Origin of the sequence: Janthinobacterium amylolyticum (genome assembly GCF_051380655.1) — a bacterium.
In the GTDB taxonomy this organism is placed as follows: Bacteria; Pseudomonadota; Gammaproteobacteria; order Burkholderiales; family Burkholderiaceae_D; genus Janthinobacterium.
The window spans coordinates 55,002-112,410 of sequence record NZ_JBNYXL010000002.1; the positions used below are offsets into that span (position 1 = coordinate 55,002).

The 57,409-nt window shown below is 64.8% G+C and carries 44 protein-coding genes and 1 tRNA gene (2 of these 45 only partly in view); 20 read left to right on the forward strand and 25 right to left on the reverse strand.

Features of this window, described 5'->3' with window-relative positions:
- Positions 1-351, forward strand: partial view of a cysteine synthase A gene (gene cysK / locus ACQ4WR_RS03870; protein ID WP_102293552.1) — the 3' portion only. 582 nt of this gene lie to the left of the window's left edge; only the last 351 of its 933 coding nucleotides appear in the window; its start codon lies off the left edge, out of view; its stop codon occupies positions 349-351.
- Here cysK and ACQ4WR_RS03875 read toward each other — a convergent pair.
- The gene (locus ACQ4WR_RS03875) at positions 312-1,628 is read right to left on the reverse strand and encodes an SGNH/GDSL hydrolase family protein (RefSeq protein WP_436486086.1); all 1,317 of its coding nucleotides are present in this window, start codon (positions 1,626-1,628) and stop codon (positions 312-314) included. The two genes, cysK and ACQ4WR_RS03875, sit on opposite strands and share 40 nt — an antisense overlap.
- Positions 1,629-1,725: 97 nt before the next feature.
- On the opposite strand from ACQ4WR_RS03875, the gene ACQ4WR_RS03880 reads away from it, so the two are divergent.
- Positions 1,726-2,631 carry a LysR family transcriptional regulator gene (locus ACQ4WR_RS03880; protein ID WP_436485448.1) on the forward strand — a complete coding sequence of 302 codons (906 nt, stop codon included), beginning with the start codon at positions 1,726-1,728 and terminating at the stop codon, positions 2,629-2,631.
- Positions 2,632-2,744: 113 nt separating this feature from the next.
- Complete coding sequence (locus ACQ4WR_RS03885) at positions 2,745-3,146, forward strand: ribosomal maturation YjgA family protein (RefSeq protein WP_102293550.1); 402 nt, start codon at positions 2,745-2,747, stop codon at positions 3,144-3,146.
- Between the two features lie 6 nt (positions 3,147-3,152).
- On the opposite strand, the gene ACQ4WR_RS03890 is transcribed toward ACQ4WR_RS03885, so the two are convergent.
- The 3 genes from ACQ4WR_RS03890 to ACQ4WR_RS03900 are packed head-to-tail and all read right to left on the reverse strand — an operon-like array spanning position 3,153 to position 7,168.
- Entirely contained in the window at positions 3,153-5,972 is a 2,820-nt protein-coding gene (locus ACQ4WR_RS03890; protein ID WP_436485450.1) for a M16 family metallopeptidase, read from the reverse strand.
- A gap of 27 nt (positions 5,973-5,999) precedes the next feature.
- On the reverse strand, positions 6,000-6,440 hold the full coding sequence (gene traM / locus ACQ4WR_RS03895) for a conjugal transfer transcriptional regulator TraM (protein WP_436485451.1): 441 nt from the start codon (positions 6,438-6,440) through the stop codon (positions 6,000-6,002).
- Positions 6,440-7,168: a P-loop NTPase family protein gene (locus ACQ4WR_RS03900; RefSeq protein ID WP_102299113.1), complete on the reverse strand. Its 729-nt coding sequence runs from the start codon at positions 7,166-7,168 to the stop codon at positions 6,440-6,442. The genes traM and ACQ4WR_RS03900 overlap by 1 nt, the downstream gene beginning before the upstream one ends.
- A 212-nt stretch (positions 7,169-7,380) precedes the next feature.
- Here ACQ4WR_RS03900 and ACQ4WR_RS03905 point away from each other — a divergent pair, with 212 nt between their 5' ends.
- Entirely contained in the window at positions 7,381-9,153 is a 1,773-nt protein-coding gene (locus ACQ4WR_RS03905) for a GGDEF domain-containing protein (protein ID WP_436485453.1), read from the forward strand.
- Here ACQ4WR_RS03905 and ACQ4WR_RS03910 read toward each other — a convergent pair.
- Positions 9,143-9,625, reverse strand: a complete 483-nt coding sequence (locus tag ACQ4WR_RS03910; protein ID WP_102299115.1) for a CinA family protein — start codon at positions 9,623-9,625, stop codon at positions 9,143-9,145. The two genes, ACQ4WR_RS03905 and ACQ4WR_RS03910, sit on opposite strands and share 11 nt — an antisense overlap.
- A 239-nt stretch (positions 9,626-9,864) precedes the next feature.
- On the opposite strand from ACQ4WR_RS03910, the gene ACQ4WR_RS03915 reads away from it, so the two are divergent.
- From ACQ4WR_RS03915 to ACQ4WR_RS03925, 3 genes are read left to right on the forward strand one after another with little or no spacing between them, the layout of a single operon-like run.
- Positions 9,865-10,467, forward strand: a complete 603-nt coding sequence (locus ACQ4WR_RS03915) for a TOL_0243 family YfiR-like periplasmic protein (RefSeq protein ID WP_180979612.1) — start codon at positions 9,865-9,867, stop codon at positions 10,465-10,467.
- Positions 10,468-12,498 carry a sensor histidine kinase, YfiR-like protein-associated gene (locus ACQ4WR_RS03920; RefSeq protein ID WP_436485456.1) on the forward strand — a complete coding sequence of 677 codons (2,031 nt, stop codon included), beginning with the start codon at positions 10,468-10,470 and terminating at the stop codon, positions 12,496-12,498.
- Positions 12,495-15,071, forward strand: a complete 2,577-nt coding sequence (locus ACQ4WR_RS03925) for an EAL domain-containing protein (RefSeq protein ID WP_436485458.1) — start codon at positions 12,495-12,497, stop codon at positions 15,069-15,071. The genes ACQ4WR_RS03920 and ACQ4WR_RS03925 overlap by 4 nt, the downstream gene beginning before the upstream one ends.
- Before the next feature lie 7 nt (positions 15,072-15,078).
- Here ACQ4WR_RS03925 and thiL read toward each other — a convergent pair whose 3' ends face one another.
- Positions 15,079-16,059: a thiamine-phosphate kinase gene (thiL, locus tag ACQ4WR_RS03930; protein ID WP_436485460.1), complete on the reverse strand. Its 981-nt coding sequence runs from the start codon at positions 16,057-16,059 to the stop codon at positions 15,079-15,081.
- Positions 16,060-16,148: 89 nt separating this feature from the next.
- Between thiL and ACQ4WR_RS03935 the strand changes: the two genes are divergently transcribed.
- Positions 16,149-16,754, forward strand: coding sequence for a hypothetical protein (locus ACQ4WR_RS03935; protein WP_436485461.1), 606 nt, complete (start codon positions 16,149-16,151; stop codon positions 16,752-16,754).
- Here ACQ4WR_RS03935 and ACQ4WR_RS03940 read toward each other — a convergent pair.
- Positions 16,751-17,272 carry a MarR family winged helix-turn-helix transcriptional regulator gene (locus tag ACQ4WR_RS03940; RefSeq protein ID WP_436485463.1) on the reverse strand — a complete coding sequence of 174 codons (522 nt, stop codon included), beginning with the start codon at positions 17,270-17,272 and terminating at the stop codon, positions 16,751-16,753. The two genes, ACQ4WR_RS03935 and ACQ4WR_RS03940, sit on opposite strands and share 4 nt — an antisense overlap.
- Positions 17,273-17,393: 121 nt before the next feature.
- Between ACQ4WR_RS03940 and ACQ4WR_RS03945 the strand changes: the two genes are divergently transcribed.
- The 3 genes from ACQ4WR_RS03945 (at position 17,394) to ACQ4WR_RS03955 (ending at position 21,506) form a co-directional block, all read left to right on the forward strand.
- The gene (locus ACQ4WR_RS03945) at positions 17,394-18,599 is read left to right on the forward strand and encodes an MFS transporter (RefSeq protein WP_436485465.1); all 1,206 of its coding nucleotides are present in this window, start codon (positions 17,394-17,396) and stop codon (positions 18,597-18,599) included.
- Between the two features lie 33 nt (positions 18,600-18,632).
- Positions 18,633-19,013 (forward strand): hypothetical protein, encoded by a 381-nt coding sequence (locus ACQ4WR_RS03950; protein WP_219726873.1) that lies wholly within the window; start codon positions 18,633-18,635, stop codon positions 19,011-19,013.
- A gap of 174 nt (positions 19,014-19,187) precedes the next feature.
- Positions 19,188-21,506: an NADP-dependent malic enzyme gene (locus ACQ4WR_RS03955; protein WP_102298366.1), complete on the forward strand. Its 2,319-nt coding sequence runs from the start codon at positions 19,188-19,190 to the stop codon at positions 21,504-21,506.
- Between the two features lie 51 nt (positions 21,507-21,557).
- Here ACQ4WR_RS03955 and ACQ4WR_RS03960 read toward each other — a convergent pair whose 3' ends face one another.
- The 3 genes from ACQ4WR_RS03960 to ACQ4WR_RS03970 all read right to left on the reverse strand — a co-directional run bounded on the left by ACQ4WR_RS03960 (position 21,558) and on the right by ACQ4WR_RS03970 (position 27,270).
- A complete protein-coding gene (locus ACQ4WR_RS03960; RefSeq protein WP_436485467.1) occupies positions 21,558-22,424 on the reverse strand; it encodes a hypothetical protein in 867 nt (288 codons plus the stop codon).
- A 476-nt stretch (positions 22,425-22,900) separates the two neighbouring features.
- Positions 22,901-23,920, reverse strand: coding sequence for a response regulator (locus tag ACQ4WR_RS03965; RefSeq protein WP_436485469.1), 1,020 nt, complete (start codon positions 23,918-23,920; stop codon positions 22,901-22,903).
- On the reverse strand, positions 23,917-27,270 hold the full coding sequence (locus ACQ4WR_RS03970; protein ID WP_436485471.1) for an MHYT domain-containing protein: 3,354 nt from the start codon (positions 27,268-27,270) through the stop codon (positions 23,917-23,919). Before ACQ4WR_RS03970 ends, ACQ4WR_RS03965 begins: the two co-directional genes overlap by 4 nt.
- A 364-nt stretch (positions 27,271-27,634) precedes the next feature.
- Here ACQ4WR_RS03970 and ACQ4WR_RS03975 point away from each other — a divergent pair, with 364 nt between their 5' ends.
- Positions 27,635-28,435, forward strand: coding sequence for a class I SAM-dependent methyltransferase (locus ACQ4WR_RS03975; protein ID WP_436485473.1), 801 nt, complete (start codon positions 27,635-27,637; stop codon positions 28,433-28,435).
- A gap of 149 nt (positions 28,436-28,584) precedes the next feature.
- On the opposite strand, the gene ACQ4WR_RS03980 is transcribed toward ACQ4WR_RS03975, so the two are convergent.
- Positions 28,585-29,085, reverse strand: a complete 501-nt coding sequence (locus ACQ4WR_RS03980; protein WP_102292581.1) for a hypothetical protein — start codon at positions 29,083-29,085, stop codon at positions 28,585-28,587.
- Positions 29,086-29,151: 66 nt separating this feature from the next.
- The gene (locus ACQ4WR_RS03985; protein WP_436485475.1) at positions 29,152-29,943 is read right to left on the reverse strand and encodes a M56 family metallopeptidase; all 792 of its coding nucleotides are present in this window, start codon (positions 29,941-29,943) and stop codon (positions 29,152-29,154) included.
- Between the two features lie 174 nt (positions 29,944-30,117).
- Between ACQ4WR_RS03985 and ACQ4WR_RS03990 the strand changes: the two genes are divergently transcribed.
- Positions 30,118-31,161, forward strand: a complete 1,044-nt coding sequence (locus tag ACQ4WR_RS03990; protein WP_436485477.1) for an MORN repeat-containing protein — start codon at positions 30,118-30,120, stop codon at positions 31,159-31,161.
- 20 nt (positions 31,162-31,181) lie between these two features.
- Here the strand turns inward: ACQ4WR_RS03990 and ACQ4WR_RS03995 are convergent, their stop codons facing one another.
- On the reverse strand, positions 31,182-31,598 hold the full coding sequence (locus ACQ4WR_RS03995) for a GNAT family N-acetyltransferase (RefSeq protein ID WP_436485479.1): 417 nt from the start codon (positions 31,596-31,598) through the stop codon (positions 31,182-31,184).
- Between the two features lie 157 nt (positions 31,599-31,755).
- Between ACQ4WR_RS03995 and ACQ4WR_RS04000 the strand changes: the two genes are divergently transcribed.
- Positions 31,756-32,148 (forward strand): Imm10 family immunity protein, encoded by a 393-nt coding sequence (locus ACQ4WR_RS04000; protein WP_436485481.1) that lies wholly within the window; start codon positions 31,756-31,758, stop codon positions 32,146-32,148.
- A gap of 390 nt (positions 32,149-32,538) precedes the next feature.
- On the opposite strand, the gene ACQ4WR_RS04005 is transcribed toward ACQ4WR_RS04000, so the two are convergent.
- The 3 genes from ACQ4WR_RS04005 to ACQ4WR_RS04015 form a co-directional block, all read right to left on the reverse strand.
- Positions 32,539-32,625 (reverse strand) — tRNA-Leu (locus tag ACQ4WR_RS04005).
- Between the two features lie 155 nt (positions 32,626-32,780).
- The gene (locus ACQ4WR_RS04010; RefSeq protein ID WP_102292586.1) at positions 32,781-34,097 is read right to left on the reverse strand and encodes an enoyl ACP reductase FabMG family protein; all 1,317 of its coding nucleotides are present in this window, start codon (positions 34,095-34,097) and stop codon (positions 32,781-32,783) included.
- 284 nt (positions 34,098-34,381) lie between these two features.
- A complete protein-coding gene (locus tag ACQ4WR_RS04015; protein WP_436485482.1) occupies positions 34,382-36,769 on the reverse strand; it encodes a DNA polymerase II in 2,388 nt (795 codons plus the stop codon).
- A 145-nt stretch (positions 36,770-36,914) separates the two neighbouring features.
- Between ACQ4WR_RS04015 and ACQ4WR_RS04020 the strand changes: the two genes are divergently transcribed.
- Together ACQ4WR_RS04020 and ACQ4WR_RS04025 are read left to right on the forward strand one after the other, a co-directional pair.
- Positions 36,915-39,155 (forward strand): ATP-binding protein, encoded by a 2,241-nt coding sequence (locus ACQ4WR_RS04020; RefSeq protein WP_436485484.1) that lies wholly within the window; start codon positions 36,915-36,917, stop codon positions 39,153-39,155.
- Positions 39,156-39,164: 9 nt separating this feature from the next.
- Positions 39,165-39,620 (forward strand): response regulator, encoded by a 456-nt coding sequence (locus ACQ4WR_RS04025; RefSeq protein WP_102292589.1) that lies wholly within the window; start codon positions 39,165-39,167, stop codon positions 39,618-39,620.
- Between the two features lie 25 nt (positions 39,621-39,645).
- On the opposite strand, the gene ACQ4WR_RS04030 is transcribed toward ACQ4WR_RS04025, so the two are convergent.
- Positions 39,646-41,250 (reverse strand): response regulator, encoded by a 1,605-nt coding sequence (locus ACQ4WR_RS04030; protein WP_436485485.1) that lies wholly within the window; start codon positions 41,248-41,250, stop codon positions 39,646-39,648.
- A 248-nt stretch (positions 41,251-41,498) separates the two neighbouring features.
- Between ACQ4WR_RS04030 and ACQ4WR_RS04035 the strand changes: the two genes are divergently transcribed.
- Positions 41,499-43,178 carry an AMP-binding protein gene (locus ACQ4WR_RS04035; RefSeq protein ID WP_436485487.1) on the forward strand — a complete coding sequence of 560 codons (1,680 nt, stop codon included), beginning with the start codon at positions 41,499-41,501 and terminating at the stop codon, positions 43,176-43,178.
- A gap of 74 nt (positions 43,179-43,252) precedes the next feature.
- Here ACQ4WR_RS04035 and ACQ4WR_RS04040 read toward each other — a convergent pair whose 3' ends face one another.
- The 8 genes from ACQ4WR_RS04040 to hutC all read right to left on the reverse strand — a co-directional run bounded on the left by ACQ4WR_RS04040 (position 43,253) and on the right by hutC (position 53,871).
- The gene (locus ACQ4WR_RS04040; protein WP_436485489.1) at positions 43,253-44,233 is read right to left on the reverse strand and encodes a choice-of-anchor A family protein; all 981 of its coding nucleotides are present in this window, start codon (positions 44,231-44,233) and stop codon (positions 43,253-43,255) included.
- A 217-nt stretch (positions 44,234-44,450) separates the two neighbouring features.
- A complete protein-coding gene (locus ACQ4WR_RS04045) occupies positions 44,451-46,172 on the reverse strand; it encodes an ArnT family glycosyltransferase (RefSeq protein WP_436485490.1) in 1,722 nt (573 codons plus the stop codon).
- A 176-nt stretch (positions 46,173-46,348) separates the two neighbouring features.
- Complete coding sequence (locus ACQ4WR_RS04050) at positions 46,349-46,618, reverse strand: type B 50S ribosomal protein L31 (RefSeq protein WP_034746247.1); 270 nt, start codon at positions 46,616-46,618, stop codon at positions 46,349-46,351.
- Positions 46,619-46,896: 278 nt separating this feature from the next.
- A complete protein-coding gene (rho, locus tag ACQ4WR_RS04055) occupies positions 46,897-48,159 on the reverse strand; it encodes a transcription termination factor Rho (protein ID WP_010401543.1) in 1,263 nt (420 codons plus the stop codon).
- Positions 48,160-48,315: 156 nt separating this feature from the next.
- A complete protein-coding gene (gene trxA, locus ACQ4WR_RS04060; RefSeq protein WP_102292594.1) occupies positions 48,316-48,642 on the reverse strand; it encodes a thioredoxin TrxA in 327 nt (108 codons plus the stop codon).
- Positions 48,643-48,930: 288 nt separating this feature from the next.
- Positions 48,931-49,410 carry a response regulator gene (locus tag ACQ4WR_RS04065; RefSeq protein WP_436485492.1) on the reverse strand — a complete coding sequence of 160 codons (480 nt, stop codon included), beginning with the start codon at positions 49,408-49,410 and terminating at the stop codon, positions 48,931-48,933.
- A gap of 78 nt (positions 49,411-49,488) precedes the next feature.
- Positions 49,489-52,821, reverse strand: a complete 3,333-nt coding sequence (locus tag ACQ4WR_RS04070; protein ID WP_436485494.1) for a PAS domain-containing hybrid sensor histidine kinase/response regulator — start codon at positions 52,819-52,821, stop codon at positions 49,489-49,491.
- Between the two features lie 330 nt (positions 52,822-53,151).
- A complete protein-coding gene (gene hutC / locus ACQ4WR_RS04075) occupies positions 53,152-53,871 on the reverse strand; it encodes a histidine utilization transcriptional repressor HutC (RefSeq protein WP_436485495.1) in 720 nt (239 codons plus the stop codon).
- A gap of 180 nt (positions 53,872-54,051) precedes the next feature.
- On the opposite strand from hutC, the gene ada reads away from it, so the two are divergent.
- The 3 genes from ada to ACQ4WR_RS04090 all read left to right on the forward strand — a co-directional run.
- Entirely contained in the window at positions 54,052-55,107 is a 1,056-nt protein-coding gene (gene ada, locus ACQ4WR_RS04080) for a bifunctional DNA-binding transcriptional regulator/O6-methylguanine-DNA methyltransferase Ada (protein WP_436485496.1), read from the forward strand.
- The gene (locus ACQ4WR_RS04085; RefSeq protein WP_436485498.1) at positions 55,104-55,793 is read left to right on the forward strand and encodes a 2OG-Fe(II) oxygenase; all 690 of its coding nucleotides are present in this window, start codon (positions 55,104-55,106) and stop codon (positions 55,791-55,793) included. Before ada ends, ACQ4WR_RS04085 begins: the two co-directional genes overlap by 4 nt.
- Positions 55,794-55,866: 73 nt before the next feature.
- Positions 55,867-57,409 carry the 5' portion of a mechanosensitive ion channel family protein gene (locus ACQ4WR_RS04090; RefSeq protein ID WP_436485499.1) on the forward strand. Its footprint extends 122 nt past the window's final position, so the window shows 1,543 of its 1,665 coding nt (coding positions 1-1,543); the start codon lies at positions 55,867-55,869; the stop codon falls past the right edge of the window.

The following is a 57,409-nucleotide window of genomic DNA, read 5'->3' on the forward strand; positions in this document are numbered from 1 at the left end:
CCCGGCCTGCAAGTGATCGCCGTGGAACCGGAAGCGTCGCCGATGCTGTCGAAGGGCACGAAAGGGCCGCACCCGATCCAGGGCATCGGCGCCGGTTTCGTGCCGCAGATCCTTAACACGGCCATCTACGATGAAATCATTTGCGTCAAGAATGACGACGCGTTCGCCACGGCGCGCCTGGCCGCCAGCGATGAAGGCTTGTTGGTCGGCATTTCGTCGGGCGCCGCCCTGTGGGCCGCGCTGCAAGTGGCGCGCCGCCCGGAGAACGCGGGCAAGAACATCGTCACCATCATCCCGTCGTTCGGCGAACGCTACTTGAGCACGGCCTTGTACGCGGGCCTGGGCGATTGATTGCCAAACAGTAGCGTCAGGTCGACCGCCTCGGCCAGCGCGCGGTTGCCCGCGTCGCCCGGGTGCAGGTGGTCGCCCGAATCGTAGGCGGGCAGCAGGCGCAGCGGATGGGCCGGATCGCGCGCCCAGGCGTCAAAATCGAGCACCGCGTCAAAACTGCCGCTGTCGCGTATCCACGCATTGAGCCGCTGGCGCAATGCGTCTTTTTCCTCTTGGTAATAGTCGTCCAGCGGCGTGCCCGGCAAGGCGCCGGCGAATGGCGTCAGGGTGGCGCCGATCACGCGCACGCCGCGGCTGCGTGCCTGCGCGATCAGCTGGCCGTAGCCACTCTTCAACGCCGCCAGCGTGGGCCGCTTTTCCTGCCGCGCGAACGCCGTGCCGGGCCAGCTGATGTCATTGATGCCGATCAGTACAATCGCCGTGCGCACGCCCGGCTGCTCCAGCACGTCGCGCCCGAAGCGCGCCAGGGCCTTCTCGCCCATGCCGTCAGACAACAGGCGCGCACCGGAAATGCCCGCGTTGATGACGGCCACGCCGTGCGGCGCCAGGCGTTCGGCCAGCACGTCGGGCCAGCGCGTGTCGCGTCCCAGGCTGGCGCTGGCGCCATCGGTGATGGAATCGCCAAGGATGGCCACCGCCTGCGTCCCCTCTGCTGCTTCCACTTGTATCGCGCTCAGCAACAGGCGCGCCGTCGTCGTCCGCACCCCGGCCTGTTGCGTGTCGATGCGCGCGGCGCGCGTCCGCTCGCCTGGCGCCAGCCACGCCGTCTCGCGCCCGTCCCAGTGAAAGGTGGATGCCGGCGTGGCTTGCGGCAGGTACATGCTCACCGTCAGCCGCGCCAGGTCCGGCACGGCAAGGTCGACGGGATCGCTGACCAGCGGCGCGCCGGGCACCACCGTGGCCGATGGCTGGCCAGAAAACGTCAGGCTGCGCAGGCTGCCGGGCTGGAGCGTTGAATCCTGCGCGCTCAGTGCCACGCTGGCCGCGCCGATGCGCAGCGGCAGCGTGCCATACGCATTCGACAGCACGATGCGTACGCGCCGCCCGCCCACGCTCAGGCGCGCCACCTGGCGGATGGTCTGGTCATGCACGACGGCCGGCACGTTGCTGGGAAACAGGAAATCGCTTGCCCAGACGGCTTGCGGGCTGGCCGTCCAGCTGGCCAGCCAGGCGGCATGGGGCTGGCTGGCGGGTTCGGCCGCCTGGGCGGCGGCGCTACCCAGGGACAAGGAAAGGGCCAGCGCGGCGCTGGCGGGGAAGGCATGCAGGAAGGTCATGGTGTCAGGCTCCGTCAAGGGGATGCGCCATGATGCCGCCCGTCTCATTTATGTACTAGACTGTCGTAGAGAAGAACATTTATGAGTTGAATTCACAATGGGCAGAGTGGACGTCAATCGCTCGGGCGAGCTGGAAATATTTGTCAGGGTCATCGAACTGGGCGGCTTTTCAGCGGCCGCGCGTGCCTGCGGCATGACGCCATCGGCCGTCAGCAAGCTGGTGTCGCGGCTGGAGCAGCGCCTGGGCGCGCGCCTGCTGAACCGTTCCACGCGCCAGCTGCAACTGACGGCCGAAGGCTGCGGCCTGTATGAGCGGGGCGTGCAGGTGCTGGCGGCGCTGGACGAGGCCGAGCGCTGTGCCGGCGTCCAGGGCACGCCGCAGGGCCGCGTGCGCATCAACGCCAACGTGCCGTTCGGCCAGCATTTCCTGTTGCCGCTGGCGCCCCTGTTCCTCGCGCGTTATCCGCATGTGACGCTCGATATCGTGCTCACCGATACCGTCGTCGATATCCTCGAGCAGCGCACCGACGTGGCCGTGCGGGCCGGCCCGCTGGCCAGTTCCAGCCTGATGGCGCGCAAGCTGGGCCAGACGCGCATGCTGATCGTGGGCGCACCCGCCTACCTGGCGCGGCGCGGCACGCCGCAGCTACCGGCCGAGCTGGCCGTACACAACCTGCTTGACGCCAATTACGCGCGCTCCCGCTCGGGCTGGCCATTGCGCCAGGCCGGCAGCGACATCGTCGTACCCGTCACCGGCAATGCGCAGGCCAGCGACGGCGAAGCCTTGCGCCAGCTGGCGCTGGCGGGACTGGGACTGGCGCGCCTGGCCGCCTTCCAGGTGCGCGCCGATCTCGCGGCAGGCCGCTTATCGGCCGTGCTGGAAGACTGCAATCCGGGCGACAGCGAGGAAGTACATGCCGTGTACGTGGGACAGGGCGGCCATCTGCCGCTGCGCGTGCGCGCCTTGCTCGATTTCCTGGCGGAACACGTGAAGTTCGATTGAACTTGCTTTGACGAAATATGCGCCAGGCAGGCACGGCAGGCGCAGTACAATATCGCCATACAATAAATGCAGGCCGCAATGGGTCGGCCCGTATCGTGTCTCTGAATGGAAATATGTTCCTGGTAAAACCTGAACGCCGCCGCCTGCTGCAGGTGGGCGCGGCTGTGGCTGTCATCGCGCTGGGCCTGGCCTCGCGCTCTTATCCCCAATTGCTTCCCGCCGCGCTGGGGAAATATCCGGGCGACGCCCTGTGGGCCATGATGATCGTCTTTGGGCTGGGCGCCATCGCCACGCGCATGCGCACCTGGCAACTGGCCCTGTGGTCACTGCTGATCTGCTTTGGCGTGGAATTTGGCCAGCTGTACCAGGCGCCATGGATCGTCGCGCTGCGCGCGCATCCGCTGGGCCACCTGGTGCTCGGTTCCACCTTCGGCTGGGTGGACTTGATCGCCTACTCGGCCGGCGTGGCGCTCGCGGCGCTGGTGGATGCAGCGGCGCTGTTCAAGCGCCGCTGACCCGCATTACTTCACGTTGCCCTCGGCGTCACGCACTTCCACGGGTGCCAGTTTCAGTTTCGACAGTTGCGGGGCGATCTTCGCCTTGTCGCCCACGCCGATGACGATCAGCTTTTCTGGCTGCAGGTATTTTTTTGCCACCTGCTGCACCTGCTTGTCCGTCACGCCCGCAAAGCGCTGCGGCAAGGTGGTGTAGTAGTCCAGGCCCAGGTCGTAGATATACGTGTTGGCCATGCTGGCGCTGATGCTGGCATTCGTCTCGAACTGGCCCGGCAGGGACAGCACTTGCGAATTGCGCGCGTTCGCCAGTTCCTTTGCCGATAGAGGCTTGGCGATCATGGCGCGGATTTCCTTGAAGGTTTCCGATACGGCCGGGCCCGTCACATCGGTGCGCACGCCGGCGGCGATCGAGAACGGTCCCGGATGGCGGCGGTACTGGAACTGCGAACGCACGCCGTAGGTATAGCCCTTTTCTTCGCGCAGGTTCGTGTTCAGGCGGCTGGTAAACAAGCCGCCCAGCGCCGCGTTCATCACTTGCAGCGGCGCATAGTCGGGCGTCGTGCGGGCCACGGCGATGGTCGACAGGCGCACGGCCGATTGCGGCGCGCCCGGCTTGTCGACGAGGATCAATTTTGCCTGCGTCGTCCGTGGCGCCGCCACCACGGCCGGCGTGATGGTGCCCGGCTTCCAGGCGCCGAACTTGGCTTCGGCCAGCGCCTTCAATTCCGTTTCGCCGATATCGCCCGAGACGATCAGCGCCGCATTGTTCGGCACATAGTGCTGCTGCCAGTAGCCTTGCAGGTCGGCGCGGCTGGCCGCCTTCAGCGCCGCTTCCGTGCCCAGCTGGATGTAGCCGTACGGGTGCTGCGGGCCGTACAGGGCCGCCGCTTCCACCCTGGCCGCGACGGCGCCCGCGTTTTCACGCTGCTGCGCCAGTTCGCCGATGCGGCTGGCGCGCTGGCGTTCCACTTCCTCTTGCGGGAATTGCGGATGCTGCACCACGTCGGCCAGCACATCGAGCGCTTGCGGGAAGGTGGCTTTGAGCGACGTCAGCTGGGCAAACGAGGCATCGGTGCCGGAACCGGTGCCGAGGAAAGCGCCCAGTTGCGCCACGTCGTCGGCGATCTGCGGCGCGCTGCGCGTGGCCGTGCCTTCCTGCAGCAACTGCGCCGTAAAGCTCGACAAGCCCGGCTGCGTCAGCGGATTGGCGCCCGAGCCGCTCTTGATGACCAGCTGGCTCGACACGAGCGGCACGGCCGGGTTGTAATGGTGGATCACCGTCAAGCCGTTGCTCAGGGTGAAGGATTTACCTTGCGGCAGCACGATCTTCGGTGCGGGGCCGGCGGTCGGCACCTTGTAGCGCCATTGTTCATCCGCATTGATGGCCGTGCCTGGCGCCGGCTTGACCTTGCCCGGCGCCGGCGTTGGCACTTCCGCGCCCAGGTCCGGCGTGCCGGGCACGCCATACACGACCACGCGCGACTGGTTCTTCAAATAGGTATCGACGGCGCGCTGCACCCCGGCCACCGTCACCTGGCGGTAGCGTTCGATATCCTTGGCCAGGTAGCCGGGGTCGCCCACGTACTGGTTGTATTCGTTGAGCAAGTTGGCCACGCCGTGGCCGCCCATCTTTTCCACCTGGCTCAGCATGCTTGTCTCGATGCTGTTGCGCGCCCGTTCCAGTTCCTTCTCGGTGGGGCCCTTGGCGCGCAGCTGTTCCAGCTCGGCCTGCAGGGCCTGCTCGATTTCCTCCGGCTTGCGGCCCGGGCGCGCCGTGGCGTCGATGGTGAAGATGGAGGTCAGCGCGTTGGAGCCCTGTCTGGCGCCCACGTCCTGCGCGATCTGCTTGTCGTACACCAAGGATTTATACAGGCGGCTGGACTTGCCGCCGGCCAGGATTTGCGCGGCCATCGACAGTTCCGCGTCATCCTTGGTGTAGGCGGACGGCGTCAGCCAGGCCATGTAGACGCGCGGCAATTCCACTCTGTCCTGCACCACGATCCTGCGCTCCTGCGTGATGGGCGGCGTCACGACATCGGGTTTCGGCACGGCCGGGCCGCTCTTGAAACTGCCGAAATATTTGTTGACCAGTTCCTTGGTCCTGGCCTTGTCGATGTCGCCGGCGATCACCAGGCTGGCATTGTTGGGACCATAGTATTTGGTGAAGAAATCCTTGATGTCGGCCAGTTTTGCATTCTGGATATCCGCGTGCGAACCGATGACGCTGGCGTAATACGGGTGACTCTTGGGAAACAGCTGGTGGTACAGGGCTTCCTGCACGATGCCGTATGGCGCGTTTTCCACGCTCTGGCGGCGCTCGTTGCGCACCACGTCCTGCTGGTTCGTCAGGGCCGTCTGGTCGAGCACGTCCAGCAGGTAGCCCATGCGGTCCGAATGCGCCCACAGGGCCAGTTCCAGCTGGTTCGACGGCACCGTGTCGAAATAATTGGTGCGGTCGAAATCCGTGCTGCCGTTCGAATCCGTGGCCCCCGCGCCTTCGAGCAGCTGGTCGGCCATGCCGCGCGGCACGTGCTTGGTGGCGGCAAACATCATGTGCTCGAACAGATGCGCAAAGCCCGTCAGCCCTGGCGCTTCATTCGCCGGCCCCACGTGGTACCAGATGTTGACGGCCGTGACGGGCAATTTATGGTCTTCCACGAGTATCACGTCCAGGCCGTTGGGCAGCGTGTATTTCTCGTAGGCGATATTCGGCACGGCCGTGGCGCCCGTCGTGACAGCCGCATCGGCGGCGTGGACGAGGCTCATGGGGGCGCCGTACAGCGACAGCATCAGGGCGGGAATGGCCAGCAGTTTGATCGGTTTCATGCGTGCTTCCAAGGTGGGGGAGAGTGGCTACGGCTGGCGCGTGGCTGGCGTAGAAGTTACTGATGGTGCATTTTTGTACAGCAAGGCCGCGCCGCCCAGCACCAGCAGGGCGCAGGCGACCGAGACCACGGCAGCCGCGCCCAGCAGACGCCATTCGCGCGGCGTGAAGCCGGCCGGCGCGGTCGGCGCTGGTACTGGCGCTGGCACGGGCACGGGCACGGCTGGCGGCGCGGCGCCCGCTGCCGTGGCAGGGGCGGGGGCCTGGGAAGGCGCGGCCGGCAAGCCGCCCGCCGCGCGTGCCTGCGCCGCCAGCGCCTGCGTGGCCGCGTCCAGCAGGGCCAGCTGGCGCTCGACGGTTTCCGCCAGCACGGCTTCGTTCAGCGCCACCAGGGCGAATATCGGGTCATCGACGTCGATCCGGATGCCCGTCTTGTCGAACACGTGGGTGCGCAGTTTGTGCTGGTCCACTACCATTGCACCTTGTCCAGTTGTTCGAAGATGTCGCGGTAGACGACCTTGATGCGCTGCTTTTCCATGATGTTGAACTTGTCGTTCTGCAGCACTTCCTGCATCGTCAGGCGCGCCGTGTTCATTTTCTTGACGTCGGCGCCAAAGGTGTCGGGATTGCGCTGGCTCAGGGTCACGCTGCCTTTCACGCGCGCGCGGTTGTCGCTGTACGACTGCGATTCCATGAACTGCTTGCCGGACGCCGATTGCAGCAGGCCGAAGTGTTCGTTTTGCCACAGCACCAGCGGCACCTTGGTCGATTGCGCCGTGGCGACAAAGCCCGTGGCCGTGTCGTGCAGGGTGTCGCCGCCGCCGACGATGGTGTGGATGTAGACCTTGCGGCCGGATTCTTCCAGCAGCGAAAAGCAGTCGTTTTCCAGCAGGTAGCCCATCAGCGGCGAAAAGGTGTTCGCGCCATTGTCGACCACGCAGTTGCCTTCTTCGCCGAGGATATCGATCATCAGCGCATCGAAGCGTTTCGGGTCGATGTTGCGCGCATCCGTCATCACGGGCACGTGTTTGACATTCATCGCCTTGTAGCGCGAAAAAGTGGCGTTTTCCTGATCGGTGTCATAGCAGCGCAGGGGCGTGCCATCCTTGCCGCCCATCCATTGCGCCAGCAGGGTCGAGACCAGGGTCTTGCCGATGCCGCCCTTGCCCTGCAGGATGAAATGTACCGTGTTTTGCATTGCGACTACTCCAAGTTGTTGCGTCAGTGACTACAAAAGTTCCGTGACAGCGGCGATTGCTCCCGGCCAGACTGCAACTGGCATTTTTACCACAATCCTTTGCAAATATGCCATGGGGAAGAGCGAATCTGGTTATGATGTTAATCAGGATACCATTGATGCAGAGCAAGTTTTGAGTGAAAAATCCACCCCAGAGTGTGAACGAGGACGCAGTGCCGATCTCCAGTCTCGATAAAGCCGACATTGACCGCCTCAATCAGCAAGCGCTGTCTTGCCTGGTGGGCAACCGGCGCCAGGCGCGGCGGCTGGCGCAGATGGCGCTGGCGGCGGCGCAGCGCCAGCAGTATGCGCGCGGCAGCGCGTACGCCGAACTCAATCATTGCTGGCTCGCCTATTATGCGGGCGAGGCGGAGCCGCCGTGCGAACGCCTGACCGACTATTTCCAGCAGACGTGCGACCTGGAGGGCGGCATGGAAGTGGCGGCCCTGCAAGGCGCTTACGCCAGCCGGCGCGGCGACTTTGCCGATGCCGAGCAGCATTTCCTGATGGCGCGCAGCCAGGCCGCGCAGATTCCCGATACCCTGCATAAATTCATGCTGTATGCGCGCCTGGGCGTCGATGCCCTGAACCGCGGCGACACGCAGGACGGCCCGCGCAACTTTTTGCTGGCGCTCGATATCGCCGAGCGCTTCGGCAGCCCCGCGCACCGCGTCAACAGCCTGTCGAACCTGGCGTCGTCGCAGCACGACCTGGGCAATGACGAGGATGCCATTCCGCTGCTGGTCGAAGCGCTCGAGATCATCGGCACGCAAAAGCTGAAATACCAGCAGACCATTGTCTCGGCCAACCTGGCCATGTGCCTGCTCGCTACCGGCAAGCCGGCCGAGGCGCTGGCGCTGGTCGAGCCGTTCTACGAGTGGCCGGAAGAAGACCTGGCCATCCGCGCCTTTTTGTTCTGCATCGCCGCCCACGCCGCCATCCTGCTGCGGCAGCCGGCCAGCGCGCTGCAGCTGCTGCTGCGCGCCGAGGAATATGCGCGCCGCGGCCAGGACCTGGAAGAGCAGATGCATGCGTGGCTGGTGCGCGGCAAGCTGGACTTGCATGCGGGGCAGACGGCGCAGGCGCTGGCATCCCTGACGCAGGCGCACAGCCTGCTGAGCTGGACGCGCAACCCCTTCCACCAGCAGCAGATCCTGCGCGGACTGGCCGACATCAATGCCCAGCTGGGTCACTGGGAAGCGGCATATGGTTTCCTGCAGCAATACCAGGCAGCCTACGAGGCCAGCAGCAAGTCGGCGCGCGCGTCGCGCATCCTGATGCGCAACCTGGAAAAGGAAATGCACAGCCTGAAGGCCGAGCGCGACAAGGCGCTGGAGCTGCAGGCGGCGCGCGAGACGGAAAACGTCAAGCTCGAGCACCTGAACCGCGAACTGGCGCACCAGATCATGCACGTCAATTCGCTGCAGGACAGCCTGAAGGAGCAGGCCATGCGCGACCACCTGACGGGCCTGTACAACCGCCGCCATTTTGAAACCTGCCTGAATGCCATCCTGTACGAGGCCGATGCGGATGCGCCCGTGGCCATCGCCATCATCGACCTGGATTTCTTCAAGCGCGTCAACGATACCTATGGACACAACTTTGGCGACGAGGTGCTGATCCAGTTCGCGCGCCTGGTGGAAAGCCAGCTGCGCGGCAGCGACATGGTGTGCCGCTACGGCGGCGAGGAATTCTGCTTGCTGTTGCGCGATGCCGACAGCGTGATCGCCGCGCACAAGATCGACGATATCGCCGCGCGCTACCGCGAGCTGCTGATCCGCCAGGCGCCGCACAGCCTGGTGGGCTGCACTTTTTCGGCCGGCATCGCCGAGTATCCGCGCCACGGCGCCGGCCGCCACGAGCTGCTGATGCGCGCCGACAGCGCCCTGTATGCGGCGAAACAGGCAGGCCGCGACCGCGCCTGCATCGCCGACGCTACTGGATAAAACGCAGCAGTTCCCGCAGCGCCTGCGCCACGGCCTGCGCGCGCACGGCCTGGCGGTCGCCGGCAAAAACCAGCCGCTGCGTGAGCACGCGCCCGTCCATGGCCCAGCCGAAGCAGACGGTGCCGACCGGCTTGCCGGGCACGCCGCCCGTGGGGCCGGCGATACCCGTGGTCGAGACAGCCACCTGGGCTTCGCTGTGGGCCAGGCAGCCTTGCGCCATGGCGGCGGCGACTTCTTCGCTGACGGCGCCATGCGCGGCGAGCAGTTCCGCCGGCACGCCCAGCATGCTGCGCTTGGCGGCATTCGTATAGGTGACGAAACCGCGCTCGAACCAGGCGCTCGAGCCGCTGATGTCGGTGACGGCCTGGGCCACGCCGCCGCCCGTGCACGATTCGGCCGTCGCCAGCAGCAAGCCTTTTTCCTGCAAGACCTTGCCGACCTGGGTGGAGAGTGTGAAGATAGCGTTGTTCATGTGGATTTCCTGCATGCGAGGCCATGACTGTAGCATGGCTGGCCTTTCCGGCCGCGCCGTGCCGGGCTGAGCGCGGCAGAAGAAACTTTCCCCGCTGACAGCGAAAATGCGTACACTCTTTTATACATTTGCTACCAATATGGCGCGCCGTCCGGCGTGGTGCCGCCATCGGTTCGCTTTACCCATTGGGACGCGGCATGGCGCCGCGCCTTCGAACGCATTATCTTTACTCGGTTGTCATGGCACTACTGAACTGGACCTGGCGGCATAGCGGCCCTCTGCGCGGCCCCGTGCGCGGCCCCATTTGCTGGGGCTGGCTATTGCTGTTGCTGGGCGTGCTGTGCGTGGATGCGCGGGCACAGGTGCCTGGCGAGCTGGAGCGGCAGGTGAAGGCCGCCTATCTGTACAAGTTTGCCGGTTTCGTCGAGTGGCCGGAAGGCAGTTTTGCGCGGCCCGATGCGCCGCTGGTGATCGGCGTGGCCGGCGCCGATGCGCTGGCCGAGCAGCTGGAACTGAGCGTGGCGGGCCACAGCGTCAACGGGCGCCCGGTGCAGGTCAGAAAGGTGCGGCGCGGCGAGTCGCTGGCTGGCTTGCATGTGCTGTATCTGGGCGCGCTGGACAAACCGGTCCTGCAGGAGCTGCTGGCGGCCAGCCGTGGCCTGGCGCTGTTGACGGTATCCGATTCGGATGAGGTCTATGCCATGGGCAGCATGATCAATTTTGTGATGGCAGACGACAAGGTGCGTTTCGACGTGGCCTTGAAACCCGTGGCGCAGGCGCATATCCGCATCAGTGCGCGCATGCTGCTGGCCGCCTACCGCGTGCAGACGGGAGGCGCCTAGATGATCAGGCTGCGTTCCATCCGCCGCAAGCTGATGACGGTGGTCTTGCTGACCACCCTGGTGGCCCTCGTCATTTCGCTGGGTACCATCGTCGTCTACGACTTGCGCGCCTACCACCGCAACCTGGTGGCCGACATCAGTACCCAAGCCGAGCTGCTGGGGCACATGAGTTCGGCCGCGCTGGCCTTCGACGATGAACGCCTGGCGCTGGAAAACCTGAATTTGATGCGCATCCGCCCGCGCGTCACGGCCGGCGCCCTGTACAAGGCCGACGGCAGCCTGTTTGCCAGCTACCGCGCGCATGAACATACGGGACCGGTGCCGCAACAGGTGGGCAAGGAGGGCGAAAACATCGCCGGCAAGTCCGTCGAACTGTTCAAGCCCATCGTCGACAACGGCGAGCTGCTGGGCACCGTCTACCTGCGCGCCGACTATGAACTGGCGGGGCGCACCGTCGATTACCTGGCCATCGCCCTGAGTGTGACGGTGCTGGCGCTGCTGGTAGCCTTGCTGCTGCTGCGCCGTCTCGATCATGTGATCACGCAGCCCATCCTCGACATCGCCGACGTGGCGCGCGAAGTCATCGAGACGGGCGACTATTCGCGCCGCGCGCGCAAGCTCAGCGCCGATGAGGTGGCGCAGCTGGTCGATTCCTTCAACAAGATGCTGGCCGAGATCGAGCTGCGCACGCAGGCGCTGGAACGCTCGAACGGCGAGCTGGCGCGCGAGGCCGAGCAGCGTGCCCAGGCGCAGCAGGAAGTCATGCGATTGAACCAGGAGCTGGAAGTGCGCGTGCATGAACGCACGGTGCAGCTGGAAATGACGAATGGCGAACTGGCCATGGCGATGGAAGAGGCGCGCAGCGCCAACTATGCCAAGTCGGCCTTCCTGTCGTCGATGAGCCATGAATTGCGCACGCCGCTGAACGCCATCCTGGGCTTCGCGCAAATCCTCAGTTCCGACCGCCTGCCGTCGACGCTGGCGCAAAAGAAGGAATTTGCCGGGCATATCCTCAAATCCGGACGCCATCTGCTGACCCTCATCAATGAAATCCTCGACCTGGCGAAAGTCGAATCGGGCACCGTCAGCCTGTCGCTGGAACCGGTGGCCCTCGATGCCATCTTGCAGGAGTGCCGCGACATGATCGCGCCGCTGGCCAGCCAGCGCGGCATCGGCATGGCCTTTCCCGGCGATTGCGTGCTCAATGTGCTGGCCGACCGCACGCGCCTGAAACAGATTTTGTTGAACCTGCTGTCGAATGCGCTCAAGTACAACCGCGCGCAGGGCCAGGTGAACATCGCTTGCGCGCCGCAGCCGGGCGGGCGCGTGCGCATCAGCGTGCGCGACACGGGCATCGGCCTCGATGCCGAGCAGGTGGCGCTGCTGTTCCAGCCCTTCAACCGCCTGGGTCAGGAAGGCGGCACGGAAGAGGGCAGCGGCATCGGCCTGGTGGTCACCAAGCGCCTGGTCGAACTGATGGATGGCAGCATCGGCGTGGCCAGCGAGCCGGGCGTGGGCAGCACCTTCTGGATCGAGCTGCGCGCCATCGATGCCTTGCCCCTGCCCGCGCCGTCCGGCTTGCCGCGGCCGGACCTGGCCGGCGCGCTGCTCGAGCACAGCGCTCCCGTCACGGTGCTGTACGTGGAAGACAATCCGGCCAACCTGACCCTGGTCGAGGAAATCGTCCGCTACTGCCCGCAACTGCGGCTGCTGACGGCGCACGATGGCCACCTGGGCGTGGAAATGGCGCGCACCCACTTGCCGCAGCTGATACTGATGGACATCAACCTGCCCACCATGAATGGCACCGACGCCCTGAAACTGCTGCGCGCCGACCCGCGCACGGCGCACATTCCCGTCATCGCCCTGACGGCCAACGCCATGCCGGGCGACGTCGAACGCAGCATGGCGCTGGGCTTCTACCGCTATCTGACCAAGCCGATCAACCTTGACGAGTTCAACGCGGCCATCAACAGCGCGCTGGCGCATGTGGCGCAGCAGCGCCGGCAGAAAGGCACGGGCGCGCCATGATCAGCCAGGCCGACATCTATGGCGCGAAAATCCTCATCGTCGACGACCAGGAAGTCAATCTGCGCCTGCTCGAGCATCTGCTGGAAAGCGGCGGCTACACGGCCATCACCAGCACCCTCGACGCGCGCGCCGTGGCCGGCCTGCACCAGCGCCACCAGTTCGACCTGATCATCCTCGACCTGGTGATGCCGGCCATGAGCGGCTACGCCGTGATGGATGCGCTGCGCCCGCTGGAGCTGGAGGGCTATTTGCCCGTGCTGGTGATCGCCGCCGATCCCGACGCCAAGCTGGCGGCGCTGGAGGCGGGCGCGCGCGACTTCATCAGCAAGCCTTTCGATGCGTTGGAAGTGCTCACGCGCATCCGCAACATGCTCGAAGTGCGCCTGCTGCACCGCGCCGCGCGCCACTACAACGCGCTGCTCGAACGCACGGTGGGCCAGCGCACGGCGGAACTGCAGCGCTTCCGCGGCGCCATGGACGCCACCACCGATGCCATCTTCCTCGTCGACGTGCTGGGCATGGCCCTGGTCGACGCCAACGATGGCGCCTGCCGTTTGCTCGGTTACGCGCGCGCGGAGCTGCTGTCGCTGTCGCCCGGTGCCCTGCTGCCTTCGCCGCCGCCGGCGCCGCTGGCGGCCCTGCTCGATGGCTCGGCCCACCTGGCCACGGAAGTGACGGAATGCGAACTGCTGCGCCGCGACCTGAGTCTGGTGCCGGTGGAGCTGGGCTGGCACTGGTATGCGCAGGCGCCCGTGCCGGGCGGGCAGGCCACGGGCGGCCTGCTGTTGATCGCCGTGGCGCGCGACATCAGCGAACGGCGCCAGGCGCAGGAGCGCCTGAAGCACCTGGCCCATTACGATGGCTTGACGGGCCTGCCGAACCGCAGCCTGTTCTACCAGACCCTGGCCCAGGCCGTGGAACTGGCGCAGGAAAAAAGCTGGCGCATCGTGGTGCTGTTCATCGCCCTGGACCGCTTCAAAAGCATCAACGACACCCTGGGCGCGGCGCTGGGCGACGAATTGCTGCGTCAGTTCAGCAACCGGCTGGTGGAATGCGTGCGCCTGCGCGACACGGTGGGGCGCCTGGGCAATGACGAATTCGCGCTGATCCTGGCCATGAGCCGCAACCAGCAGGAAGCCGTGGCGGTGGCCAACCAGGTGCGCGAAGCGCTGCGCGCGCCGTTCGACCTGCGCGGCCACGCCGCCACCCTGACGGCCAGCATCGGCATCGCCATGTATCCGGACGACGCCACCGATCCGGAAACGCTGATCAAATACGCGAATACGGCCATGGGCGGCGCCAAGCAGGCGGGCCGCGACGGCTACCGCTTTTTCACGGCCGGCATGAACGTGCAGGTGCTGGCGCGCCTTGACCTGGAACTGGCGCTGCGCCATGCACTGGAACACGGACAGTTCATCCTCTACTACCAGCCGAAGGTGGACTTGCGCACGGGCCGCATCAGCGGCGTGGAAGCGCTGCTGCGCTGGCGCCGTCCCGGCTACGGCCTGGTGGCGCCAGCCGAATTCGTGCCGGTGCTGGAAGACACGGGCCTGATCGTGCGCGTCGGCGCCTGGGTGATCCAGGCCGCCTGCCGCCAGATCGCCGAATGGCGGGACAGCGAAGTGGGCCCCGTGCGCGTGGCCGTCAACGTGTCGAGCCGCCAGTTTGCCGAGGGCGACCTGGAAGGCGAAGTGACGCACGCGCTGGCGCGCTACCAGGTGGCGCCGGAACTGCTGGAGCTGGAACTGACGGAAACGGCGCTGATGTCGAATGCCGAGCGCACCATCGTCGTGCTGGGCAAATTGAAGAAAATCGGCGTGAAGGTGGCGATCGACGATTTCGGCACCGGCTACTCGAGCCTCGCCTACCTGCAGCGCTTCCCCATCGACAAGCTGAAGATCGACATCGCTTTCGTGCGCAACATCACCAGCAACCCGAACGACGCGGCCATCGCGCTGGCCATCATCAGCATGGCGCACAGCCTGAAACTGAGCGTGGTGGCCGAAGGCGTGGAATCGCGCCCGCAGCTCGAATACCTGCGGCGCAACCGCTGCGATGAAATCCAGGGCTTTTATTTCAGCCGCGCCCTGCCGGCGCTGGAACTGGGCCAGATGATCGTCGCCGGCGCCGGCCTGCCGCCCGGCCACGACCCGGCCGCCCAGCCGGCGCAAACCCTGCTCATCGTCGACGACGACGTCAATGTGCTGTCCTCGCTGCACCGGCTGTTCCGCCCCGAGGGCTATCAAATCCTCACGGCCAGCACGCCGGCCGAAGGTTTCGAGATGCTGGCGCTGCACCGCGTGCACGTCATCGTCTGCGACCAGCGCATGCCCAGCATGAGCGGCACGGAATTCCTCAGTAAGGTAAAAGAGCTGTACCCGGAAACCATCCGCATCATCCTCTCTGGCTACACGGGCCTCGAAGCGGTGCTCGACTCGATCAACCGGGGCGCCATCTACCGCTTCTATACGAAGCCGTGGGACGACACCCAGCTGCGCGACAACATCCGCCTGGCCTTCCAGCACTACTGGATGGTGAACCAGCCGGGGCTGGCGCGGGTGGCGGTGCGCTGAGCGAAGCTTATTCGCTGAAGTGGTCGAACGAGCTCAGTTGTAAATCTAGCGGCTGCCCGGCCGCATCCACCAGCCGCAAGCCTGGCTGCGCTTCGATGCGGCCCACGCGCGTGGCTGGCGTGCCGCAGGCGATGGCCAGGGCGGCGATGGCCGCGCGCGCGGATGCCGGCGCCGTGAAGCACAGTTCATAATCGTCGCCGCCGGCGGCCGTGTAGCGGCGGCGCAGGGTGCCGGCTTGCTGGGCCAGGATGGGGCCGGCGGGCAGGGCGTCCACGTCCAGGGTGGCGCCCGCCTGCGAGGCCTTTAATATGTGGCCCAGGTCGCCCGCCAGGCCGTCCGAAATGTCGATGGCCGCATGCGCGAGGCCCTGTTCCGCCAGGGCGCAGCCCAAGGCCACGCGCGGCGTCGGCGTGTGCATGCGCGACGCCGCCGTCAGCAGGTCGGCCGGCGCCAGTTCCAGTTCCATGCGGTAGCCGGCCAGCGCCAGTCGCGCGTCGCCCAGGGTGCCGCTGACCCAGATGTCGTCGCCCGCCACGGCCGCGCCGCGGCGCAGGGCCTGGCCCGGCGCCAGTTCGCCAAACACGGTGATGCAGATGTTCAGCGGACCTTTGGTGGTGTCGCCGCCGATCAATTCGCAGCCCCATTCGTCGGCCAGCGCGAACAGGCCGTCGGCAAAGCCGGCCAGCCAGGCGCGTTCCGCTTGCGGCAGGGCCAGGGCCAGGGTGAATGCCACGGGACGCGCGCCCATGGCGGCCAGGTCGGACAGGTTCACGGCCAGGCTTTTATGACCGAGCATGCGGGCGTCGGCGCCGGCAAAGAAATGCCGGTCCTCGACCAGCATGTCCGAGGAGATGGCGATCTGCTTGCCCGCGCCGGGGGTGATCAGCGCGCAATCGTCGCCGATGCCCAGGGTGGCGCGGCCGGGGCGCTGGCGCACGAAATATTGTTTGATCAGGTCGAATTCGGAAAGCGCGTCGTGTGGGGCCATGGCGTAGTCTGTGCGTTGAGTGATGGTGTGGCCCGGCTATTATAGGCTGGCCTACAATAGGCGCCTTTGCCACTGCCGATCCGCTTGCCATGCCCATCCTCGATATTCACGTCTTGCTGCAATCCTGGCTCGATCATGGCTGGTTGCGCGACCCGCAAGCCGTCGGCCTGAGCACTTTCGAGGCGCAGGAGCTGGTGGCGCACGGCTTCTATCCCGTCAGCGACGTCGACCAGCTTTGCCTGTACGAGGACGAGCGCCTGTTCCGTCGCGCCGGCCGGCCCGTGCACGCATTGTTCAAGGCGTTTCTGCAGCGCGGCCAGCTGGTCGCGAATGGCCTGGGCCTCGGTGATCAGGTGCACCTGGCCGGCTTCCTGCGCGCGGCGCGGCAGCCTTTGCCGGCGTTTCGCGTGCTGCTGGAACAGGGGGGCCGCAGCGGCGCCCTGCTGTTCGAGAATGGTCTGGTGCTGCAGTTTGCCGCCAACTTGCGCGGCAAGCCACGCCATTACTATCTGACCCTGGTCGAGGGCCACGTGGCCGATGCCCAGCTTCCCGACCGCGACAGCGATATCGACTTGCGCGCGGCCAGCGCACGCCATGTCCAGGCCATCTACGACAGCCGTGACCGTGCCGAACTGCAGCGCCTGGCGCGGCGCGGCAATGCGGCGCTGCGCGAGCTGGCGCACCTGCTTTCCTAAATTTTCTTCGCCTGCGCCATGCCGTGCAGCAGCTTGGCCAGCAACTGGTCGAGCTGGCGCTGCTCGTCCGAGTTCAAAGCCGAGAGCATGGCGCGCTCGTTCTCCACGTGCAGCAGCACGAGTTTTTCTATCAGTTCCAATCCCTTTTGTGTCAGGGCCACCAGCACGCCGCGCCGATCCGTCGGGTGCTTCTGGCGTTCGATCCAGCCGGCCGCTTCCAGCCGGTCGATGCGGTTGGTCATGCCGCCCGAGGACAGCATGGCCGCTTCGTACAGGGCCGTCGGTGTCAGGCTGTAGGGCGCGCCCGAGCGGCGCAAGGTCGCCAGCACATCGAATTCGCCCGGTTGCAAGCCATGTTCGGCGAACAGCGGATTGAGCCAGTCGCGCGCCATCAGCTGCGCCACCGTGCCCAATTGGCCCACCAGCTGCATGGCGCGCGTATCCATCTGCGGCAGCTCGCGTTGCCATTGTGCGGCGGCAAATTGCGCGCGCGTGTGTTCTTGCGGGGTAGTTGTCATCGGGGTTCCATTTATCTTGACATCAAGATAGATTTCTATCTTCGTGTTAAGATACTTTTCATCGAGTCATATTTGATGACGCATTAAACCATGTGCCTCCCAGCGAGGCAAGGACTATCCCATGCCTTCAACACGCCCTGCCGCTTCCCCTTCTTCTTCAGTTTCTTCGGCCCTGCTGGTGGCCGCCATCATCCTGCTGGGCCTGAACCTACGCCCCATCCTGGCCGCCATCGGCCCCTTGCTCGACAGCATCCAGGCCAGCACGGGCATCAGTAATGCCGACGCGGGCCTGCTGACCACCGTGCCCGTGTTCGCCATGGGTCTGTGTGCGCTGGCGGGCGCACAGCTGCAGCGCCGCCTCGGCGTGGCGCGCGGCATTAGCTTGGGCATCGCCATCATCGCTGCCGCCTGCGCGCTGCGCTGGCCCCTGCACGGCAGCGGCGGCCTGATCGCCACGGCGGCCCTGGGCGGCCTGGGCATCGCGCTGGTGCAGGCACTGCTGCCCGCCTTCATCAAGCGCCATTTCCCCGAGCGGGCAGGCCAGGTGATGGGCTTTTATACGACGGGCATCATGGGCGGCGCGGCCATTGCCGCCGCGTCCGCTTCGCCCTTGGCGCAGTCGCTGGGCTGGCAGGCGCTGCTGGCCCTGTGGGCGCTGCCGGCCGTGGCCGCCGGACTGCTGTGGCGCCGCGCATCGGCCGCACGCGTGGACGTGTCCGGCGGCACGGGCGCCAGCCTGCCCGTGGGCAGTGGCCGCGCCTGGCTGCTGATGGTGTTTTTCGGCATCGGCACGGGCGCCTATACGCTGGTGCTGGCCTGGCTGCCGCCGTTTTATACGGAACTGGGCTGGAGCGCCGCCGACAGCGGCTTGCTGCTGGGCGGCCTGACCCTGGTGGAAGTGCTGGCGGGACTGGTGATTTCCAGCGTCATCCACCGCTTCCCCGACCGCCGCATCCTGTTATTGTCCGTATTGTTGTCCGTGCTGGCCGGCCTGGCTTGCCTGATAGTGGCGCCCGCGCAACTGGCGCTGCCCGCCGTGATATTGCTCGGCTGCGGCATCGGCGCGCTGTTCCCCTTGTCGCTGATCGTCAGCATGGACCATGTGCGGGACCCGGCCGGCGCCGGCGCGCTGCTGGGCTTTGTGCAGGGCGGCGGCTACATCATCGCCAGCGGCATGCCGTTCATCGCCGGCCTGATCCGCCAGCACTCGTCCAGCCTGGCACAGGCGTGGATGGTAATGGCGGGCGGCGTCATCGTGCTGCTGCTGATCGCCGTGCGCTTCGCGCCCGGTGCGCGGCTGGCGTCGCCGGCGGCAAAAATCGCGTAGGCTGTCGGCTTGTCCTTGAGAGAAAGCTCCGCCATGGCTGACCATCCCGCCACGCCACCGTCCCTGCTGCCCGCCAACCGCCGCATCGTGCTGTCCGGCGAGGATGCGCTGCGCATCCTGCGCGAGATCGAATTCCTGCTGCAGTCGCTGCATCACATCGGCCGCCACTATTATCCCGACGGCGACGATGACGGCGCCGATGCCCTGCGTCGCGCGCAGTATTGCGCGGAGACGACGCGCTTCATCGATGCGCAGCAAGCGACGACGCGCCTGGCCCTGATGCGCAGCATTTTGTCCGCGCCCTTCGACGACACCCTGGGCGCGGACGACATGGACGATATCGAGCGCGCCGTCGCCGCGCTGCCGCTGTGGCGCGCCTCGGATGACCCATCACAAAAACTAATTGAAATCTAAAATTTGATAGTTTTTCCTGTTCAGGACGTTTGTGCTGCCGGACGGCCTTACAATGCTAGGTTATGCGTTTTCGTGATATCAGACTGTGGCTAGCGGAAAATACCTAGCTAATTGAAAGAATCGGTCTGATAAAATCCGGAACACCCGATCGACCAAACAGGAAGGCAGCACAGCATGGATTCGTCATCTGATAAAAAAGAAGAATTGCGTCAACAATTGCGCTTGGCCGCACTCGAATATCACGAGTGCCCGCGCCCCGGCAAAATCAGCGTGACGCCGACCAAACAACTGACCAACCAGCGCGACCTGGCGCTGGCCTACTCGCCAGGCGTGGCCGCTCCCTGCGAAGAAATCGTCATCGATCCGGCAAATGCCTATAAATATACGGCGCGCGGCAACCTGGTGGCCGTCATCACCAACGGCACGGCCGTGCTGGGACTGGGCAATATCGGCCCGCTGGCCGCCAAGCCGGTAATGGAAGGCAAGGGCGTGCTGTTCAAGAAATTCGCCGGCATCGACGTCTTCGACATCGAAATCAACGAGATGGATCCCGATAAGCTGGTCGACATCATCGCCTCGCTGGAACCGACCTTCGGCGGCGTCAACCTGGAAGACATCAAGGCGCCCGAGTGCTTCTACATCGAGCGCCAGCTGCGCGACCGCATGAAGATTCCCGTCTTCCACGACGACCAGCACGGCACCGCCATCATCGTCGGCGCGGCCATCCTGAACGGCCTGAAAGCCGTCGGCAAGAAAATCGAAGACTGCAAGCTGGTCGTCTCGGGCGCGGGGGCGGCGGCACTGGCCTGCCTGGACCTGATCGTCGATCTGGGCTTCCCGCTGAAAAATATCTATGTCACCGACCTGGCCGGCGTGGTGTACAAGGGCCGCACGGAACTGATGGATCCGGACAAGGAACGCTTCGCGCAAGACACGCCGCTGCGCACCCTGGCCGAGATCATCCCGGACGCCGACATTTTCCTCGGCGTTTCCGCCGGCGGCGTGCTGAAGCAGGACATGGTGCGCAAGATGGCGCCGAACCCATTGATCCTGGCGCTGGCCAATCCGAACCCGGAAATCCTGCCGGAAGAAGTCAAGGCCGTGCGCAGCGACGCCATCATCGCTACCGGCCGTTCGGACTATCCGAACCAGGTCAACAACGTGCTGTGCTTCCCGTACATCTTCCGCGGCGCGCTCGATTGCGGCGCCACCACCATCACGCGCGAAATGGAAATCGCCGTGGTGCACGCGATCGCCGACCTGGCGCATGCCGAGCAGTCGGACATCGTGGCCACCACCTATGGCATCAGCAACCTGTCGTTCGGTCCTGAGTACCTGATCCCGATGCCGTTCGATCCACGTCTGCTGATCAAGATCGCGCCAGCGGTGGCCAAGGCGGCCGAGGATTCCGGCGTCGCCACGCGCCCGATCAAGGACTTGCAAGCGTACGCGGACAGCCTGCAGCAATTCGTCTACCGCAGCGGCACCTTCATGAAGCCGCTGTTCCTGATGGCCAAATCCACGCCGGCCGACCTCAAACGCATCGTCTACGCCGAAGGCGAAGAAGAGCGCGTGCTGCGCGCCGTGCAAGTGGTGGTCGATGAAAAACTGGCGCGTCCTATCCTGGTCGGCCGCCCGCCGGTGCTCGAAGCGCGCATCCAGAAATTCGGCCTGCGTCTGAAGCAGGGCGTCGACTTCGACGTCATCAACCCGGACTTCGACGAGCGCTATCGCGATTACTGGAACACGTATTACGCGATGACCAGCCGCAAGGGCGTCACCGAGGAATACGCGAAGCTGGAAATGCGCCGCCGCCACACCCTGATCGGCTCGATGATGATCCACAAGGGCGACGCCGACGGCATGATCTGCGGCACCTTCGGCACCACCCAGCTGCACCTGAAATACATTGACCAGGTGCTGGGCAAGCGCGCCGGCAGCAATGTGTATGCGGCCATGAACGTCCTGATCATGCCGGAACGCCAGCTGGTGATGGTCGACACGCACGTCAATGAAAACCCGGACGCCGAGCAGCTGGCCGAGATCACCATCATGGCCGCCGAAGAAATGACCCGTTTCGGCCTGTCGCCGCGCGCGGCCCTGCTGTCGCACTCGAACTTCGGTTCCAGCGACAGCGCTTCGGCGCAAAAGATGCGCGCTGCCCTGGCCATCGTCAAGGAACGCGCGCCGGACCTGGAAATCGACGGCGAAATGCACGGCGATACAGCCCTCGACAGCAAGCTGCGTCAAAAACTCATGCCCAATTCGGCCCTGAAGAACGACGCCAACCTGCTCGTCATGCCAAACATCGAGTCGGCCAACATCGCCTACAACCTGGTGAAAACGGCGGCCGGCAATGGCATCGCCGTCGGTCCGATCCTGCTCGGCTGCGCCAAGCCCGTGCACATTCTGACGCCATCGGCCACCGTGCGCCGCATCGTCAACATGACGGCGCTGTGCGTCGTGGATGCTGTCGCCCAGCGTAAAGCCTAAGCCTTAGCAGCACATGAAAAGCCGCCCCGTCCGCAAGGAAGGGCGGCTTTTTTACATGGGTGCCACGGGCCGGGGCGTGGCCGGATGGCGGCGCAGGTAATAGTGGCGGTACAGCATGATCTCGCCCCACACCAGCAGCAGCGCCGCCAGCGCGAGCAGGCCCAGCGTGATCTTGAGCGAATTGAAATAGGCGCCCGTCTGGCGTTTGATGGCATCGATGAAAATCATCGGCACTGACTTGTCGAGTTTGCTGAAATCGGCCTGGCGCGCCACATCGGTTGTCAGGCGCACGGCCAGGTCGGTGCCCAGGCTGGCCAGGTCGCCCGTCGCCTGGCCACGGAAGCCGGCGCCCTTGAGCGCTTCGCCCAGCACAGTTGCCCTGGCGATCAGCTGTTCCTGCAGCACCTGCGTCAGCAGCACGCTGCCGCGCCGCAGGATGAATTCATTGATCCAGCGCGCCTTGCTGCGTTCCCAGTAACTGCCGGATGTCGGCCGGTAATACATGTCTTGCACGAAGGGTTCGATCAGGCTGCGCATGCTGACTGGCTGGCCCGGGGCGATCAGCCTGGCCTGCTGTTCCAGGTAGACGCGCAGCGCCGGCATTTGCGCTTCGACCACCGGCTGCAGGTCGCGCTCCAGGGCCTGGTTGACGACGCGGTGCACGCTGTGCACGGCGCCAAAGCCGCCACCGAGGAGCGGCAGCGCGACCAGGATCAACACATAGCTGAGCTTGGCTGCCACATGCCAGGCGGGCGGACGGCGCACCAGCAGGCATTTTCTGGCCAGCTGATAGCAGATGCCGGCCGCCAGCACAAAGCCGATCACGCCATACAGCAGCATCCACGGCAGGACAGTCCACAGCAGGTCGCTGCCGAACGGCGCCAGGGCGCTGCCCCAATTGAACATTTGTTGCTTCATGCACATTGCCTTGAAGTAAGTAATAAGCCAATTATAACTATTAACAAATAGGCATGGCGCGCTTGACTTTGATGTGCCATCGTCGTCGTCTTCGATCGGGCGCTGCCGCGCATGCCGCGACAGGTCGGCATGCACGAGGATGGATTGACCGGCCATGTTGTCACTCATCCATAAAGAGGAGAACAAGGCGCGAACGGCAATTCCCGCAAGTCCAGTCGTGCGGTGACGGGTGGGGATGGTGTTGGGCGGGGCTTGATATGGGTCAAAAAGAGACGGGCCGTGGCCGTGCGCAAGGCCGATGGCAGGAAATGCCGAGCTATTTGATGTGCATCAAAATGCTCCACGGACAGTACGCGATAATGGCATCGAACTCCTTGCCCGTCCAGTGGTCTGCATCGGCGCCAGCACCATCGTGTTTGGCACTTCTTTGTGTGACGCAACAACACCGGGCGTGGCGGGAGTTCACTTCCTGCACCTCATGCGGCGGCGTGGTGTTCCTCCTTCTCCGCCCAGCGCTGGCGCACCGCGTCGATGGCAGGCAACTGCTGCACAAACAAGTCCACCAGCTCCGCATCGAAATGCCGGCCCTTTTGTTCCTGCAGATAGCCGACGGCATCGTCCAGCGCCCAGGCGCGCTTGTACGGACGCACCGAGGTCAGCGCATCGAAGACGTCAGCCACGGCCACGATGCGCCCCGCCAGCGGGATGTTGTCGCGGGCCAGGCCGCGCGGATAGCCGCTGCCATCCCATTTTTCATGGTGCGACAGGGCGATCTCGCGCGCCAGTGCCAGCATGCCGCCTGGCGCATGCTCGCCGATGATGTCGGCGCCGATGCTGGCGTGCGTCTGCATGATGGCCCACTCGTCCGCGTCCAGCTTGCCCGGCTTTTGCAGGATGCGGTCGGGTATGCCGATCTTGCCCACGTCGTGCATGGGCGCCGCATGCAGCAGGTCGTCGGCGGCGGCCTCGTCCATGCCGGTGGCCACGCCCAGCAGGCGCGCGTAATGGCTCATGCGGATCACGTGCAGTCCTGTTTCATTGTCCTTGTACTCGGCCGCCAGGCCCAGGCGCTGGACGATCTGCAGCCGCGTTTCCCTGAGTTCGTCGATGCGCACCAGCGACAGGTGCGTGCGTACGCGGGCGCGCACGATGGCCGGGCTGAGCGGCTTGGTGATGTAGTCGACGGCACCGGCTTCAAAACCGCTGAGTTCGTCGCGCATGTCGCCCAGCGCCGTGACGAAGATAACGGGAATGGCGGCCGTCAGCGGCTCGGCTTTCAGGCGGCGGCAGGCGTCGTGGCCGCTCATGCCGGGCATCATCACATCGAGCAGGATCAGGGCCGGGCGTTCCTGCTGCGCCAATGCCAGGGCGCGCGCGCCATCCTTGGCGAACAGCAGCGCGTAGTCGTCCTGCAGGATTTGCCGCAGCAGCTGCAGGTTGGCCGCTTCGTCGTCGACGACCAGCAGCAGCGGCCTGGGTGGGGGGAACACACTCATGGGGACTCCGTATCGAAGGATTGCAGCAGGTCGTACAACAGCGTCTGGGCCAGCGAGAAATCGAAGTCGTCGATGGCGTGCCGCAGCGGCGCCAGGCGCTGCGCCTGCCCGCCCAGGGCCGTCTGCAACTGGGCTTGCGCCCCGTCATGCAGTTCGCCGCGCCGCAGCGCTTGCAGCAAGGCGCTGGCTGCCTGCCGCGCGGCGGGCGCGTCGATGCCGCCCACGGCTGGCGTGGCGCTGGCCGGCGGCGCCAGGCGGGTGATGGCGGCCAGCGCCGCCGGCCATTGCGTCAGCAGGGCGCCCAGCGTTTCACTCAGCTGCTGTGGCGTGGCGGGACTGGCCGTGGCACACCACTGCTCCAGCGCCGCCAGGCTGGCGGCCAGCTGTTCCAGCCCCAGGTTGGTGGCCAGGCCCCGTAGCTTGTGGCTGAGCGGCAAGAGCGCCGCAGCATCGCCGGCCTCGATGGCGGCCAGCAGCGCCGGCGGCAGGCGCGCATGCTCGCTGGCGAAGCGCTCCAGCGCATCGCGGTAGGCGGCCTCGTTGCCGGCCCAGCGCTGCACGGCGCCCGCGTAGTGCAGCACGCGCCGGCCCGCTGGGGTGGCCGCTTCCACGGCGTCGGCCGGGTGCTCGGCGGGCAAGCCCAGTACGCGCGCGATTTCCTGCGACAGGGCGCGCCAGTCGACGGGCTTGGTGGCGAAGCCGTCCATGCCGGCCGCCAGCGCCGCCTTGCGGTGCGCGGTCAGCACGCTGGCCGTCATGGCGATCACGGGCACGCGCGGGCGGCCAGCGCGCACGGCGGCGGCGCGGATGGCCTCGGTGGCCGCCAGGCCATCCATGCGCGGCATTTGCAAGTCCAGCAGCAGCAAGTCGAAATCCTGCCGCTGCGCCATCTGCAAGGCTTGCTCGCCGTCGCTGGCCGTCTCCACCGTATGGCCGCGCTTGCGCAACAGCAAACGCAGCAGCTCCAGGTTTTGCGGCACATCGTCGGCCGCCAGCACGCGCAGCGGCGGCAAGGCCACGCTGCGGCGCTCGCTGGCGGGCAGTGCTCGCTGGCGCGCCGGCGCCAGCGGCAGCTGCACGTGGAACACGCTGCCGTGCGGCATGGCGGCGTCGGCCCAGATGCGGCCCTGCATCAGCGTCACCAACTGCCGGCTGATGGTGGTGCCCAGGCCCGTGCCGCCATAGCGCCGCGTGGTCGAGGCATCGGCTTGCACGAAAGGATCAAAAATGGCTTCGCGGCGCTCGGGCGCGATGCCGATGCCGCTGTCTTGCACCATCAGGTGCAGCTGGCCATCGTCCAGGCGCGCCGCCAGGCTGACACTGCCGCTGGCCGTGAACTTGATGGCGTTGTCGAGCAGATTGCCCAGCACTTGCCGCATGCGCAATTCGTCGCCATGCAGCAAGGCCGGCAGTTGCGGATCGTATTGCACGGCCATGTGCAAGCCCTTGGCGCGCGCATGGGTGCCATACGTGGAGGCCAGCTCGTCAACGAGGGCCAGCAGGCTGTAGTCGCGCAGCTCCAGCGCCACGCCGCCCTTTTCCAGCTTGGCCGTATCGAGCACTTCATTGAGCAGGCGCAGCAGGGAACGGCCGGACTGGCGCACCGTGTCCAGGTGGCGCCGCTGTTCCGGCGTCAGCGGCGAGTCCAGCAGCACATCCGTGAAGCCGAGGATGGAATTCATCGGCGTGCGGATTTCATGGCTCATGTTGGCGACAAAGCTGGCCCGCGTGGCGGCCGCCAACTCCGCCTTTTCCTTGGCCATGCGCAAGTCTTCCTCCATCTGCCGCCGCTCGCTGATATCGAGGATGACGCCATCGACCCAGCGCACGGCACCGACGGGGTCGTGCACCACCGTGCCCCGCTCCCATAGCCAGCGCAGGCTGCCGTTGGCGTGCCGCAAGCGGTATTCGATCAGGTAGGGCTCGCCGCTGGCGACGCTGCGGTTGAAGACATCGGTGGCGTAGGCGCGGTCTTCCGGCGCGATCAGGCCCGTGATGCTCAGGCGGGGGGCGTCGCCCAGGAAGTCGGTGGGCGGATGGCCGGTGATGGCCTCCACGCCATCGCTGATGAACAGCATGGGCTGGTTCTCGGCCGTGGTGCAGCGGAAGGCGATGCCGGGAATATTGCCGATCAGCGAGCGCAATTGCTGCTCGCTTTCGCGCAGGGCGGCCAGCATGGCGCGCCGTTCGCTGACGTCCGTAATGAACAGCACATACAGGTCCTGGTCGGCCAGGCGCGCGCTGGCCATCGAGCGCTGCACGGCCACCGTGGCGCCATCCTTGCGCACGTAGAGGATTTCCTCGCTGCTGTGGAGCAGTTCGCTTTGCCCCGTGCGCAAATGGTGCAGCAGGCCGTACTGTTCCGACTCGCGCACGTCGCTGACCAGCACGCGGATGTGCTGGCCGATGATGTCCGCCTGCCGCCAGCCCAGGATGCGTTCGGCGGCGCCGTTGAAATCGACGATGTTGCCGCCCTTGTCGATGGTGATGACGCCATCGACGGTACTCGTCAGCAGTGAGCGCATCCAGTTTTCGCTCTGGATCAGGTGGCGGAACAGTTCGCGGTAGCGCAGCACGCCGACGGTGGAGGCGACGAGGATGGTCAGGGTGACCGTCAGCAGGCTCACGCTGACGGCCAGCATGGTCTTGTCCGTGTCCGCGTGATTGCCTGGGGGGATGATGCCGATGAAGCGGGCCGCATGCATGCCCATGTAATGCATGCCGGCAATCGCACAGCCCATGACGCAGGCGCTGATCAGGTTGCGCTGCGACGGCCCCAGGGCGCCGCTCCAGCCGCGCAGGCCGAAGCGTATCCACAGGGCCAGGGTGGCCAGCACCACTGCAACGAGCAGAGACAGGAAAAACAGCACCGGCTCGTAGCGCAGCGACAGGCCCGTGCGCATGGCGTGCATGCCCATGTAGTGCATGGCGCCGATGCCCAGGCCCACCACGATGCCGCCGCGCAGCAGCAGCGGCGCCGAGACGGCGCGCCGGCTGAGCGTGGCCAGGGCCACGAACGCGGCCGCCACGCTGGGCACGATAGACAGCAGGGTCAGTCCCGGCGCGTAATCGACGCTGGTGCCCAGGTCGAAGGCCAGCATGCCGATGAAATGCATGGCCCACACGCCGCAGCCCAGCGCCAGGCTGCCGGCCATCAGGCACAGCAGGTGCAACTGACGGCTGATGCTGGCCTGCGAGCGGCTGTAGACCGTCATCTGCAGTGCCATCCATGACGTGAAGATGGCGATCACGAGCGAGAGCAAGACCAGGCCCGGTTCATGCTGGCCATGGTGCAGCAGGGCCGGATCGGCGGGAATGCGGAACAGCTGTTGGACGCTGGCAGGTATCATCGTAAGCAAACAAATAGGGCGTCGTGGTGCTGGAAAACGGGTGCAGCAACGGTTGGGGCCAGCCACGACCCAGGGTGGCGCGCAGGTCGCCCGTGATCGCCCGTCCTTCGGCCGTGGGCGCAGGGGCAGCCGATGCGGATTACCTTACCAGATTTCCGGAAACAAATATCTTATTTGTAATGATATTTGGTGTCCTTTAATTGTCTTGCATGCATGAAACGCACGTGCGTGTTCCTTCTTCCCAAGGGAAATGGCGCTGCGGGCATGAGAGTTTCCAAGAGGAATGGTGTGGTTTTTTTGCAAACGGCGACACCTGTTCAGGCGCCATGCTACAGTCGCGGCCTGTTTTTCTGAAAGGATGCCGATGCCTTCCAACAGCAACTTCTTGCAGCATAATCAGCGCGCCTGGGATGTCCAGGCGGCGCAGAACAGCCCGTGGTCGCAGCCTGTCGACAGTGCCACCATCGCGGCGGCCCGCGCCGGGCAGTGGCAAATCCATTTGACGCCAGGGGCCTTGCCGGCCGGCTGGCTGGACCAGGTGCACGGCCTGCGCATCCTGTGCCTGGCGGGCGCCGGCGGCCAGCAGGCGCCCGTGCTGGCCGCGGCCGGCGCGCAGGTGACGGTGTTCGATTTATCCGCGCAGCAGTTGGCGAAAGACCGCATGGTGGCCGGGCGCGACGGCTTGCAGCTGGCCACCGTGCAGGGAGACATGCGCGACCTGGCCTGCTTTGCCGACGCCAGTTTCGATGTCGTCGTCCACCCCGTGTCGAACCAGTACGTGCCCGACATCGCCCCCGTGTGGCGCGAATGTGCGCGCGTGCTGGCGGACGGCGGGGTGCTGCTGAGCAGTTTTTTCAACCCCGCCGTCTTCATCGGCGACCGCGATCCGCAGTGGGCGCGGCAAGGCTTGATACGTCCCCGCTTCGTGCTGCCGTATTCGGATGTGGAGGATATGCAACCGGATGCGCTGGCGGCGCGCATGGAAAGGGGAGAGGCGCTGATTTTCGGCCATGGCCTCGACAGCCAGATCGGCGGTCAGCTGGCGGCCGGCTTCGTGCTGGCGGGCTACCACGAGGAAATGCATCCCCATCCGCGCTTTGAGATTGAAAAATACCTGCCCAGCTTTATCGCCACGCGCGCCATCAGGCAGGCGCGCGCAGGGTAGGCGTTCAACGCCGGGCCGCACCGCGGCGGGTGGAAAGACGGTGCTGCGGCGCCGTTGGCGTGAAAATGCAACGCCAGAAGCGATGGCGACGCCGGCTCAGTGAGCATCGCGGGCCGCAATGACGGCGCGCGGCAGTTTTTGCGGGGTGGTCAGTTGTACGGCTGCAAATCGAGCCACACGGCATACGCCAGGCGCTTGCCGTTCCACAGGCCGCCGCCACGGATGACGGCATCGCACGAGGTCAGCTGGCCTGCCATGTCCATGCGGCCCAGGTTGCGGCGCAGGCGCAGTGCGTCGTTGTGCGACAGGTATCCGACCAGCTGGCCATCGATGAAGACGGCGATGGCCTTGTCCTGGAAGGGGTTGGCATCGTCGCAGACGAGCAGGGCCAGGCATTTTTCTTCCGCGTTGCCGGGGCCATGCTCGCCGGCCAGCTTGGCGATGGCAGGCTGGTACATCGACTCGTTTTCCACTTCCGACGCGAAGCGTCCCTCATCGGTCCAGTGGTGCGCCGGTGCGCCGGGCGGAATTTCCGGCACGTACTGGCGTATCGACAACAGCGGCTTTTGCAGCGGCTGGACGGCCGTGCGGCCGCTGAAGACGTAATACAGCAGGGCGATGACGATCGCGATGGCAAGCACGTAAAGCATGGTATCTCTCTGATTTCTGGGAAGGGTGAGCCGGGGGCGGGAGCGACTGGCGCTGCGCTGCCGCTACTATAGCAAGTTCGCCGCCTGGCCCCGGGTAAATCTGCCCATCAGGCGGCGCCGGCGCCGCAGCGCGCGCGGGTCGTTCAGCACCAGCGGCGAGGCGCCCGTCAGGCCCGAATAATACTGGCCGTGCTGGCGCAGCGCGGTGGCGTAGTCGCGCACGGCGTGCCCTTGCGCCAGCATGCGCGCGTCGGCATCGACTTCGAGGGCAAAGCGCAGCCGGTGCAACTGCCACCACAGGGGTACATTCCACGGCATCAGCACGATCAGCGCATGCGCCAGGGCCAGCAGCTGCGGGTCGCGCGCGGCGAGCCGGCACTGTTCGTGCGCCAGCAGCAGCGCCTGCTGTTGCGGCGCAATCAGCGACAGCCACACGGGCATCACGATGCGCGGGCGCAGCCAGCCCGCCACGCAGGGGCCGATGCCGCCGCTCAAGTACACCTGTGTGCCCAGCAGCGTGGTCTTTTGCCAGCGGCGCTGGTGCGACAGCAGCCAGATGCCGCGCAGCACCAGCAGCAGCAGCATGCCTGCCGACAGCATCAGCCAGCCTAGCTTCAGCTGCGCTTGCTCCGCCGGCAGGCTTGCCAGCACCGCGGGCAGCCAGGGCAGGGGCAGGACGACGGACGCGGCCAGCGCCGCCAGCCATGGCCAGCGCGTGCGCTTGCCGCCATGGCGCCGTTGCAGCTGGCGCTCGGCCCGGCAGGCGCACGCCGACAGCAGCAGCGCCAGGGCCAGCGTGCCCGTCAGCCACATCAGCATCAGCGGGCCTTGCTGGCTGGAGCCGAAAGGAGGCGGCAAGCCGGTCGTGTATCTGTCGCGGGGAAAGTGATAATCATCTGGTTCGCATGGTGGGAGTCAGGCCAGCCGCCAGTGTAGCGCCTGGCGTCATTTTCTTGCCGCACCGCCCAGCCGCCTGCATGATTTACCGGCAATGAATGCTAGTATCGACATTCTTTATTTTTTGTTATGGCCATGAAAAAAACCCTCTTGTTGACCGTCTTGCTGGCGAGTGCCGGCGCGCAGGCGCAGCCTGCCAGCGTTGCTTTCGCGGGCCAGCCCGGTTGCCAGGTGGACCGGGCTGGCCAGCCGGCCGACGCCACGGTGGTCTGGAGCGGCGCCTGCAGCGATGGTTACGCGCAAGGCAGCGGCTATCTGCAATGGTCGCGCAATGGACGCGAGAGCGGGCGCTACGAAGGCAGCCTGGTGCGCGGCCAGATGGAGGGCGCCGGTGCCTGGCAGGCGGCAGATGGCGCCGTGTACCAGGGCGGCTTCCGGCAGGGGGCATGGCATGGCAAGGGCATTCACGTCGACAAGGATGGCAACAAGGTGCTGGCCACGTTTGTGGCCGGCCAGCCCGGCGGCGACGCCGAGCAGGTGATGGCGCTGGGCGACCGCTACAAGGGCGGCTTTGCCGGCGGCAGGCGCAATGGCCAGGGCCGCATCGACTATGCGCGCGGCGGCAGCTACACGGGCGGCTGGAAGGACGATCTGTTCGAAGGCCAGGGCACGATACGCTACCCGAACGGGCGCCAGTACGAGGGTGTCTTCCATGCCGGCTTGCCGGCAGGCAGTACGCCTGTGGCGGCGCTGGAAAACCACTCCTTCGTGCGCAAAGAGAGCGGCAGCAAGGGCGCGGGAGCGCTCAGCCTGGCGAGCGGTTCGCCCGCACCGTTCGATGCGCCGTATGGCGCCTTGAGCGGGGAACAGCAGCGCACGCTCAAAGGGCCTTACCGGATTTTGCTGGACGCCGATGAGCCGCCGTACCCCGCGCGTGGCCCGGGCGAGCTGGTGCGTGCCGTGCAGGACGTGGCGGGTGTCACGGGCAGCCGCGGCGAATTACACGTTGAAGTACAGCTCGACGCGGCTGGCACGCCGGTCGCCGTCCTGGTGCGCAGGGCGCCGGACAAGGACCTGGGCGAGCGCACGGCGCAGCTGATGATGCTGGCCAAGTACAAGCCGGCCCTGTGCGCCGGCGCGCCCTGCGCCATGGGCTATGCGCTCAAGCTGCGCTTCTGAGCCGGGAAGGGGAAGCCGCTTCAGCGTACCAGCGCCATGCCGACGGAGGCGGGCGCCGTGTGCCTGAAGCCGAACTGCGCGTACAGGTCTTGCGCCTGGCCATCGGCGATCAGGCTGACATACGCGCTTGCGGGCACGTCCGTGTCGATGAAGCGCATGATTTCGCGCATGATCATCTTGCCCAGGCCTTGGCCCTGGTGGGCCGGCAGCACGGCGATGTCGACCACCTGGAAGAAGCAGCCGCCATCGCCGATGACGCGTCCCATGCCCACCACGTCGTCGCCATGCAGGATCTGCACGGCAAACAGCGAGTGCGGCAGACCCTTGGCCGCCGCCGCCGTGCTTTTCGGGCTCAGGCCGGCGGTAACGCGCAAGTGCTGGTAGGTGGCGATGCCGGGGATGGCCAGGCGGATGGTGTAGGGCGAAGCTGCGGACAAGGCGCTCTCCTGTGAAGATGGTTGAAATGGCCATTATAGGCGGGCGTGGCGGTGTACGCGGCGCGCTGTGCGGCACGCTTTATTCATCGCGCCCTATGTTGCCCGCGCCGCTTTTGCGCTATGGTGGCGCCATCCCTTGAATTGTTGAAAGCACGCCATGTCCGCAGGATTTACCGCCACCGAATTGTCCGTCCTCCATGAAGACGACGCCCTGATCACCACCCTGGCCGCACCGGCCGCCAACGGCGAGCCCGTCTACCTGATGCTGCAGCGCGCCGACGACTACGACGAGCAGGACGTGGCGCTGGGCATGGATGAACCGTACATTGAATACTGCGGCCAGGAATTTGCCTGGTACGGCCACATGCACGCCGTGATCCTGCATCCGAACCGTTTGTCCGTGCAGATGGATGCCGAGGCGGCCATGCAGATGGACGACGACGGCCAGATCGACGTGCGTTTCAACTTGACGCCGGAGCGCTACGCCCAGCTGCAGCAGGCGCTGCGCACCACCTTCGAGGGCTGCGACTACTACCGCGAAGAGCGCTGATGCTCGGTCAGCCGCTGCAGGCGGGACACGCGCTTCTGGATGATCGTCAGGGCCAACCGCAAGATGGAAATCGGGCATGCCTGGCTGTAGACCCGTGCAGCGCCCGGGTGTGAACACGGTCGTGTCACTGCTGGCGCATGCTTTCGAAGCCGGCACGCAGCGCGGGGGCAATTGAGCACCGATGAATTAAACGCTCGGTCGTGTGCGGCCATTGTGCCTGTGGGCGCACGACGGGCGTACCATCGCCGACGGCCGCAAACGCCATTGCGCGCGTTTCAGCATGATCGACAGGGAGTGTGGAGCGCAGGCTGGGACGCTAACGGCGGCCGCATAAAAAAACCCGCCGGCATCGCATGATGGGCGGGTTTCAATTGGTACTGCCATGTTCTGTGGTGCCGGGAGCCGGAATCGAACCGGCACGCTGTTTCCAGCGCGGGATTTTGAGTCCCGTGCGTCTACCTATTCCGCCATCCCGGCAACGCGAGACGCATTATCACTGATTTATCGTGATCCGGCAAGTTTTTCGCTTTGCAAACGGTTTAGCGCATTTGTTAAAAGCTGGCGCCGCCTGCAAGAACGCCGTCCCGGGCAGGCACCGGGGACGGCGTTGTCAGTGCGCGGCGCGGCTAGCGTCAGTTATGCACGGAGACCAGCTGGCGCGCGATGATGTCGTGGTTCAGCCAGATGACGGGCGCTTTCGGTTCCGACATTTCGTGGAACATCAGCGGGCCCGTGCCTTCCAGAACCAGGGAGCTCAGGTGGTCGGTGATGAGTTCCTTGCGGTCCTTGTGCAGCTTGGTGATGTCGTCCGAGGTGCCGATCATGACTTCGGCCAGCTCCGGCGTGTTGTCCATCGGCCAGGCGTCAAAGTTGCGGAATTGCACGCTGGTCGTATCGCCATTGTAGGCGGCGATGCGGTCGAGCAAGTCCTGCAGCGAGACGCCGTCTTCCAGCAAGCCCTGGCAGATTTTCCACTGCTCTTCGGCCCAGGCGCCGCCGCCTTCTTTTTTCAGCGCGTCGAGCAGGGGGAACAGCGACAGTTCCACGCCGACAAAAATATCGGACGAGTTGGTGCGGATTTCCGGGCAGTTGAAGACGGTCGCCTTGATGCCTTTTTCCCACGCGGCCTTGGCCACGTTTTCCAGGCGCATCTTGGCCAGGCCTTGCGTGTAGTTGCTATACGTTTGCCACTGGTATTTGCCGTCGATCAGGATCTCGGTGCCGTGGTAGCCGTAGGCGCTGTAGCGCACCTGGCCGCCGGTTTTCTCGATGCGCGCGCGGATGGCGGCGCTGCCGTCGATCAGGTGCTGCAAGGTGTTGGCCGTGACTTCGTCGAAGTTCATCAGGATCAGCTTGCCCAGGTCGCTGTCGAGCAGGGCGCGCGAAGACATGAAGCGCTCGCCGCGGCCTTTGTAAATGCGGTTGGCGATGGCCAGGAAGACCTTGACCTTCGGAATGCCGCCGGCCATGGTGTGGGCGAAATACACATTGCTGCCGTCCGGAATCAGGGTGTCCAGTTCGGCCATGGCTTTCGCCACGGACGCCGTGAAACGGGCTACGCCTGCTTCGCGGCAGCGCTCGATCTGCGCCCAGTCCAGCTTGTCTTCCTGCCAGCTCTTCAGCGTCATGTCGGCCAGCAGGGCCGTTGGCGTCGGCTCGCCCGGTGGCGCGTCGAGGTCGAAACCGGCCATCAGCGGCACGTTGATGATGCGGCCGCCCAGGTTGGCTTCCGCTTCAGCCAGTTCTTCCGCGTTCAGCGGACGCAGCGCCATGTTTTCATCGCGGCGGCCGACCGTCATGCCGACGATATTCATGCCCGCCTTGCGCGCTTCGTCCAGCAAGCCATTCACATAGCCGCGGCCGAACAGCTCGCCGAACAGCACAAAGGTGTCGCCCTTGCGGAAGATATTTTTTTGCGGGATGTCTCTTAAGGACGTGATCTCGGTCATGGTATCAATTCATTCAAAAGTAGCCGGCGGACGATGGGCAGTCCGGCGTGCTGGTTCAACATAGTTGTAAATTATGCGCCATTCCAGTGGCGACTATCCTCTTGCGAACGATTCTCGTCTGGAACGGCATCTTCTTCTTGGGTACAGCTCTTATTCTTTCGCCATGGCGTATTTTACGCTGCCGCGGCGCAGCGCGCCTGCAAACAGGGCCGGACACTGCCCGGCAGGCGCCGATATTACCTCAGCTTGGGCGCGCAGGTAAGCAGAATTGATTTAAAACAAATTTAAAACAGGTTCTGCTGGCCCGACACCAGGCGCGAAAAATCGTCGCCGAGGAAGGGCAGTATCGCGTCGGCCACCGGTTGCAGCTGGCGCGTCAGGTAGTGCTGGTAGTCGATGGGCGAGCGCTGCGTCTCCAGCGGCTCCGGCCCCGCCACCGTGATGACATAGCTGATCCAGCCGCCGTTCTGGTATTGCAGCGGCCGCCCTTGCGCCTGGTTGTAGGCGTCGGCCGTGCGCGCCGCGCGCACATGCGGCGGTACGTTGCGCTGGTAGTCGTCGAGCGGCCGGCGCAAGCGTTTGCGGTAGACGAGCAGGGCGTCGAACTCGCCGCGCACCGTGCGCGCCACGTAGTCGCGTACATACTCCTGGTAGGCCGTGCGCTGGAAGATGCGCCGGTATAGCTCCTGCTGGAATTGCTGCGCCAGCGGGGTCCAGTCGCTGCGCACCGTTTCCAGGCCCTTGTAGACCATCTCCTCGCTGCCGTCGGGCTTGCCCACCAGGCCCGCGTAGCGTTTCTTGCTGCCTTCTTCCGAGCCACGGATGGTGGGCATCAGGAAGCGCCGGTAATGCGTCTCGAACTCCAGCTCCAGCGCGTTATCGAGGCCGAACTCCTCGCGCAGATGGCGTTCCCACCAGGCGTTCACATGCGCCACCAGGGCGCGGCCGATCTTGCCCGCCGCCTCGTCCGTATGCGCCGTTTTCAGCCACACGAAGGTGGAATCCGTGTCGCCATAGATCACCTGGTAGCCCTGCTGCGTGATCAGTTCGCGCGTGCGGTGCATGATGTCGTGGCCGCGCAGGGTGATCGACGACGCCAGGCGCGGATCGAAGAAGCGGCAGCCGCTCGAGCCAAGCACGCCATAGAACGCGTTCATGATGATTTTTAAGGCTTGCGACAGCGGTGCGTTGCGTTCGCGCTTGGCTGCCTCGCGGCCCCGCCACACCTGTTCCACGATGGCAGGCAGGCAGTGTTTTACGCGCGAAAACTGCGCGCCCCGGTAGCCGGGCACGGTATCGGCTTCGTCGCCGCTGGTGCCCACCACCAGGCCCACGGGGTCGATCAGGAAGGTGCGGATGATGGACGGGTACAGGCTTTTGTAGTCGAGCACCAGCACCGAGTCGTACAGGCCCGACTGCGAATCCATGACGAAGCCGCCGGGGCTGTTCTCGCCGGAGACATCGCCCAGGTTGGGCGCCACATAGCCTTGCCGGTGCATCAGCGGCAAATACAGATGCTCGAAGGCGGCCACGGAGCCGCCGCTGCGGTCGGCCGCCAGGCCCGTCACGCTGGCCCGTTCCAGCAAAAACGTCAGCAACTCGGTTTTCGCAAAGATGCGCGTGACCAGTTCGCAATCCTTGAGGTTGTAGCGCGCCAGCGCCGGCTTGTCTTCGCGGAAACGGCGGTCGATTTCGGCCATGCGCTGGTAGGGATTGTCGATGGACTTGCCTTCGCCCAAGAGCGTCTGCGCCACGTTTTCCAGGCTGAACGAAGAAAAATTCCACGTCGCCGACTTCAGCGCTTCGATGCCGTCGATGATCAATCGCCCTGCGGCGGCGGCAAAATAATGCTCCTGCTTGCCGCCATGCTCGCGCCACTCCATGACGGCGCCGCCGCGTCCCAGGCGCAAGGGGACCTGGCAGCGTTCCGCATGTTGCCGCAGCACGCGCAAGTCGAACTGCACCAGGTTCCAGCCGATGATGGCGTCCGGATCGTGCGTTTCCAGCCACGTGTTCAGGCGTTCGAGAATCTGCGCGCGCGTGGCGCAGTATTCCAGGTCGAAGTCCAGCGGCTCGTCGCCGCCATTTTGCGGGCCCAGCATGTATACCTGGCGCTGGCCGCAGCCTTCCAGGGCCAGCGAATACAGCTCGCCATGCGCCGTCGTCTCGATATCGAGCGACACGAGTTTTAATGCGGGACGGTAGCCGGCTGCGGCTTTGAGGTGGACTTCCTCACCCGGGGCGGCGCCGTCAAACGCCACCGGCGCCGTAATAAAGCGTTCCATCAGGTAGCGTTCGGGCGGGCGGATATCGGCTTCGTACACATCGACGCCGTGCGCGCGCAACTGCTTTTCCAGCTTCAGCAAGTGCCGGTATTGCTTGCAATACAGGCCCAGCACGGGGCGGTGGTGGAAGTCGCTCAGGGACAAGGGGCGCAATTCGGCATGGCGCTCGCCGCGCAGCACGTGTTCCGCCTGCTCGCGCTGCTCCATGGGAATGAAGGCGACGGCCGTCTGCAGGGGCAGGCGCACATGGCGGGGCCCGGCATCCGTTGCCAGCCAGAAATCGACCTGCGTGCCGTCGCGCGTGTCGCGCCAGTGGCGGGTCAGGATAAAGCCCTGTTGTGATGGATGCACCGTGCTGCCCTTGCTGATGAAAATGGAGTCCGCCATAGGGGGCGGTGCTGCATGGTAATGGAAATGCCCGCATTCGCCTATGTCGCCGCCCGCCATGCGGTGCGGCGCGACGTTGTCGGCCTCTAGTAGAATAAAACATCTCCCACCGCCGCATTGGCACGAGTTGCCGACATGAAATAATATGCTGCCAGTTACGCCCGCCCCACAGCCACTGAACCTGACGACTTGCGAACAGGAGCCGATCCGCATACCGGGCAGTATCCAGCCGCACGGGTTCCTGCTGGCCTTGCCGCAAGCGGGCCAGCGCGGCATTTTGCAGGCAAGCGCCAACCTGGCGCAGATGACGGGTGTATCCGCAGAGCAAGCTTTGGGGCAGGACCTGCGGGCCATCCTGGGCGCGTCCGCCGGTACCCAGCTTGAAGCCGCGCTGGCCGCTGGCGCGCCCGGCGTGCAGCCGGCCTATATGGGCACGGTGCAAATCGCCAATGGCCGCCACTTCGACGTGCTCGCGCATGTGTGTGACCAGTTGCTGCTGCTGGAGTTCGAGGCGGCCAGCCGCGCGGCCGCGCCCGATTTCCGCCAGCTGTATCCGAAGGTGGGCAACTTCCTCCTGACAATCAACGAGGTGCAGGACATCGCCGAGATGAGCGCGCTGGCCGCCCGGCAAATCCGCGAGGTGACGGGCTTTGGCCGCGTGATGGTGTACCAGTTCGACCGCGACGGCCACGGCCATGTCCTGGCGGAAGACCGGGCCGAGGGCTACGCTTCCTATCTGGGCCAGCGCTTTCCCGCCTCGGATATTCCGCGCCAGGCACGCGAGCTGTACATGCTCAACCGCATCCGCCTGATCGGCGACGCCAACTACACGCCGGCGCGCCTGGTGCCCGATATTAATCCCCTGACGGGCCAGCCGAACGACCTGTCGTTCGCCGCGCTGCGCAGCGTCTCGCCGATACACTTGCAGTACATGCGCAACATGGGCACCCTGGCGTCGATGTCCGTGTCGCTGGTGGTCAAGGGGCAGCTGTGGGGCCTGATTTCATGCCACAACGAAACACCGATGCCGGTGGCCTTCGAGCAGCGCACCGTGTGCGAGCAGCTGGGGCAGATCCTGGCGCTGTGCATCGAGACGCGCACGGATGCGGGCGAACTGCAATTTCGCCTGGAAGTGCGCCGCACCATGGTCAGCATGCTGGCCGGGCTGGCGCAGAACGCCAACTTCGCCGATAACCTGAGCGGCGTGTTTCCCGAGCTGCTGCGCTTTGCGCGCGCCAGCGGCGCCGCCATCGTCATCGATGACCGCGTGCTGTGCTATGGCGACGCGCCTGCCGAACAGGAGATCCGCGCACTGGTGCAATGGCTGGGCACGAGCGGCCAGGGCGAGGTGTACCACACCGACCAGCTGAGCCGCGACTATGCACCGGCCGCCGCCTATGCGCGCAATGCCAGCGGCCTGCTGTCGGTCTCGATCTCGCGCATCCATCCGCATTATTTGCTGTGGTTCCGTCACGAAGTCGTGCACACGATTGACTGGGCCGGAAAGCCGCAGGACAAGACGGGCGTGCAGCAGCTGACGCCGCGCCTGAGCTTTGGAGCCTGGCGCGAAACCATTCGGGGCAGCAGCCTGCCATGGCATGACGGTGAAATCGAGCTGGCGGTGGAGTTCCGCGGCGCCTTGCTGGGCATCGTCCTCGAGCGCGCCGAGCAGATGGCCGAGCTGGCCGAAGAGCTGGGCCGCGCCAACAAGGAGCTGGAGGCGTTTTCGTATTCCGTCTCGCACGACCTGCGCGCGCCGCTGCGCCATATCGTGGGCTTTTCCGATCTGCTGATGGAAACGGCGGGCGCGGAAGACCAGGAAAAGCGCCGCCGCTTCCTGAAAAATATCAAGGATTCGGCGCGCCTGGCGGGCAAGCTGGTGGACGATCTGCTGAGTTTTTCGCAGATGGGCCGCGCTTCCCTGCACCCCAGCCAGGTGAACATGACGGAGCTGGTGCGCGGCTGCATCCAGAAGCTGGCGCTCGACATCCATGGGCGCCAGGTGGAGTGGGATATCGGCGTCTTGCCGGCGGTGCGGGCCGATCCCACGTTCATCCAGCTGGCGCTGTACAACCTGCTGTCGAACGCCGTGAAATTCACCGGCCAGGAAGCGGTGGCGCGCATTGCCGTCACGGCCAGCGAGAGCGCGCAGGAAGTGGTATTTCACGTGGCTGACAATGGCGCCGGCTTCAACATGGAATATGTGCACAAGCTGTTCGGCGTCTTCCAGCGCCTGCACCGCATGGAGGATTTTCCCGGCACCGGCATTGGCCTGGCCAATGTGCGCCGCATCATCGAACGCCATGGCGGCAGGGTCTGGGCCGAGTCCGTGCCCGGTGCCGGTGCCACGTTCTCGTTCAGCATCCCCAAAGACATTGTTATGTAAGGAAAGCCTATGTTAAAACCCATTTTATTAGTCGAAGACAATCCGCACGACCTGGAACTGACCTTGATCGCCCTGGCCAAGAGCCAGCTGGCCAATGAAGTGATCATCGCCCGCGATGGCGCCGAAGCGCTCGACTACCTGCTGTGCCGCGAGCAGTTCGCGCGGCGCGAGGCGGGCAATCCGGCCGTCGTCCTGCTGGACCTGAAGCTGCCGAAAGTCGACGGACTGGAAGTGCTGAAGGAAATCCGCAGCACGGCCGGACTGCGCAGCATCCCCGTGGTGATGCTGACGTCATCGAAGGAAGAGCAGGACCTGCTGCGCAGCTACGAGCTGGGCGTGAACGCGTATGTCGTCAAGCCTGTCGATTTCGAGGAATTCGTGCGCGCCATTGCCGACCTGGGCATCTTCTGGGCCGTCCTCAACGAACCGCCGCCCGGATCGCACCGCTACGTGCGGCCGCAATAAGGCGACGGCCGGCCTGGCGCCGGTCTCAGCCTGCGGGTTTGCCCCGACGCAATAAATGCCGGATACGCGCGCTGAGCACGTCCGGCGTGTAGGGTTTTTGCAGCAGGTTGACGCCGGGATCAAGGCGTCCCTCATGCGTCAGTACGCCCTCGGCATAGCCCGAGGTAAACAGGATGTGCGTGCCGGGCAAATGCTGGCGCACGGCCTCGCTCAGCTGCAGGCTGCTGGTGTCGCCCGGCATGATGACATCGGTAAATACCAGGTCGATCGGCATGCCCGAATGGACCAGGCTCATGGCCTTGCCCGCATCGGCCGCCTGCAGCACGCGGTAGCCCAGCGCCGACAGCAGCTCAACGGTCGAGCGCCGCACTTCTTCCTCGTCTTCCACCACCAGGATGGTTTCCAGGCCGCGGCTCAGCGGCACTGTCACGGGCTCTTCGATGGCGGCCGCCTGGCTTGCGCTGCGCAGCAGGAAAATCTTCACGCTGGTGCCCACGCCCGGCGTACTCTTGAGAATGATTTCGCCGCCCGACTGCTTGACGAAGCCGTACGCCATGCTCAGGCCCAGGCCCGTGCCCTGGCCCGTGGGCTTGGTGGTGAAGAACGGTTCGAAGGCGCGCTGCAGCACCGCCACTTCCATGCCCTTGCCCGTATCGGCAATTTCCAGCATGACATAGTCTTCATTGCCCACTTCCGACAGCAGGGGGGAGCCGGACGGCTGGTTTTGCGCGCGGATGCTCAGGGTGCCGTCCGCCGCCATGGCGTCGCGTGCGTTGATGGCCAGGTTGAGCAGCACGTTATTGAGCTGGTTGGCGTCGACCATGGTGCTCCACAGTCCCGCCTCGATATCCGTGACGATGGTGGTGCGCGGATCGAGCAGGCGGCGGATCATGTCGCCCATGTCGCGCAAGACCTGGCCCGGATTGACCAGTTGCGCCTGCAGCGGCTGGCGCCGGGCGAATGCCAGCAGGTGCGCGGACAGCTTGGCGCCCCTTTCCACGCCGGCCAGGGCGATGTCGATGCGGCTCAGGGCCTTCTCGCTGACGCCGCCGAGCAGCTTGATCAGTTGCAAATTGCCGCCGATGATTTGCAGCACGTTATTGAAATCGTGGGCGACGCCGCCCGTCAACTGGCCGATGGCTTCCATCTTCTGCGCCTGGTGCAGCGCCGACTGGCTCACGGCCAGTTCTTCCTGGCTCAGGCGCAGCGAGATGAAGGCGGCGTCGCGCTGCTGGCGCGCCACGTAGGCTGCGCTGTGGTAGCGCACGCGGGCCAGCAATTCGCGCGAGTCCGGCCATTTCACCAGGTAATCATTGGCGCCGCTGGCGAAGGCCGCCACCTTGATCGACGGATCTTCCTCGGACGACAGCAGCACCACGGGAATGTGCTCGGTGGCCGGATCGGCGCGCAGCATGCGGATGACATCAAAACCGTCCGCGCCGGGCATGCGCAAGTCGACCAGCACGGTGGTGGCGGCCACTTCGCGTGCCAGGGCCACCGCGTTTTCCGAGCGGGCGTCGTAGCGCAGGCGCACATCGTCGCAGCGTTCGAAGCCGTACGCGATGAAATCGAGCGCAAGGGCTTCATCATCGATGAGTAAAACGGAGAAGCAAGGAGTTTCTTGATTCATAAGCAAAATCGGAATAAGGGAGGCGTTGCCCGGCTTGCCAAGCTGGCGCAAAAAATATTCTACAGGAGCGCTGATGTTTCCTTTGCGAACATGGCTGCGGAGTGCGGCTATTTGTTAAGTCGGCAACATAGGCGCGCATCCCTGGCGTCCCTGCCTTGGCGGACGCGGGAGGCGTGCATATGCGGCTATAATTTTCAGCATCGACGACGATAACAAGAGCGCGACGCGCCACAGCCCCTGGAGACAGCATGCAAGCAATGAGTTATGTACACGGCGCCCACGAGACGCCGTTGATCGGCGAAACAATAGGCGCTTACCTGGACGGCATCGCCGCCCGCTACGGCCAGCATGACGCCCTGATCGTGGCGCACCAGAACGTGCGCTGGACGTATTTGGAATTCCAGCAGCGCGTGCACCGCCTGGCGGCCGGCCTGCTGAAGCTGGGCTTGCGGCCGGGCGAACGGGTCGGCATCTGGTCGCAGAATTGCGCCGAATGGGTGCTGACGCAGTTTGCCACGGCGAAAGCGGGGCTGATCATGGTCAACATCAACCCCGCCTACCGGCGTTCGGAGCTCGAGTATGTGCTCGACAAGGTACAGTGCAGCGCGCTGATCCTGTCGCCCAGCTTCAAGTCCAGCGACTATCTGGCCATCGTGCAGGATGTGGTGCCGGAGATCGCCCGTTCGCGCGCCGGCGCGCTGCAGTCGCCGCGCCTGCCGCAGTTGCGCCACGTCATCCGCCTGGGCGCGGCCGCCACGCCAGGCATGCACAACTTCGATGCGGTGATGGAAGGCATCACCGGCGCCGACCTGGCGCATCTGGAAGAAGTGAGCGCTACCTTGCAGTTTGACGACGCCGTCAACATTCAGTTCACCTCCGGCACCACGGGCGCGCCGAAAGGCGCCACCCTGACGCACCACAATATCCTGAACAACGGCTTTTTCATCGGTGAAGCCATGCGTCTGACGCAGCAGGACCGCCTGTGCATTCCCGTGCCCCTGTACCACTGTTTCGGCATGGTGCTGGGCAACCTGGCCTGCGTCACGCATGGCGCGGCCATGGTGTATCCGGGCGAAGGCTTCGATCCGAAGGCCGTGCTGGAAACGGTGCAGGCCGAGCGCTGCACGGGCCTGCATGGCGTGCCGACCATGTTCATCGCCATCCTCGACCATCCGGACTTCAAGCAATACGACCTGTCCAGGCTGCGCACCGGCATCATGGCCGGCTCGCCGTGCCCGATGGAAGTGATGAGCCGGGTCATCGAGCTGATGCACATGGCGGAGATCACCATCGCCTATGGCATGACGGAAACCTCACCCGTCAGCTTCCAGACATCGATCGAGGACCCGCGCGAAATGCGCGTGTCGTCCATCGGCAGGGTGCATCCGCACCTGGAAGTGAAAATCGTCGATGCGGAAGGCCATATCGTGCCGCGCGGCGCCAAGGGCGAGCTGCTCACGCGCGGCTATTCCGTGATGCAGGGCTACTGGGGCGATGCGGAAAAGACGGCGGAAGCCATCGACGCGGCGCGCTGGATGCACACGGGCGACCTGGCCGTGATCGACGCGAACGGCTTTTGCAGCATCGTCGGCCGCTCGAAAGACATGGTCATCCGCGGCGGCGAAAACATCTATCCGCGCGAAGTGGAAGAATTCCTGTACCGCCATCCGAGCGTGCTCGACGTGCAATGCGTGGGCGTGCCGGACGCCAAGTATGGCGAAGAACTGTGCGCCTGCATTATCTTGCGGCCCGGCACGCAGGCTACCAGCGAGGATATCCGCGCCTTTTGCGACGGCCAGATCGCCTACTACAAGATACCCCGCTACGTGCGCTTCGTGGCGGAATTTCCCATGACGGTGACGGGCAAGATCCAGAAGTATGTGCTGCGCCAGCAGGTGGCCAACGATCTGGGCCTGGGCGGAGACTAAGCTTTTCGCCGGCACATAAAAAAACACCGGGACGCTTGCGCGGCCCGGTGTTTTTGATTGCTTTGGCGTAAGACTTAAGCCATGTGCATCTGTGGTGCGCGTGCCGGCGTACGGCGGCGCAGGAATGCCAGCAAGCCCAGGCCGGCCAGCAGCATGGCATAGGTGCCTGGTTCCGGCACGGCCGACACGTTCACCGTGTTGAAGCCGGCACCGTTCATCGACACATGGCCATAGTTGATGGAGCTGACCGAATCGGCGATCAGGGTGCCGTTCATGTTGCCCGAACCCGAAAATGCGCTGTTTGGCGCCAGGATGCTGCCGTTGATGCCGACATTGTTCAGGTTGGTGGTGGTGGCGTTGGCGAAGTTGAACAGCGTGCGGTTGGCGTAGCTGCCGAAATTGTCGAAGCCGCCGCTCATGGTGATGTTGCTGGCGCTGCCGTTGATGATGATGCTGGCCGTGCTCTTCAGCGAGGACAGGTCCAGGGTCAGGTTATGCAGATTCGACGCATCGATGTTGAAAATGTTCACATCGGCGTTGATGTTGCCCACCAGGGTCATGTTGCCGTACTGCGACACCACGGTACCGTTCGATTGCAGCTTGGCCACATCACCCGACAGGGTCGTCAGTTGCTGCTTGGCACCGGCGAAGTCCAGGGTGGAAGCATTGCCTTTGCTGATGTTGTTAGTCGGGAACCATTGTGGTGCCGTCAGGGTGGCGTTAGCGTTGCTCACGCCATACACGGCCGAACCGGTAAGCGTGCCCCAGCCCGTGTTCAGGTTGCCGCCAGCCACGATGGTATTGGCGGCGCTGCCTGCCGTCTTGTTCGTGCCGACGGAGTAGCTATTCAGGAAAATGTCGCCGCCGGCGGCGATGCTGCCGCCCACGCTGGTAAAGCCGCTGGCCGCGCTGCTGCCGATGTTGCCGAAGATGAAGGCGGAATAACCATTGGCAACGCCAAGGTCAACCACGGTTGCCTGGGCCGCCGTGCTGAAGGAGAAGGCAAACAGGGCGGCGCTGATCAGCGGCAGGGTACGTGTGGTAAATAATTTCATGGACATTCTCATAGTAATTTGGGGACGGAGAGGGCGGGAAAGCGACACACCGCCATCACGCAGCCAGCTATTATAATCTAAAAAGCAATTCTAGTTCAATTTAAGTAATTAAATATATTTTAATGCAACACTTTTCATGCATTTAATATGTTTAAATGAGCAATAAAAAACCGGGGCTGCTGAGCTAGCCCCGGTTTTTTTGCGGCTTTTTGCCGCGCTAGCGTACCCGCTGGTACAGGCGGAAGCGTTCCACGTCATCGGTTGGGCGGCGGCCTTCCCACAGCTTGACCCAGCCGGCAGCGTGCTTGGGCAAGCGTTCTTGCTTGTCCGCTACTCTGGTGCTGTCCTGCAGCAAGTACAGGTCGCATTGCTTCTGGCCCACCTCGGCAAATGGCAGGCGGCCGTAGTAGCCGAACGTGGCCCGCTGGGCGGGGCCGACATTGCTGTTGATGCACTTGCTGTCCGGCGGCAGGTGGATGGAAATCTGGTGCGCCACGCTGGTGTAGCTCTTGCTGTAGTTCAGTTCTGGCAAGAACAGCGTCATGATCAGCACCCAGATCAGGATCAGCCCGCCGGATGACAGGACGACGGCGCGCCACAGCACGGCCGGCTGGCGCGAGATGCGCCAGTGCACCAGGGCGACCCAGCCGGCGCTGACGCAGGCGGCGACGAAAAACGCCACCAGTTCCAGCTCGGGCTTGAATCCCGGCAACAGTTTCAGGGCGTTGTAGGCCAGGCGCGGCGGCCAGCCCGTCAGGGTGGCGAACCAGAACAGCCACAGTACGAAGGCGCAAATGGTCAGCACCATCACGGAGAACCAGTCGATGGCGTTGATGGCGCCGCGTTTCATGGTCAGCAGGCCGAAGGCGGCCATCACGGCCAGTGGCGGCAGCAGCGGCAGCAGCTGGCTCGGGTCCGGATCCGGATGGCACAGGCCGAGGATGGCCAGCATGGCGACAAAGGTCAGCGGCACGACGATGTGCAGCACGTGGTGCTGGCGGCGCCAGGCGTACACGGCCCAGGCGGCGAAAGGCCAGGCGGGCCAGAAGAACCAGATGCCGACGCGCAGGAAATACTGCAGGCTTTTCACGCTGGGCGGGCTGAACTGGCGGCAGTTCCATTCCATCCACGCCTGCAGCGGCGAATGGCCATACGGCTGGATCAACTCGCCCGGCAGCAGCCAGACCAGGGTCAGCCCGATGGCAACGAGCACGGCCAGCGCCAGGTGGCGCACGCTGCGCAGCAACGGCAGGCGCAGGAAGACGGTGCACAGCAGCATGGCGATGACCAGCGCGGCCGGCGTGATCCAGCCGCGCGTGAGGGTCAGGCTGCCCAATGCCAGGCCCAGCAGGGCGGCATTGCGCACGGACGGGCCTTCCACGTAGCGCACGGAGCGGTACAGCAGGTAGGCCATCAGGGAAACGTACAGCGCTTCGGCCGTGATGTCGTGGCTGTGCTGCAGCAAGCCCAGGCAGCCCAGGTAGATGAGCACGGCGGCATCGGCCAGGGTGCGGCCGAAATCGTCCGGCTCTGGCTGGCCGCCGAACGCCAGGCGCAGGGGCTGGGCATCGTTGCGGCGCCCCAGGTGGAAGGCGGTGTACCAGACGGACAGGGTGCTGACGACAAAGATGCCGATGGTCGACATGCGCGCACCAAACACGTCGCCGTCGATCCAGCCGAACAATTTGATGAAAATGGCGCCCAGCCAGAAGGCCAGCGGGCCTTCTTCCGGCATGGACAGGCCGGCCACGTTGGGCCATAGCCAGTCGTTCAGGCCGCCGTGCGCCATGGTCCACATGATGCCGAAACTGGCGGCGTCATCGTTCTTCCACGGTTCGCGGCCGATCAGGCCAGGCAGGATGTACAGCAGGCCAAGCGCAAACAAGGCCCATCGTGGCAGCGCGAGTGTGGCAGCGGCGGGAAGGCGGACTGGCTTCATCGATGGTCGGTATCAGTAAAAATGGTAAGACGCATGAGCAATGGCGTCGGGGGTAAGCGGCAGTATAGAGGAAAGCGGCACGGGTGGCCAAAGCTGTTGCCAAAGACAAAAAAGGCAGCCGTAGCTGCCTTTTTCCTGGTAGCCGAAGCTGCCCTTTTTGCCGCGAGCGGCAAAAATTAGCCTGCTGCGACTGCGGTTTTCGAACCAACGGAACCGAACTTCTGACGGAACTTCTCGACGCGACCAGCGGTGTCGACGATTTTGTGCTTGCCCGTGAAGAATGGGTGCGATTCAGCCGAAACCTCGATCTTCACCAGTGGGTATTCTTTACCGTCGTGGGTGATTTTTTCGCGGGTTTGGATGGTCGAACGGGTAACGAATTTGAAATCGCACGACAGATCGTGGAAAACAACTTCGCGGTATTCTGGATGGGTATCGACTTTCATGGGATTCTCTCTAAGTAGGTAGCCAAACAGCACTTCGTCGGTCGTCTTGCTTCTTGACCCGATTGCCGATCACTTGCCAGGGTTTAAAATAATGCAACCGTCGATTATATAGCGCTTTCCCGTCGCAGGCAATAAAAAAGCCGCTCAATGAGCGGCTTGGGCCTAGCTGGGAGGCGAGATAAAACCGTAGCGAGCAGGCCACAGTTACGATTGAGTAGCGGAACTGTACTTTAGTACAGTGAGCAACGGAGATCGCAAATGTGGCCGCGCAGTAGGTTTTAGCCGCCTCTACGCATCATGTCGAAGAACTCGGCGTTGTTCTTTGTGGCCTTCATCTTGTCGAGAATGAACTCCATCGCCTCGATCTCGTCCATCGAGTACAGCAACTTGCGCAGGATCCAGATTTTTTGCAGTTCGTTTGGCTTGATCAGCAGTTCTTCGCGGCGGGTACCCGATTTGTTCAGGTTGATGGCCGGGTAGACGCGTTTTTCGGCCAGGCGGCGTTCCAGATGCACTTCCATGTTGCCGGTACCCTTGAATTCTTCAAAGATCACGTCATCCATGCGCGAACCCGTTTCGATCAGCGCCGTGGCGATGATGGTCAGCGAGCCGCCTTCTTCGATATTGCGCGCGGCGCCGAAGAAGCGTTTTGGACGTTGCAGCGCGTTCGCGTCGACACCACCGGTCAGGACCTTGCCCGAGGCAGGGATCACGGTGTTGTAGGCGCGTGCCAGGCGGGTGATCGAGTCGAGCAGAATCACCACGTCTTTTTTCATTTCGACCAGGCGCTTGGCTTTTTCCAGCACCATCTCGGCCACTTGCACGTGGCGCGTGGCCGGCTCGTCGAAGGTCGAGGCGACGACTTCGCCGCGCACCGAGCGTTGCATTTCGGTAACTTCTTCCGGACGTTCGTCGATCAGCAGCACGATCAGGGTGATGTCCGGGTGGTTCGCCGTGATCGCATGCGCGATGTGCTGCAGGATCACGGATTTGCCGGATTTCGGCGACGCCACCAGCAGGCCGCGCTGGCCTTTGCCGATCGGGGCGATCAGGTCGATGATGCGGCCGGTGATGTTTTCCTGGCCATTCATTTCACGTTCCAGGCGCAGCGGCTCGTTCGGGTGCAGCGGCGTCAGGTTTTCAAACAGGATGCGGTGTTTCGAGGCTTCCGGCGATTCGCCGTTGACCTTGTCTACTTTGACCAATGCGAAATAGCGTTCGCCATCTTTCGGGGTCCGTACCTCGCCTTCGATCGAATCGCCGGTGTGCAGATTGAAGCGGCGGATTTGCGAAGGGGAGATGTAAATGTCGTCGGTGGACGCCATGTAGCTGGCGTCAGGCGAGCGCAGGAAGCCGAAGCCGTCAGGCAGCACTTCCAGGGCGCCGTCGCCAAAAATCTGTTCGCCGGACTTGGCGCGTTTTTTCAGGATAGCGAACATCAGCTCCTGTTTGCGCAAGCGGGCTGCGTTGTCAATGTCAAGACCGATCGCCATCTCAAGCAGGGCGGATACGTGTAGGGCCTTTAGTTCGGATAAATGCATATGTGTTGAGTGTCCCGAGACGGGATGTAAAGGTAGGGGAGGGGACTGCGTGGCGTTGATTAATTATTGGGGAAGGCTGTGCACGAATGATGGCAAAGCCGCTTCCCGGACGTTCCAGTCAGGCGGCGCTGCGGGCGCAGCGCTGCCTATCATACATTAAATGTTGCTGTCGACGAAAGCGGTCAACTGGCCCTTGGCCATGGCGCCCACTTTTTGCGCAGCTGCAACACCATCCTTGAACAGGATCAGGGTCGGGATGCCGCGGATGCCGAACTTGGCAGGAACTGCCTGGTTGGCGTCAACGTCCATCTTGGCGATCTGGATGCGGCCGGCGTATTCCTTGGCGACTTCTTCCAGGATCGGGGCGATGGCCTTGCAGGGACCGCACCATTCCGCCCAGAAGTCGACCAGCACTGGCAACTCGGAGTTCAGGACGTCTGCTTCAAAAGATGCATCGCTAATGTGTTTGATATTTTCGCTCATATTTTCCTCAAATGAGGGTGGGATCAATAATGCCTGGAATTAACCATACGCTGGTTCGCCATCCATGCTTCCTGGAATACAGCTTGAAGATGGGGGCAATGGGCACGAATTCAATGTTCTTGGAAGGTGCGACCAGAGGTATGCAGGCGGGGATGGCTGAAATAATAACCCATTTTTTCAAAGCGTGGCGATTATTGCAGAAAAACTTGAGGCAGATCGGCCCGCCGCCCGTTCAGCGGGCGGCAAAGCCGCATGCCTGCTGGCGCGAACCGGCGCCGCGCCCCCTTGTCATGCATCGCCGTCCTGGGCCTGGGCGCTGGTGGAACGCGCCGAGTGCTGGCGTTGCAAGTTCACCATCAGCTGCAATTCCGCGCTTTCCATCGGCTTGCGGAAGGTGCCTAATATATGCAGGCCATTGGCCACGGCCAGGCGCTCGGCCGCCAGGCGCACGGCCGAGTGCAGGCCCGACAGCAGCACCACGCCGCCGCGGAAGCCGTTGTCGGCCGCCATGCGCAAAAATTCGATGCCGTCGATATCCGGCATGGACAGGTCGCAGATCAGCAGGTCCGGCTGGTGCTGCTGCAGGCTGCTCAGCGCCTGTTCGCTGTGCGATTCGCAGCGGATGTCGAACTGGCCCAGCTGCTCGAGCATGTCGCTGAGCACGTCGAGCATGAAGACGTCGTCGTCGAGCAGCAGTACGCGCAGGGGCGCCAGGCCCGCTTCATCCTGGGCCTTGGCCTCGGTGTGTGGATTCGATGCATTGTTCATGTGATGTCTTTCTGTTTCCGGTTTGTCTGCTGCATCGTGGTCGATGCTGTTTGTCTTGCCGCAACGTCCTGGCGGTAGCTAGTCGTCGTTGGCAAAGCTGGTGTTATTCATGATTTCTTCGGTAATCTGGTCCAGCAGGGGCCACAGGCGCGTGACGATGCGCCGCGCCCGCTCCGTTTCCTCGGCCGGCTCGCCCGGCGCCAGCGTCTCCAGGCTGTGGCACAGTTCGGCCAGGCCCAGGGCGCCCACCGTGCGTGCCGACGACTTGATGCGGTGCCCCAGTTCGCGCACCTGGTGCACATCGCCGCGCGCCAGGGCCGCGTCCATGTCGCCAAAGCCGTCCTGCGTCGTCTGCAGGAACTTGAAGGCGAACTTGCGCACCTTTTGCGGGTTGTAGCCCAGCAGCTTGGCCAGGATGGACAGGTCGATCACTTCCGGATCGCCGGCCAGGGTGGTCTTGAAGGCGGGCGCGGCGCGGCTGCGCGCGGGCGGCGGCGTGTCGCGCGCCGGCAGCCAGCTGGCGATGGTCTGGTACATCATAGCCGGCTGGATGGGCTTGGAAATGAAGTCGTCCATGCCGGCATCCAGGCAGCGCACGCGGTCTTCGCTGGTGGCCGTGGCCGTCATGGCCAGCACGCGCAGATGCGCCAGCTGCGGGTCGGCGCGGATGTGGCGCGTTGCCTGCAAGCCATCCATCAGCGGCATCTGCACATCCATCAGCACGCAGTCGAACTGCGTCTGGCGCAGCAAATCGAGCGCCTCTTCGCCATTGTTGGCCAGGCAGACGGACGCGCCCGCTTCTTCCAGCAGTTCCAACGCCACCTGCTGGTTGAAGGTATTGTCTTCCACCAGCAGGATGCGGGCATCCTTGAGCGTGCGCATGACGAGGGCCGCGTCGGCGCTGGCGCGCATGGCGGCCGCCGTCTGCACCATGCTGTCGAGCACGGCGGGGGCGGCCTGGTCGGAAATGCCCAGGTTGGCAGTAAACCAGAAAGTGCTGCCGGCGCCGGGGCGGCTGTCGACGCCGACGTCGCCGCCCATCAGCTGGGCCAGCTGCTTGCAGATGGCCAGGCCCAGGCCCGTGCCGCCGTATTCGCGCGTGGTGGAGGTGTCGGCCTGCTGGAATGACTGGAACAGTTTGCTCATCTCGTCCTGCGACAGGCCGATGCCGTGGTCGCACACTTCAAAGCGCACCAGGCAGTGCTTGGCGTCCGCCACCACTTTGTTGACCTTGATGGTGATGCTGCCCTGTTCGCTGAACTTGACGGCGTTATTCGCGTAATTGATCAGTACCTGGCCCAGGCGCAGCGGGTCGCCCACCAGCACGGCCGGCAGTTGCGGATCGATCTCGAACACCAGTTCCAGGTTCTTGCCGGCGGCGCGCGGCGCCACCACCGTCATCAGGGTTTGCACCACATGGTCGAAACTGAAGTTGACGCGCTCGATTTCCAGCTTGCCCGCTTCGATCTTCGAAATGTCGAGGATGTCGTCGATGATGCCCAGCAAGTGCTCGCCGGCAAAGCGGATCTTTTCCAGGTAATCGCGCTGGCGCGGCTCCAGTTCCGTCTTCAGCGCCAGGTAGGCCATGCCGATCACGCCATTCATCGGCGTGCGGATTTCATGGCTCATGTTGGCGAGGAACTGTCCCTTCGCCAGGCTGGCTTCCTCGGCCACCTGCTTGGCCTGGTCGAGCTGTTCCGTGCGCTGCGCCACGCGCTCTTCCAGATGCTCGTTGAGTTCGCGCAGGGCGCTCTCGCTGCGCTTGTGATACGTGATGTCCGTCAGGCTGGCCACCACCATGCCGACCTTGCCGTACTCATCGCGGATGGCTTCCGTGTTGACGGACAGCCACAACAGGCTGCCGTCCGGCTGCTGCACGCCCATCAGCACGTCGCGCATGGCCTCGCCCGTCGACAGGGTGATGTGCACGGGATGGCTGTTGCGGTCGAAGGCGGAGCCGTCCTCGCGCACGGCTTGCCACAGGCTGCGGTTGGCCTGGCTGGCCGGGCTGGCCGCCAGCATGCGTTCGGCGGCGGCATTGCTTTCCAGGATATGTCCATGGCTGTCCTGCACCACCAGGCCATTCGTCACGGCGCCGAAGACGGAAGCCATGCGCTGGCTGGAGTTCGACAGCGCGATCGAGGCCTGGCGCCGCTCCGTGATGTCGGTGATCATTGCCAGGGTACCGCCCGGCTCGCCCGTTTCCGACTGGATGCTGGTGCTCGACAACAAGCCCCACAGGCTCGACAGATCCTTGCGGAAGAAGCGGAAATCGACCTGGTCCGGCTGGCTGGCCAGGCTGCCGTGGCTGGCCAGGCGCCGCTGCATCAGCAGCTGGCTGTCACGGTCCATGAAGTCGAGCATGGGGCGGTGCAGCATTTCCTGCACCGTATAGCCGAGCATGTGCGCCATCTTCGGATTGACGAAGGTGGTCTTGCCATCGGCATCCGTCATCCAGATGCCTTCGGCCGCCGTCTGCACGATCAGGCGGTAGCGTTCCGAGCTGGCGTGCAGGGCTTCCTCGGCGCGCTGGCGCTGCGTCATGTCGCGCAGCGAGACGATGGAAAACACCTGCCCGGCCATGCGCAGCGGCGACAGGCTGACCTTGGCCGGGAAGTGCGTGCCGTCGCGGCGCCGCGCCATCATCACCCTGCCAGGCAGGCTGTGCCTGGCCTGCGGGTCGCCTGCCGACTGGCTGGCCGTGCTTTCCGGCACCAGCTGATCGAGCGACATGCCCGCCAGTTCGGCCAGCGGATAGCCGAAGCAGCGCGCGCCGATCTGGTTGGCGTAATGCACCTTGCCATCGACATCGGCCACCAGCATGGCTTCGGGCGCCGCTTCGAGCATGCAGCGCATGCGCAGTTCCTCGTCGTTCTTGCGTTCGCTGATGTCGCAGACGATGCCGCTGGCCTGGGTGGCGGCACCGTCGGAGGCGCGCGTGAGGACGGCGCCGCGCGCCAGCAGCCAGCGCCAGTGGCCATCGCTGTGGCGCAAGCGGAATTCGCAGTTGAAGACACCCGGCGCCTGGCCGTCGAAGTGCTGGCGGAATGCCTGGCTCAGGCGCGCGCGGTCATCGCGGTGCACTTCGGCCAGCCAGGCGGCCAAGGTGTGCTCGAGCCTGGCCTGCCGGTCGCCCAGTATCTCCTGGTACACGGCAGAGAACAGCAGGGTGTCGCCCTGGCAGCGCCAGGTCCAGCCGGCCATGGCCGCGCCGCGCAAGGCTTGCGCGGCATGCGGTCCGCCCGCGCCGGCAGCGGGCAGCTGCAGGCGCCGCACCTGTTGCCGCCAGCGCCAGGCTTGCCAGCAGGCCAGGCCCGCCAGGGCCGTGGCACTGGCGGCCGCATACGGCCACAGCAGCGAGTTGGCCCCCACGGGCGCCGTCAGCGCCAGTGCGGGAAGCGGCAGCCCCAAGCCTGCGGCTAGCATCGTACGAGCGAGCCGGCGCAGCGCAAGGCGCCGGCGGCGTGGTGCGCTGAAACTCGTGTGGCTGCAATACGACAAATGCATCCCTTTCTGGGGCGTGATTGGACCGGCTGGCATACAGGATGCGCGCGCAATTTGACGCTTGCCGCGCTTTTCTGGCGGCAACTATAGCATCGAATATTTACTCGGAGTGGTTAAGTTCGGAAACGGCAAAAACGCGGCTTTTTTTAGCGCACGGCGCTATGTTTTTTCACGTCTTTGTGAGAATTCGTGAGAAATTTCGCGCGAAATCATGCTACGGAATCAGCGTGTCCGGTCTCAGGCAAAGCTGCCGGCGAACTGATAGCGGTGTCCCGGGTGCCACATGGTGGCGATTGAGGCGATCTTGCCGCCCGAGCGCGTCTGGCGGCGCAGCACCAGGCAGGCCTGTTTCGTGTCGATGGCCAGCATTTCGGCGATGTCGCGCGGCGCCGACAGCGCTTCGATGCTGTAGGTGGCGCCCTGCAGGGGCGCGGCGGCCATCAGGTATTCGTTCGGCGTGATGCTGGAAAAGTCCTGCGTCATGTAGTCGGGCGCGCACTGGGGATTGACCCAGCGGTCTTCCACCTGGATCGGCACGCCGTTTTCAAAGTGCACGATCAGCGAGTGGAACAGCGGCTGTTCCGGCACCAGGCCGAATTGCTTGGCCAGCAAGTCAGAGGCCTTGGTGCGTTCGAGCAATTGCAAGCTGCTGCGGTGGATGTGCCCGCGCGCGCGCACTTCGTCGGCGATACTCTTGATTTCCAGCAGGGTCGCCTGGTATTTTTGCTGCGCAACATAGGTGCCGGAACCCTGGCGCCGCGTCAGCACCTGTTCGCTCGTCAGTTCGCGTACGGCGCGGTTGACCGTCATGCGCGAGACGCCGAATTGTTTCACCAAGGCTTGTTCGGAGGGAATCACGTCGCCTTCTTTCCAGCGTCCGGCGGCGATGCCGGCCAGCAGAAAATCCTTGATGCGCTGGAAAATGGGCGTATTTTCTTGTGTATTGTGATCGTCCAATGCGGTTTCTCCGAAGCGCGGGCTGGGCGCGCCGCCGGGCGGAGGCGCGATGGACGATTTTAGCACCGAGCAAGGCGGGCGCCGCCAGCCTTTTTTGAATTCAAAAGCAAGCGCCGGAGTGTGGCGCGTCCCGGCGCTGGCTATGCTGGATACTTGCCAATCACAAGCACGGAGTCCGACATGCATCATTCTTACATTACCGATGACGAGCGCTGGGACGCCCTGCAGCGCCGCGCGCCCGACGCCGACGGCGTCTTTTACTATTCCGTGCGCACGACGGGCGTGTATTGCCGTCCGTCCTGCGCGGCGCGCCCCGCCTTGCGCCGCAACGTGGCCTTCCACGCCAGCTGCGAGCAGGCGGAGGCGGCCGGTTTCCGCCCCTGCCTGCGCTGCAAGCCCAACCTGCCGCCGCTGGCCCAGCGCCAGGCGGCCATCGTGGCCGACATCTGCCGCCTGATCGACACCAGCGACGAGCTGCCCGAGCTTGATGCGCTGGCGCAGGCAGCCGGCCTGAGCCGTTTTCACTTTCACCGCGTCTTCAAGGCGCACACGGGCATCACGCCCAAAGCCTACGCGGCGGCGCGGCGCGGCGAGCGCCTGAAGGTCAGCCTGGCGCAGGATGGCAACGTCACCGAGGCCCTGTACGCGGCCGGCTTCAATTCCAGCGGGCGTTTCTATGCGGCCACGCCCGGCTTGCTGGGCATGACGCCGGGCGCCTTCCGCGCTGGCGGCAGCGGCGCCGTGATCCGTTTTGCGATTGGTGCCTGCTCGCTGGGCGCCATCCTCGTGGCCAGCACGGACAAGGGCATTTGCGCCATCCTCATCGATGACGATCCGGCCGTGCTGCTGCGCGACTTGCAGGACCGCTTTCCCCGCGCCGAACTGCGCGGCGCGCAAGCCGATTACGAACAGACGGTGGCGCAAGTGGTGGGCCTGGTCGAGGCGCCCGGCCTGGGCCTGGACTTGCCGCTCGACGTGCGCGGCACCGTCTTCCAGCAGCGCGTGTGGCAAGCCTTGCGCGAGATTCCCGCCGGCAGCACCGTCAGCTACGCCGAGCTGGCCCGCCGCATCGGCGCGCCGCATGGCGCACGGGCCGTGGCGGGCGCCTGCGCCGCCAATGCCCTGGCCGTCGCCATTCCCTGCCACCGCGTGGTGCGCAACGATGGCGCCTTGTCCGGCTACCGCTGGGGCGTGGAGCGCAAGCAGGCGCTGCTCGAACGCGAGGGAAAAGCATGATGGCGCTGGACTGGCAGACGATTGAAGAGGCGCTGAACGCCCACGGCTGCGCCGTCCTGCCGGGCTTGCTTGATGCGGATGCCTGCGCCGCGCTGGCGGCGCAATACGACGAGGCAGCGCATTTTCGCAGCAAGGTGGTGATGCAGCGCCACGGCTTTGGCCAGGGCGAGTACCAGTACTGGGCCTATCCGCTGCCAGCGCCGGTGGCCGCGTTGCGCGCGCAGTTGTATCCGCCCCTGGCGGCGATTGCCAACCGCTGGCACGCCAGCATGGGACTCGACAGCCGATTTCCGCTGGGCCACGCGGACTTCCTGGCGCGCTGCCACCTGGCCGGCCAGGCGCGGCCCACGCCTTTGCTGCTGCGCTACCGCGAAGGCGATTACAACTGCCTGCACCAGGACCTGTATGGCGAGCACGTGTTCCCGCTGCAGCTGGCCATCTTGCTGTCGCGCCCGCAAGTCGATTTCACGGGTGGCGAATTCGTGCTGACGGAGCAGCGCCCGCGCATGCAGTCGCGCGTGGAAGTGGTGCCGCTCGCGCAGGGCGATGCCGTCCTCTTTCCCGTGGCCCTGCGGCCCGTCAATGGCACGCGCGGCAGTTACCGGGTGAACATGCGCCATGGCGTATCGCGCCTGTGTTCCGGGATGCGCCACACCCTGGGCATCATTTTTCATGATGCGAGCTGAGCAGTACGTGTGACGCTTGAGTTTCCAGGATTACATGGCATGATGGCTACTCTCCGTCCCTTTGATCGCCGCCATGTCCGCGTTTTTCCGCCTGTTATGCCTGTTGACCCTCTTCCTGCTGCCCGGCGCCCAGGCGGCTGACGACGCTGCTTCGCCGTCGCTGGTATCGGAGGCGGCCGCCGCCATGGCGCGCGTGAACGCCGGCATGGTCAAGTCGGCGCCGCTGATGTTTGCCAACCGCAAGGTGTTCGTCTTTCGCGCCGCGCTGGCCGGCTATCCGCCCGACGAGCGCGCCATTGGCGCGCAGCGCCGCCTGGAAAGCGTGCTGGCGAAGAACGGACCCCTGCAGGCGGGCACGCGCCTGATTCCCGAGGGGACGCAAGTGCTGCTCGACGGCGTGCAGCTGTTTGTCGTCGTCCCTGGCGACGTCAACCTGCTGGCCGGCGACACGACGGAAAGCGTGGCAAAAGTAGCGGCCGAGGAATTGCGCAAGGCCGTGCTGGACTACCGCGAGCAGAGCAGCTGGCGCTACCTGGCCATCGCCGCCGCCGTGTGCGCGGTCGCCACCCTGGTGTTCTGGCTGGTGTGGATGGGCCTGACGCGCTTTTACCGCTGGGCCAAGCGCCGCAGCGGCATCCTGCTGGCCTCGCGCCTGCGCGACGTGCGCCTGAAAAACGTGCGCGTGCTCGATGCCGAGCACTACATCGCCTTCGCGTATCAGCTGCTGAGCGCCGTGCTGTGGGGCTTGCGTCTGATGGCCACGTATCTGTGGGCCGCCTTCGTGCTGGGCCGCTTGCCGTACACGCGCTCGTGGGGCGAAAGCCTGAGCGGCTACCTGTTCGACGTGGCCGCCGACGTTGTCCACGCCATCATCGGCGCCTTGCCGGGGCTGGTGCTGGTGTGCGTGATCTTCGCCATCGCGCGCCTGATCGCCGCCACGGCCGCTTCGCTGTTCAAGCGCGTGGAAAGCGGCGAATTGCAGATCGGCTGGCTCGACAAGGACACGGCCCTGCCGACGCGCCGCATCGCCAGCGTGGTGATCTGGCTGTTCGCCCTGGCCATGGCGTATCCCTACCTGCCCGGCTCGCACACGGCCGCCTTCCAGGGCCTGTCCGTGCTGGTGGGCCTGATGGTGTCGATCGGCGCGTCGAGCATCGTCGGCCAGGGCGCCAGCGGCCTGATCCTCATGTACACGCGTGCCCTGCGCAAGGGCGAATATGTGCGCGTGGGCGACAGCGAAGGCACGGTGGTCGACGTCGGCATGTTCGAGACGCGCTTGCGCACGGGTCTCGGTGAGGAAGTCGCCTTGCCGAACGCCTGGGTGATGTCGCAAACGACCAAGAACTATTCGCGCGCCCAGCCCGGCGGCGGCTTCGTGCTCGACTCCACCGTCACCATCGGTTACGCCACGCCATGGCGGCAAGTGCACGCCATGCTGGAACTGGCCGCCTCGCGCACCGTGGAACTGTCCACTTCGCCAAAACCGTACGTGATGCAGCTGGCCCTGCAAGATTATTATGTGCAATACCGCCTCGTCGCCTACGCCAGCGCCGAAGTCCCGCGCCAGCGCGCCGAAGTGCTGAACCGGCTGCACCAGAACATCATCGATGTCTTCA

Excerpts from the sequence above, each read along its gene's own strand:
- ACQ4WR_RS03875 (WP_436486086.1), bottom strand. The coding sequence starts at position 1,628 with ATGACCTTCCTGCATGCCTTCCCCGCCAGCGCCGCGCTGGCCCTTTCC.
- ACQ4WR_RS03880 (WP_436485448.1), top strand. The coding sequence starts at position 1,726 with ATGGGCAGAGTGGACGTCAATCGCTCGGGCGAGCTGGAAATATTTGTC.
- ACQ4WR_RS03885 (WP_102293550.1), top strand. The coding sequence starts at position 2,745 with ATGTTCCTGGTAAAACCTGAACGCCGCCGCCTGCTGCAGGTGGGCGCG.
- ACQ4WR_RS03890 (WP_436485450.1), bottom strand. The coding sequence starts at position 5,972 with ATGAAACCGATCAAACTGCTGGCCATTCCCGCCCTGATGCTGTCGCTG.
- ACQ4WR_RS03900 (WP_102299113.1), bottom strand. The coding sequence starts at position 7,168 with ATGCAAAACACGGTACATTTCATCCTGCAGGGCAAGGGCGGCATCGGC.
- ACQ4WR_RS03910 (WP_102299115.1), bottom strand. The coding sequence starts at position 9,625 with ATGAACAACGCTATCTTCACACTCTCCACCCAGGTCGGCAAGGTCTTG.
- ACQ4WR_RS03915 (WP_180979612.1), top strand. The coding sequence starts at position 9,865 with ATGGCACTACTGAACTGGACCTGGCGGCATAGCGGCCCTCTGCGCGGC.
- ACQ4WR_RS03920 (WP_436485456.1), top strand. The coding sequence starts at position 10,468 with ATGATCAGGCTGCGTTCCATCCGCCGCAAGCTGATGACGGTGGTCTTG.
- ACQ4WR_RS03925 (WP_436485458.1), top strand. The coding sequence starts at position 12,495 with ATGATCAGCCAGGCCGACATCTATGGCGCGAAAATCCTCATCGTCGAC.
- thiL (WP_436485460.1), bottom strand. The coding sequence starts at position 16,059 with ATGGCCCCACACGACGCGCTTTCCGAATTCGACCTGATCAAACAATAT.
- ACQ4WR_RS03935 (WP_436485461.1), top strand. The coding sequence starts at position 16,149 with ATGCCCATCCTCGATATTCACGTCTTGCTGCAATCCTGGCTCGATCAT.
- ACQ4WR_RS03940 (WP_436485463.1), bottom strand. The coding sequence starts at position 17,272 with ATGACAACTACCCCGCAAGAACACACGCGCGCGCAATTTGCCGCCGCA.
- ACQ4WR_RS03945 (WP_436485465.1), top strand. The coding sequence starts at position 17,394 with ATGCCTTCAACACGCCCTGCCGCTTCCCCTTCTTCTTCAGTTTCTTCG.
- ACQ4WR_RS03950 (WP_219726873.1), top strand. The coding sequence starts at position 18,633 with ATGGCTGACCATCCCGCCACGCCACCGTCCCTGCTGCCCGCCAACCGC.
- ACQ4WR_RS03955 (WP_102298366.1), top strand. The coding sequence starts at position 19,188 with ATGGATTCGTCATCTGATAAAAAAGAAGAATTGCGTCAACAATTGCGC.
- ACQ4WR_RS03960 (WP_436485467.1), bottom strand. The coding sequence starts at position 22,424 with ATGAAGCAACAAATGTTCAATTGGGGCAGCGCCCTGGCGCCGTTCGGC.
- ACQ4WR_RS03965 (WP_436485469.1), bottom strand. The coding sequence starts at position 23,920 with ATGAGTGTGTTCCCCCCACCCAGGCCGCTGCTGCTGGTCGTCGACGAC.
- ACQ4WR_RS03970 (WP_436485471.1), bottom strand. The coding sequence starts at position 27,270 with ATGATACCTGCCAGCGTCCAACAGCTGTTCCGCATTCCCGCCGATCCG.
- ACQ4WR_RS03975 (WP_436485473.1), top strand. The coding sequence starts at position 27,635 with ATGCCTTCCAACAGCAACTTCTTGCAGCATAATCAGCGCGCCTGGGAT.
- ACQ4WR_RS03980 (WP_102292581.1), bottom strand. The coding sequence starts at position 29,085 with ATGCTTTACGTGCTTGCCATCGCGATCGTCATCGCCCTGCTGTATTAC.
- ACQ4WR_RS03990 (WP_436485477.1), top strand. The coding sequence starts at position 30,118 with ATGAAAAAAACCCTCTTGTTGACCGTCTTGCTGGCGAGTGCCGGCGCG.
- ACQ4WR_RS04000 (WP_436485481.1), top strand. The coding sequence starts at position 31,756 with ATGTCCGCAGGATTTACCGCCACCGAATTGTCCGTCCTCCATGAAGAC.
- ACQ4WR_RS04010 (WP_102292586.1), bottom strand. The coding sequence starts at position 34,097 with ATGACCGAGATCACGTCCTTAAGAGACATCCCGCAAAAAAATATCTTC.
- ACQ4WR_RS04015 (WP_436485482.1), bottom strand. The coding sequence starts at position 36,769 with ATGGCGGACTCCATTTTCATCAGCAAGGGCAGCACGGTGCATCCATCA.
- ACQ4WR_RS04020 (WP_436485484.1), top strand. The coding sequence starts at position 36,915 with ATGCTGCCAGTTACGCCCGCCCCACAGCCACTGAACCTGACGACTTGC.
- ACQ4WR_RS04025 (WP_102292589.1), top strand. The coding sequence starts at position 39,165 with ATGTTAAAACCCATTTTATTAGTCGAAGACAATCCGCACGACCTGGAA.
- ACQ4WR_RS04030 (WP_436485485.1), bottom strand. The coding sequence starts at position 41,250 with ATGAATCAAGAAACTCCTTGCTTCTCCGTTTTACTCATCGATGATGAA.
- ACQ4WR_RS04035 (WP_436485487.1), top strand. The coding sequence starts at position 41,499 with ATGCAAGCAATGAGTTATGTACACGGCGCCCACGAGACGCCGTTGATC.
- ACQ4WR_RS04040 (WP_436485489.1), bottom strand. The coding sequence starts at position 44,233 with ATGAAATTATTTACCACACGTACCCTGCCGCTGATCAGCGCCGCCCTG.
- ACQ4WR_RS04045 (WP_436485490.1), bottom strand. The coding sequence starts at position 46,172 with ATGAAGCCAGTCCGCCTTCCCGCCGCTGCCACACTCGCGCTGCCACGA.
- ACQ4WR_RS04050 (WP_034746247.1), bottom strand. The coding sequence starts at position 46,618 with ATGAAAGTCGATACCCATCCAGAATACCGCGAAGTTGTTTTCCACGAT.
- rho (WP_010401543.1), bottom strand. The coding sequence starts at position 48,159 with ATGCATTTATCCGAACTAAAGGCCCTACACGTATCCGCCCTGCTTGAG.
- trxA (WP_102292594.1), bottom strand. The coding sequence starts at position 48,642 with ATGAGCGAAAATATCAAACACATTAGCGATGCATCTTTTGAAGCAGAC.
- ACQ4WR_RS04065 (WP_436485492.1), bottom strand. The coding sequence starts at position 49,410 with ATGAACAATGCATCGAATCCACACACCGAGGCCAAGGCCCAGGATGAA.
- ada (WP_436485496.1), top strand. The coding sequence starts at position 54,052 with ATGCATCATTCTTACATTACCGATGACGAGCGCTGGGACGCCCTGCAG.
- ACQ4WR_RS04085 (WP_436485498.1), top strand. The coding sequence starts at position 55,104 with ATGATGGCGCTGGACTGGCAGACGATTGAAGAGGCGCTGAACGCCCAC.